Below are 52,504 nucleotides of genomic sequence, written 5' to 3' on the forward strand. Positions count from 1 at the left end.
ACACCACTAACGTCCGGCAACGAATTGAACAGGAACTACGCGAGACCTTCGAAGCCGAGAGCATCGACTACGAGGCCCGGATCACGGAGTCCGCACTCTCAAGGGTGTTCTTCCGGATCCGGCTGCCGCGCGAGGCTGAGCTCCGCGACGTCGACGCCGGTGAACTCGAAAAGCGGCTTGTCCGGGCCTCGCGGTCATGGGCTGAAGGTATTGCGGAGGTGCTCCGCGAGAACACCAGCGGTTTGGATGCCGAGCGATTGTCGGCCCTGTGGGCGGATGCGTTTCCCGCCGGCTACCGGGTCGACTACGAAGTCGAGGACGCCCTCAAGGACATTGAGCGTTTCGAGAAGTATGCCGCCACAACCGACCGCGACGCCGTCGCAGTCCAGACGGTCCCAGGAGTGCATGTCTACCTGCCAAACGGCGCCGGCGAGCTCCTCGAAGAGGATGCCCGCGTCAAGCTCTACCTTTTGGAACCGAAGAGCCTGAGCCAGATCCTGCCCTACTTCCACAATCTTGGCCTTGAGGTTCTCGATGAGCGGCCTTTCGAAATTGAGACCGCCGACCACCGGGACTTCTTCCTCTACGACCTTGGCCTGAAATACCCCACCGGTGTCGATCCCGTGGCTACCGGCCAGCTCTTGGCGGACTCCTTCAGTGCCGCGGTGACCGGTGCGGTGGAATCCGACAGTTTCGACCGGCTCGTGCTCCGGGAAGGTATCCACTGGCGGCAGGTTGTCATGCTCCGCGCCTATGCGAAGTACATGCGCCAGATGGGGAACACCAACTCCTTCGAGTTCATTGCGGACACTCTTCTGGCCAACCCTGAAGTTGCCCGCGGCCTTATTGACCTCTTTGGGGCCCGTTTCGATCCCTCTTCGCCTGACGCCGCGCGTCCGGCCCGCCAGGAGGGCGCGCGCGCCGCACTGGCCGAAGCAATTGACCAGGTGGCCACGCTCGACGCCGACCGGGTACTGCGGACTTTCGTTAACCTCATTGAGTCGACGCTGCGCACGAACTACTTCCAAGGCAAGTCGTACGTCAGCTTCAAGCTCGATCCGACCACGATCGACGGCCTGCCCTTCCCGCGGCCAAAGTACGAGATCTGGGTGTACTCGCCTCGTGTTGAAGGCGTGCACTTGCGCTTCGGCAAGGTGGCCCGCGGCGGTTTGCGGTGGTCCGACCGCCGCGAAGATTTCCGGACCGAGATTCTCGGGCTCGTCAAGGCACAGACGGTGAAGAACGCCGTGATTGTGCCGACCGGTGCAAAGGGCGGATTCTTCGCGAAGCAGCTTCCGGATCCGGCACTTGACCGTGCCGCTTGGATGGCCGAAGGCATCGAAAGCTACAAGACCTTCATCCGCGGACTGCTCGACCTCACCGACAACCTCGTGACCACGGCGGACGGCGAGAAGATTGTGCCGCCGTCGGACGTTGTCCGTCAGGACGACGACGATTCGTACCTGGTGGTGGCCGCGGACAAGGGCACGGCAACTTTCTCGGACACCGCGAACGGCCTGGCCGCCGAGTATGGATTCTGGCTGGGGGACGCATTCGCTTCCGGTGGCTCCGTAGGATACGACCACAAGGCCATGGCCATTACGGCCCGCGGTGCATGGGAGTCGGTCAAGCGCCACTTCAGTGAGCTGGACCTTGACACCCAGACTGAGGAATTCACCGTGGTCGGCGTCGGCGACATGTCCGGCGACGTGTTCGGCAACGGAATGCTGCTTTCCCGGCACATCCGCCTGCTTGCCGCCTTCGATCACCGCCACATCTTCCTGGACCCGACGCCGGATGCGGCTTCGTCCTTCGGCGAGCGGCAGCGTCTCTTCGAGCTTCCCCGCTCCTCTTGGGACGACTACGACCGCTCGCTCATCAGCGCAGGTGGCGGTGTCTACCCCCGCCAGGCCAAGGTCATCCCGATCTCGCCGGAAGTCCGCCGTGCCCTCGGCCTGCCGGACGGAACGGTTCAGCTGAGTCCTCCTGAACTCCTTCGTGCGATACTCCTGGCTCCGGCCGATCTCCTCTACAACGGCGGGATCGGAACGTACGTCAAGGCCAGTACCGAGTCCCACGCCGAGGTGGGAGACAAGGCGAACGACGTCATCCGCGTGAACGGACGGGAGCTCCGTGTCAAGGTCGTTGGCGAAGGCGGAAACCTCGGAATGACGCAGCGCGGACGCATCGAAGCTGCCCTGCAGGGTGTCATCCTCAACACCGATGCCATCGACAACTCTGCCGGCGTCGATTGCTCCGACCATGAAGTCAACATCAAGATCTTCGTCGACCGGATGGTTGCCGCAGGAAAACTGGACGCTTCCGAGCGCACATCCTTCCTCGCCGACATGACCGACGAGGTCGGACGCCTCGTGCTCGAAGACAATATCGATCAGAACATCCTGTTGCTCAACGACCGCACACGCGTCGCCGAATGGAGCCCGAGCTACGAGCGCCTGATGGACTGGCTCGAGAAGTCCGCCGACCTCAAACGGGACCTCGAAGCGCTGCCGACTACCGAGACGCTTCGCGAGCGGCTGGAACAGGGCCAGGGCCTGACGTCCCCGGAACTGTCGGTCCTCGCCGCCTACGCCAAGATCGAATTGGGCTCGGCCTTGCGGGACAGCGATCTGGCTGACGATCCTTGGTTCCGTAAGACGATTCGCTCCTACTTCCCGAAGCAGCTCCGAGAACGGTTCGACGCCGAACTGGACACCCATCCCTTGCGTCGCGAGATCATCGCGACCGTGGTGGCCAACGACATGATCAACCTCGGTGGCATCACCTTCGCCTTCCGCACCATGGAGGAGACCTCGGCTACCGAGGTCGCCGTCGCGAAGGCGTTCGTAGCCCTCCGCGAGATCTACGAACTCGATTCGATGGTGCGGGAGCTCAATGCCCTGCCTGCTTCGTTCCCCACGGAACACTGGAGCACCGTCCACCTCGACATCCGAAGGCTTCTTGACCGTGCCGTTCGCTGGTTGCTCAGCCAGGGCAACGCCTCGAAGCCGATCTCGGAGATCGTCGCGGAATTCAAGCCGATGATGGATCCGATGCGGGCCAGGGTGCTCGACTACTTGCGCGGCAGCGACAAAGAGCGCGTTACCGGCTGGCTCGAAAAGGCGCGCTCGTGGGGCCTTCCCGACACGCTCGCCCATCGCTGGGCCGAGCTATTCGAGAGCTTCGTGCTCTTGGACATCGCCAAGATCACGCACAGCCGCGACGCCCGTGTGGAAGAGGTCAGCCACGTCTACTACACGGTATTCGACCGCTTCCACGTCGATTCGTTGCTGGAGCGGATCACAGCACTCCCGCGCGATGACCGCTGGCAGGCGCTTGCCCGGGCGGCCCTGCGCGACGACCTCTACTCGACCGTAGCGGACATGACGACGTCGGTGCTCGAATCGACCGACGCCGGCCTCGACGCCGAGGCCCGTTTGCGGGCCTGGGAAGGCCTCAATGCCGAGCAATTGGGCCGCGCGAAGAGCATGTTCGACGAGGTCAACGCGCTGGAGGCCGACGACATGGCTTCTCTGTCGGTAGCATTGAGGCTCTTGAGGTCAATCGTTCGACGCTAGGGACAAGCCCGGGCGTTATATGGAGGTGCAGTGGCAATCTTTACAGACCCCATCAGGGAGCACGCTGATTTCGGGCCTGGAGATGCCGAATGGCTGCACCTCCTGGTCGGCGACTGGCAGATGGTCGCCGACCTGGCGTTCGCGGACTTGGCCCTATGGTTTCCGCATCCTGAATTCGGTTACATCGCGCTTGCTCACGTGAGGCCGTCGACGAGCCACACGGTGTTTCATGCGGACTTCGTCGGGGAAGGCATCCGCTCGGATCTGCGACCGATAGTCGACAAAGCGTGGTCCAGCCGTTCCATCGAACGCTCCAGCGAAACGAGCTGGAGCAGCGAGATGGCCCTGCGGGTTGAAGCGGTGCCCATGGTCAGGAACGGACGGACCCTTGCCGTCGTCACGTCGCATATGGACCTTTCCAGTTCACGGATGCCTTCCCGTCTGGAGCTTACGTACAGGCAATGCGCCTACGACCTGCTCCGGATGGGAACGCTTGGCCTCTGGCCGGACTTCGCTTCACCGACGGGTTCGCGCCGTGGCGCTCCCCGCGTGGGTGACGGCCTGATCAGGCTCGACGCCGACGGCATCGTGCAGTACGCGAGTCCGAACGGCGTCTCCGCATTCCGTCGCCTCGGCGAGGTGGAAACCTTGGAAGGACGGTCCCTCGCGGAAGTAACCGCAGGACTCCTCAAGGACCGGCGGATGGTGGACGAGACGCTGCCGCTGGTCGTTACTGGTCGGATGCCGTGGCGGAGCGAGATCGAGTCCCGCGGTGTCAGCTTGTCGTTGCGCGCGATTCCATTGCGCGACGAGAAGCATCGCTTCGGTGCCTTGGTACTGTGCCGCGACGTGTCAGAACTGCGACGCCGCGAGCTCGAGCTGGTGACCAAGGACGCGACGATTCGTGAAATCCACCACCGCGTCAAAAACAACCTGCAGACGGTGGCTGCTTTGCTGCGCATGCAGTCGCGACGGATGGTCAGCGACGAGGCGAAACAAGGCCTGGAACAGGCAATGCGGCGAGTGGCGACGATTGCGTTGGTACACGAGACGCTTTCGCAAGGGCTCACGCAGAGCGTTGATTTCGATGAACTCATTGGACGTCAGTTCCGGCTCTCGGCAGAAGTAGCGTCCCCTTCGCAGCACGTCCGGACTGAGCGCGCCGGCCTGTTCGGCGAATTGCCGAGCGACTTCGCCACGCCCCTTGCGCTGGTCATCAATGAGCTCGTGACAAATGCCGTGGAACATGGCCTTGAAGGACGGGCCGGAACGGTATGGCTGATGGCGGATCGTTCCACGGGGGAGCGCGGCGATGAACTCCTCACGGTGACGATCGCCGATGATGGCGTCGGACTGCCCGAGGGGTCGTATACCGAGGGCCTAGGCCTTCAGATTGTGCGGACTCTTGTCACGAGCGAGTTGGGTGGCAGCATCCAATGGCGGCCGCGCGACGGCGGTGGCACCGCCGTCGAGATCGTCCTGAACCTGGTGCGGAGCTGACGCCGGCCGCTGGCGGCACGCTCTGTCGGTAACCACAGCCGGATGCATGAAGATGGCCCGGACCTTTCGGTCCGGGCCATCTTCGTATGTTCTCTTTGCCTCAGGCGCCGTGCTTTGCGGGCCCAGTTGCTTAGGAAGCGCGGCGGGCGCGGGCGGCGCGGCGCTTGAGTGCGCGTCGCTCGTCTTCGCTCATACCGCCCCAGACGCCAGCGTCCTGGCCCGATTCAAGGGCCCACTGAAGGCATGTGTCCACGACGGGACAGCGACGGCAGACACTCTTCGCTTCCTCGATCTGGAGAAGCGCAGGGCCGGTGTTGCCTACGGGGAAGAAAAGCTCCGGGTCCTTGTCAAGGCAGGCCGCGCGGTTACGCCAATCCATGCTGATCAGTCACTCCATTCGTGAGTACTAGTTAAGCCTTTTGTGAAAATATTCACGAGAGGCTTCATAGGAAAGGGGACCCATTGGGCCCCCTTGGTCGTCTGAGTCAAGCGTGTCATGTTAACGCCATGTAAACAAGGGGTTTTAGCGTTTGAAACCGTGAGCGATGCATCACATTGGCCACAGGTCTACTCACAGGTATTCGACTATGTCCGGTATTGTGCCAATGTGTCAAGACCCCCTCTGAACCCTAACCATGACCCAGCAACGCCCGGCGACGACGGCCAGGGGACCGGCAACGACAACATTGGCCGGTCATCCGCCGGAGGGCCGCGCCCTGTCGGGATCGTTGTTATTTCCATTGTGGTTGTGCTGGAAGCTCTCGCACTGTTGGCCGCCGGGGTCCTGTATGTATACGAGCTGGTGACCGGGGCTCCGGTGGCCTCCTTCTGGGGAGCCGTGTTTACCCTTGGCCTTTTGCTGGCTTTTTCTGCATTGTTGTTTGCCGTGGGGCACTTCCTGTTCCGTGGCTACCGTTGGACCCGGGCACCCGCGTTGGTTGCCCAGCTGTTCGCCCTGACGATCGGGTTTCCCACCATGACCGGAGGACTGGTTCCTGCCGGCCTGGCCATGGTGGTCCCGGCTTTGGCCGGAATTGTCTTTTTGTTCGACAAGCGGGTCATTGCCTTTGCTTCCCGAGCGGGCGGATCCCGCGCCGCCCTTTGACTCTTTCACTTGGGTACGGCTTCCTAGCCCGGAGCGGCGATCTGGACAGTGCGTGTTCGTCCATTCTCGATGAGGACAGCACGACCCGGTGGCGGCGCCTGATCGACGTCGACGCGCACGCCAAAGAAATCTCCGGCCGTGGGCGGCCCATTGCCCAGGAGAATTCCGCTTCCGTGGTTTCGGGCCAGGGAAGCAAGGGGCGTCCGCTGCAGTAGGGCAGGGCTGCCCGCGGTCGCCACCACCGAGAAACCGATACCAGGAAGTTCAGCCAGGAGGACGGCGGTTTTGCCGGTGAGGCGTTCGGCGTCGTCCACGAGGGGGATGACTTCTGTTCCCACGAGCCTGCGGCTTGCATCCCGGTGGAATTCGGCCCAAAAGGCGTCAGGATCGGCCGCTTTGGGTGGTGTCCACCATTGATGGCCTGGATTGAGCATGGCCAAAGCGGCCAGAAACGACGACTTGCCGGAACCGGGGGTGCCGAGGGCGAGGAGGACGCCTGCGCGCGGCAGCGTGATCCAAGCAGGTTCTTGTTCATCCCCTCCGACACCAAGGAGCACCGACCCGGGCACCCGGGCGCGGGAAAGGGCAGTAGTATCGCTTCGGCCATCCGCAATGAGATCCGAAGCCCGGATGAATTGCGGCAAGGGATCCACCCGGATTGGGCGCCGTGCAGGCTCGGGGGGCACGCAGTACGGCCAAGCCGTGGTTGGCGGCGGCTCGACAAGCTGCGCAACTGCAGTGTCAACCCCGAGCAGGTTGCCACTTACGACCGCCCGACCCTTCAGGGGCTTCATTGCCGCAAAACGGGGCCACGCCAACCGCCCTTCTTCTGTGGTCCCGGTGGGAAAGTATGCGCGGTTGGGGATTGACGCGAACATGCGCGAGGCGGTCAGTTCGCGGTCGCCTGTGACAAGAACGGCCAGTCCCGCCTTCTGTCCATCGCGGACGATGGCGTGGACAACGTCTTCGGCCCAGGCCAGCGGTCGGGCGCGTAACTCGGAGACCCACGAACCCCAGCTTGAAATGACCAGAAGAAGCGGGACGTGCCCGGCGGCGGTTCCCGGGGATTGCCGCGCCGACATCTCAGCTGCGAGTCTCTCCAGGATGCGGACGCCCCTTCTGATGTCGTTGGGGGAGGCTACGGCCCCGACGCGTGCGTGGGCGGTGACGTCGGCGAACGAACCGTCACCGTCGAGGATATAGAGATGGAGTTCATCGGCACGTCCAACGAGCTGCGCTGCCGCTGCCCGACACGTATCTTCAACTCCGCCTCCGGGAGGGCCAACGAGTCCAAGATTCCCGTGGACGAAAGGAGTCCAGCACAGGCCGGTAATTCGTTGTTGCGAGGGCAAGTCTGCCAAGCCAAGGTAGGCGGTCGGGCCTGCCGGCGTTCCGCTTGCCGCGTGCTTGCCCGTCATTGCCGTCATGCGGCGGGCTTCATGAAACGGGACGGACTCGGGAAGCGGATGCGCAACAGGTTTCCTAAGCGGTGTACTCCCGTGGATGTCCCAAACCCGGTTGATTGCCTTGATAATGGGGCGGGCGGCTTCTGCTGGCGTTGCAATCGCACCCCGAGTCTCCGCCAACGCGGTTTCAGACGAACCGCTGAAGCGGAGCGACCCCGCTGCCGGCAACGAAATGGCCTTTGCGTGCGCCCGGGCTTTTTTGCTGCCCGAGAGCGTTGCTGACTGAAAGGGCTCGGCATCTTCCACTCCGCGAACCATAAAGGCGCGGCCAGGCAGGGACACCGGAATCGATGCCGCTGCCGGCGAGTTGATGACGTCCCGGGATTCCATTTCTGATTGGACGCGAAGTGCGATGCTGGTGGTGACGTTGGCCCGGATGTCCGCACTCAGTGCACCCTGCGGACGTTGTGTCGCCATGATCAGGTGGATGCCCAGAGACCGGCCCAGGGTGGCGATCCGCATCAATTCGGCCAAGGCATCCGGGGCGTCTTCAATGAGCATCCTGAATTCGTCGATTACAAGCACCAGACGGGGCAGTACCGGAAGGTGGCTTCTTCGTCCCGCCCCGCCCCCGGTTCCTCCGGCTTTGGCCCAATACGCGGGCAAATCAGGGACACCGGCCTTCGCTAGGCTCCCTTCCCGCATCCGAACCTCGGCACGAAGGGAGGAGAGGGTACGTTCAAGCTCGTGTTCACTGAGGTCCGTAAGCATCCCGACGCAGTGCGGAAGGTCTGCCAACGGCCCGAGGCCGGAACCCCCCTTGAAATCGATAAACAGGAAGTTGACCCTGTCCGGGCTATGGGTCAGCGAGATCGCGGACACTATTGTGCGCAGAAGCTCTGATTTTCCCGAACCCGTAGTTCCGGCAACGAGGAGGTGCGGGCCGTCCGAAACCAGGTCCAGCGACCGGGGCCCGTCGGCTCCTTGCCCGATAACCGCGGATAGCCCTCCGCGTGCTGAAGAAGCGTTCCAGCGGGCGGCGATGCTCGAGGGCTCAGCGGGAAGCAATTCGGCAAGTTGGCAGGTAGAGGGGACAAGCGGCGCCCCTTCTTTCGCTAGACGGGGCAATCTTGCCAATGAGCGGCAGTAGCGGTCGAAGACCGGGTGCTGCACAAGGTCAGGGTCAAATTCCGTTACTGAATGACACGAGCGCAGGATTGCGCGTTTGTTCCAGAACTCGACGGCGGAACCGCCTTCGCCTCCGCTCGCCGAGCGCTGGAAGATTCTCCAGCCGGACTCGATCGCCGCTTGCCGGAGTGTGTCGACGGCGGGATCACGTTCGGGCCCCACCAGAAACAGTGCTCCCGGTCTATCCGCGAACGCGGAAAGGGCAGCCGCGGCTGAAGAGGCGTCCGTGGTCATGGTGATGCCTGGGAGGAACCGGGCGCTTGACGGCAAGTGGGCTAGAGGTCCGTGTATGAGGACGGGAGCGTTGCTTGCGCCGGGAAAAGCTGCCAGCTGCATGAGCAGAAATCTGAACATTCCTTGCACCTTGGCTTCGGGTCCCGTGAGGGAAACGGCCTGGATGGAGGGATCCAGAACTACCGGAACGGAGCCCAGCTGCGGTGGCTGAAAACCCGGGTCCGCGGGATCGAGGGCAACCCTGGCGTTCTGCGGACAGGTGCCGAGCCGGAGCCACACATCGCGACAACCCGCCGTTCCTTTGGTTGCGCCCGAGACTTGCGCCGTGCTGGCTCCTTGAGCTGTGCCGGATCCTTGCGTTGTGGTGGTTCTTGGCAGCGCCAGCCGCATTCGCCCGTATTCCCTTGGGGGGAAAGCTGCCGAGTTGACGGCGAAGGCGAGCTCAGCGGCGGACGGTGAACACCGCCGTCGTCGGGCCCGGTCTTGTTCGACTGCCGCCGCGATCGCGGCAGCCAGAAGGCGGCGCTCGCGTCTCCCCGAAATTGCAGGTGCGAGGACTGCGATCGCAGAAATTGCCGTGAATCCGAGGAACATCCACATGCCAGTGGCCAGAGCCATTCCAACTCCCAGCAGGAACGGGAGCCCGGCCGTGAGGAGAAGTTGCGTGCGGCTGCCCGCATCGTGGCGCCGAGGGACCAGGATCGGTTCGGCGACGCCCTGGCCGGCTGCCCCCAGCGACTCCGCTCCGTATTCTTTGTCGCCGAAGACAATTGACATGACAGAGCCGCCACATCGGATCCTGGAGGCGGTCGAGACAGGGGCGGAGCGGACTTTGCGTCCGTCCACCACCGTTCCGTTCGCGCTCCCGTTGTCGATTATGGTGACCGCTGTCTCGGAAATCGTCAGGACGGCGTGATCCCGCGAAACATCAGGATCCGGGAGGCAGACATCGGCGTTGTTCCGGCCGATCCGGTAAGTGCCCCGTTCCAGGGGTATGACCAGGCCCGCGGCTGGACCGGCGTGCACCAGCAAGGACAATGCCGCGGGACTGCGATAGCGATCACGGGTGTCTTGCGCCTCAGAATCGGCCCCGCACACCAACACAGCCCCCGGCATGAGCGGCGCCGAGCCAACGGTGAGACCGTCGAGTGGCAGTCCCTCGACTGCAAGTTTTCCAGATCCGAACTCGGCCGCGACGGCGGCCTCGACGACGGCGCCAGGGGTGCCGTTGCCCGCGGCTATGGTCAGTTCGATGGGTCCGCCTTGCTGTAACGCCAACGGGCCCCAGACGAGGGTGCAATGGAATGCCACTGTGTCCGCTCCTTCGGTTCGCGCGGCTTCTGTTCGTCCACGATATTTGTGCTAATCACCGCGTGTTCCAAGCCAGTTGACGTATGTGGAAAACGTTGCACCTATCAGGGCTGGCAGGGACCGGCCCGAAAATCGGCGCGCCATCTCGGGTAGGCTTGACCTGCAGCCAATGCAGATCATTGGGCTGCCCGCATTCGAACCAGGAGTATTTGTGACCGCTGACCTCGTCATCGTCGGGTCGGGCTTTTTTGGCCTGACAATCGCAGAACAGGCCGCCACTGAGCTGGGCTTGAAGGTTGTTGTCATTGACCGCCGGCATCACATCGGCGGCAACGCCTACAGCGAAACGGAAGAGAAGACCGGAATCGAGGTGCACCGTTATGGTGCACACCTCTTCCACACGTCGAACGAGCGGGTGTGGGAGTACGTCAACCGCTTCACGACCTTCACCAACTACGTGCACAAGGTGTACGGCGTGCACAAGGGTGAGGTGTATTCCCTCCCCATCAACCTGGCGACGATCAACCAGTTCTTCCGGGCCAACTTGACTCCTAGCCAGGCGCAGGACCTGATCAAGGAGCAAGCTGGTGAACTCGCGGGAACCGATCCGCAGAATCTCAATGACAAGGGCATCCAGCTGATCGGTCGCCCCCTGTACGAGGCATTCATCAAGCACTACACCGGCAAGCAGTGGCAGACCGACCCCAAGGACCTCCCAGCGGAAATCATTTCGCGCCTTCCTGTCAGGTACAACTACGACAACCGATACTTCAACGACAAGTACGAAGGCCTGCCGACCAACGGGTATACGGCGTGGATCGAGAAGATGGCCGAGCACCCGAACATCGAGGTACGCCTGAACACGGACTTCTTTGACGAGTCGCATGAGTATTCAAAAAACAAGGTTGTCGGCAAGATTCCCGTCGTCTACACGGGACCCGTGGACCGCTACTTCGACTTTGTCGCCGGAGATCTGTCCTGGCGCACCATCGACTTCGAAGAGGAAGTCCTGGACATGGGAGACTTCCAGGGAACGTCCGTTGTCAATTACAACGACGACGACGTCCCGTTCACCAGGATCATCGAACCGCGCCATTTCCACCCTGAGCGTGGCTACCAGACGGAGAAAACCGTCATCATGCGCGAGTTTTCCCGGTTCGCCGAAAGCGGCGATGAGCCGTACTATCCGATCAACACCCCGGATGACCGCGAAAAGCTGCTGAAATACCGCGATCTCGCAGCAGCTGAAAAAGACGTGCTGTTCGGCGGCCGCCTTGGCACCTACAAGTATCTCGATATGCACATGGCCATCGGTTCGGCTCTCTCCATGTTTGACAACAAGGTCCGTCCGCATTTCGAAAACGGCGCGGAAATTGAAAGCGGAGGAGTGGACGCGTGAGTCCCACGACGACTGCCGAGCTTCAAAGGGTCGTCTTCCCTTCCCCGGGTGAGCTGGACGCCGTTGAACTCTATGTCGACGCCGGAAGTTCGGTTGGCACCCAACTCGTCGAGGACGACGGACTCTACCGACAGCCCAAGCTTCCGGAAAACAAGCTGCATCTAGTTGGTTCGAGCCCGCTGGAGGCTCATCATGAGGACTTCCTCTCGCGCACTTCCGCGAAGGTACGCGCGGGACAGCACGTTTCATTCGGTACGTATTTCAATGCATTTCCTGCCAGCTACTGGCGTCGATGGACAGCTGTCCGCTCGGTTCAGCTGCACGTCCGCACCGAGGGCTCGGGAACGGTGCTGGTCTACCGCTCGAACGCGCGCGGGATGCCTCAACGTCTGAACTCAATCCACGTCGAAGGGTATAACGAGCTCGAGCTCGAGCTGTCCCTGGAGACGTTCGGCGACGGCGGCTGGTACTGGTTTGAGTTGGTTGCCGGCGCGTCAGAATTGACCTTGCTCGGCGCCGAATGGGCAACGCGGGAGTCTCCGCGGATTCCTGCGGGAGAAGTCGCAACGGTCCAAATCACCACCATGAACAAGCCGGACTTCTGCATCGCGAACGCCCGTATTCTTGGCGGAAGCTCCAAAGCGCTCGAGAGCGTCAAGGAAGTGTTGATTGTGGACCAGGGCACGAACAAGGTCTCGGCAGCCGAAGGATTCAATGACGTCAAGGATTTGTTGGGTCGCAAACTACGGATCGTGGACCAAGCCAACCTTGGCGGTGCGGGAGGCTTCTCGCGGGGGATGGCGGAGGCTGTCCAGAACGACAGCAGCTTCGTCGTGCTTCTCGATGACGACGTCGTCGTGGAACCTGACAGCATTGAAAGGCTCATCACTTTTGCGCGCTTCAGCAAGAAGCCGACAATCGTTGGCGGTCACATGTTCGATCTTTACAGTCGGACGACGTTGCACACCTTCGGTGAAGTGGTGGACCCCTACAGGCTGAGCTGGGTAAGCCCGGATGACGCCCTTGAGTATCGCCACGACTTCAGACACCGCAATTTGCGGCAAACCCCTTGGATGCACCGTCGTGTCGATGTGGATTTCAATGGCTGGTGGATGTGCCTGATACCGACTGACATCATCCGGGAGATCGGCCTCTCCCTGCCTGTCTTCATCAAATGGGATGACGCCGAATATAGCTTGAGGGCGAAGCAGGCCGGGTACGCGACCGTCTCGCTGCCTGGCGCCGCCCTGTGGCATGTGTCGTGGATCGATAAGGATGACTCTCTCGGATGGCAGGCCTACTTCCATGAACGCAACCGATTGATCGCGGCCCTTCTTCACAGCCCTTTCCCCAAAGGAGGGCGGGTATTGCGGGAGTCGTTCCAGAACAACGTCAAACATCTGATCTCCATGCAGTACTTCGCTCAGGAAGCACGCATCATGGCGATGCGGGACGTCCTGCGCGGACCGGGGAGCCTCCACGCTGAATTGGCAAGCAAGTTGGCCGAAGTTAATGAGCTGCGTTCCCGCCACACAGAGGCACAAATCAAATCCGACGTGGACGAGTTTCCGGCTGTAGGCCTCAATGGGGGAGGCCGAGGAGGCGCCGCGGGGATGCCGCCCAAAAAGGACCTCGTGAAATGGGCGGCGAAGACGGTCCTTCGCCAGATTTTCAAGAAACCGGATCCCTCATCGCTGGAGCGGCCCCAAGCCCATTTGGCGCACAGGGAAAATCGTTGGTGGAGGCTGTCCTCATTCGACAGCGTCCTCGTCTCAAATGCCGAAGGCACTGGAGTCTCCTGGTACCGCCGGGACCCCAAGCGGTTGAGGAGCCAGATGCTGGAAGCGGCCAAGCTCCAGAGCGAACTGTACCGTCGATGGGATCAACTCTCTGCCGAGTACAAGGCGGCCTTGCCGGAGATCACTTCCTTGGAGTCCTGGAAGGCCACTTTCGATGTCAGCGGGTAGGAATCCCAGTAGCGTGTCGACTCAACTCATAAAACCAGGCCATGGCCGTGGACTATTTGACGTGTATTCCAACCGGTTTCTATTGAAGCTGCTGGTCCGAAAAGAGATCAAAGTACGATACCGGGGTTCGGTATTGGGACTGCTTTGGTCTTATGTCAAACCACTGATGCAGTTTCTTATCTACTTTGTAGCGTTGGGGATTTTTCTTAATCTCCAGCATGGTACGCCGAACTACTCGATCTATCTGTTTGCAGGAATTGTCTTCGTGAACTTTTTCACGGAGTCTTTGGGAAATGCGACCCGTTCCATTCTCGACAATAGGGACTTGATTCGGAAGATATACCTGCCGAGGGAATTGTTTCCCGTAGCGACGGTCCTGGTGTCGGCAGCGCATTTCCTTCCTCAATTGGCAGTCCTTGTTGGCGCCTGCTTGCTCGCAGGCTGGCAGCCATCCCTGATCCAGCTGCTGATGGTGATTGTTGCGTTCATTATGGTTGCAATTCTTGCAACTGGACTCGGTCTCCTCTTCGGAGCGGCGAATGTGTACTTCCGCGATTCCGAGAACATTGTCGACATGATCTTGATGGTTGTGACGTGGGCCTCACCGGTTCTCTACATCTGGACGATGGTGCAACGGGTCATGGGGCCATGGTACTGGGTCTACCAGATGAATCCACTGACTGTCGGCGTCGAGATCTTCCACTGGGCGTTTTGGTATCCGACTTTGACGGCGGACCAGATTGGGCTTGCGCCCTTGCCGCCGGATCTCCTCGGATTCTGGCTGCCGGTTGCAATTGCAATTTCAGTTGCCATCCTGTTCCTGGGCCAGTCTGTATTCCGCAAGCTCTCCATCCATTTCGCACAGGAGCTCTAGATTGTTTCAAACTGACGAGTTGGCAATTACGTGTGTAGGTATCCGTAAGCAATTCGTGCTCCGTCACACGCGTTCCCTGAAGGAAGCCCTCGTCTGGTTCATTCGTGGACGCAAGGGTGACCTATCGAGAAAATTTGATGCCTTGAAGGACGTCTCCCTTGACGTTCGTCATGGGGAGACAGTTGCTCTTCTCGGGCTCAATGGGTCCGGAAAATCAACGCTGCTCAAGCTGATCTCCGGAGTCCTCCAACCGGATGGCGGGACGGTCCTCACCCGCGGGCGCGTCGCCGGCCTGATTGAGGTTGGGGCTGGCTTCCATCACGATCTCAGCGGGCGCGACAACGTGTATCTCAATGGCGCAATTCTTGGAATGACCGAGCGAGAGATCGACGAAAAGTTCGCCTCAATCGTGGAGTTCTCCGAAATTGGCGAGTTCATCGACACCGAGGTGAAGTTCTATTCGTCCGGCATGTATCTTCGGCTCGCTTTCTCTATTGCCGTGCATACAGATCCCGAAGTGTTCCTCATCGACGAAATCCTCGCTGTTGGAGACGAACCATTCCAGCGGAAGTGCATCGCCAAGATCAAAGAGCTGGCCGGCAAGGGCAAGACCCTCTTTGTGGTCAGCCACGACCTTGACCTTGTAGCGACCATTTGCGAACGGGGCGTCCTTTTGGAACACGGCCACGTCGTCATGGACGGTGAAGTCCATGAGGTGGTCGCTGAACTCAGGCAGCGGTCCAAGGCCGCTTGAGTCATTGAAGCGGAGACCCCGCTCGCACGAGACTATTGACAAATTGCCCTTGGGGCTAAAGCACGGGCCTCAAGGCCGAACGGGAAGGGACCACATGAAGCAACCAAATGGAGGCTCAGGCGACCATCTGGGTCGTCGTGGGTTCCTGGCGGCCGTCGCCGTGTCGCCGCTCCTGCTCTCAGGTTGTTTCGGTGGAGCGGCCTCGCAGGGATCGGCTGACACGGGCAATTTCCCCGTCACGATTCCGCATTTGTTCGGCGAGACTACTGTGACCAAGGTGCCGACCAGAATTGCGACGCTTGGTTTCGCGAGCCAGGATGCCTGCGTCGAACTAGGAGTCGTGCCGGTCGGCGTCCCGGCCTATGAAGCGCGTGGCTTCGGGACCAGTCTGTGGTTCGGCAAGGCGATTACTTCAATGAACGCGGTCATGCCGACTCAATATCGGGAAGTGGACGGGCCGCCATATGACTCGCTCAAGTCGCTCAAACCTGACCTCATCCTGGCCGTCAACTCGGGCATCACACGGGACGAGTATGACACTCTGAGTAAAATCGCCCCGGTTATCGCCTACCCCGGTACTCCCTTTGGAACTGACTGGCGGACCACGACACTTACTGTGGGCAAGGCCATCGGCCGCTCCCAGGCTGCCAAGGAACTGGTAGCGAATATTGAAAAGGAAATTGCGAAGGCCAAGTCCAGCTACTCGGACCTTGCGGGCAGCAGCTTCCTTTACCTTGGTGCCAGCTCCGTGCCCGGCGCGGACTTTGAAGTCTATGACGAGAACTCGAATCCAGTTCGGATTCTTGAGGACTTTGGAGTTGTTCCTTCACCGTCACTGGACAAAGTCAAAGCCCAAGGAAAGCGGCAGATCGTGCGTTACGGTGTGAGCCCGCTGTTGTGGGAATCCCGGCGTGGGGGCGAATTGCAAGCCGATATAGACGTAGTCGCCGTGAACATGTCCGAACGTGCGGACATCGCCAAGAACGGGGTGCTCGACGTCCTGCCGGCGGCCAAACGGAATTCACTGGCCGTCGTTCAGAATTCCGACGACGCATTGGCTCTCCTGGAAGCTTCGCCCCTGGGCGTCAAGTGGGTTCTCTGGACCGTCATGCCCGAACTCGCCCGGGCCGCCTACCAAGCGAAGCACGGTAGCGGGGCTGCTGGTTCCTGATACTCGACGTTGTCCGGCCAACGCGGCGGTCAACAGAAGTCGAAACTGGCCTGCGCCCGGACAACCGGGCTCAGGCCAGTTTCATGTGTTGGGGCCGGCGGATTGCGGGTTCGGTACCAAAATCCCAGGGTTGGGTCAATGAGCGGTCATCCGGCCTGCTACGAAGCCGATGGCCCGGTCACTTGTCGCAGGCTGTTGTACGCACCAGACGTACCTTTCCGGAGGTCGCGAGCACCTGGATGTCCGGTGCCGAACCGCTCGTCAGGTCAGCAAGACCGGGGAACGGATCTTCGGTAGGAATTACCGTCTTGGTGCCGAAATCGAGTGCCCAGTAAGCGTTAAGTTCTTTGATGACGGGGCAGACGTCCTTATTGAAGGCGGCCTCGTCCCAATGATCCAGCAACAGCTGCTCTTTCTCGGTCCGTTCGCCGAAAATGTGTGGTGCGAGCGGCTGTCGATCGGCCAAAGCGTAAACCAATGAAGCGCCGGTGAGGGGGTTGCCGACCACGACTCCATCCTTGGGGACTATGGCATCGACTTGCTTCAACAACGCCAATTTGTCGCTATCCACGAGATCAGAGTTGGCCGACACCCGGAAGGCGTCGCCAAGCCGTTGCTGGACAGGCGCCAACGTTCCGCCTTGGGAGGCAACTCCCAGCACTCCGAGGGCAACCCAAATCACTGCAACATAACGGCGGCCAAGTTGGGCCCGGCTGCGGCCGGCGTCGGCCATTGCCCCGTCAACGGATGGTTCCTTGCGTGTCCGGCGTTTGGAGACAAATTCCAGGAGCGTCCTGAAGCGCCACAGCAGCCATTCCGCACCAAAGACAATAATCGGAAAGCTCGCCACCGGGAGCAATGCGGCCAAGCGGAAGCTGTCGTTGTACCACACGCCTGTGAGCAGTGTCCTGAAGGTGCCGGGTGGCCAGCTGGAGACCACCATGTAGAGGACGGCAGCCACCAGGTACACACCCAGGACCCACCACGTCCGGCGGAGGTTGCGGGCGATGACATACAAGCCTATGACGGTCAATATGGCGAGCATCCAGGCCGCCGTGGTGCCCATGGGCGCGCTACTCAGGATTTCGCCAAGTGCCCGGGAGTTGGACTGGAAGGGGGTCCAGGGCGCTGCACCCAGGCCCGGCCGCAGAATCATCCATGTCACGACGGCTGCTCCAAAGTACGCGACGCTCAGAAGAGCCCAGACGATCACCGCGCGTCTGGATCCGGCGCCTTCCCGCCATTCAAGGAACAGTTTCACAAGACGTCCCAGCACCACTGGAGCGGTGAATCCGATAAGGGCGACCATCGCACTCGGATGGGTCAGAACCATGCCTGGGAACGTAGCGCACAAAGCCAGCAGCGGAGGCCAGATTGAAGTTGCCGGCATCCTCGAGAGACCAAACAACTCGATCACCAACCCGAATACCGCCGGTAGCAGTGCGATCGCTGCGTTGTTGGGATACAGCACGCCGAATCCAACCAGCAGGTAGGGGAAGGCGCTGAATCCTGCGGCCAGGACTCCCGTGGCGATCAACGGCACGGGCCGGTAGCCCACGATCCGCGACACAAGGAACATGCAGCCGAGCGGCCAAACCAGGGCCCCGATGACGATCGTCCCGACGTTGACACTGGCGGGGACAGAAGCGCCGGTCAGCATCTGGAGGAGCGCCATCATGTCATGCATGCCCGCGGGGTAAAAGTATCGCGAGGCTTCCGTGAGGTTGCCGAGGGTGAGGGACGAGCCGTTTTGCGTCTGAACGATGTGGTGGACGGCGTTGAGGTGATAGACGTTGTCAAAGGTTTGGGAGAAGTTTTCGGGACTTCCGAAGCCGGTGATGAACCGACCTGCAATCACAACTGCCCCGAACGCAACGCCCAGTGGCACCGCGAGGATTGCGGTCCAGCGGCCAAGGTCGTGGGCGTTCAGGGGCCCATTGTTGGCTAGGTTCCCCCAGGTTTTGCCCCGCCGGGTCCACCAATACCGGGCGGCGAGAACCAGGAGGGCGAGCACCACGCTCACGGTGAAGTAGACGGCCGGCGTATAGGGAAGGTGCAGGAAAGGTGCGACGACGGCGGTGCACGACGCGATCGTCGTGGATACCGGCGCGGCAAGCGCCGCCAGGTTCAGGCGCCGGACTCCTGCAGCCCCGAGGACCAAGAACCCGGGAAGAATGTAGATCAATGCTGCCATGGCGAAAATCGGAATGGTCTGCCACCAAGTCATCGATCAAAGCTCCTTATCGGGTATAGCCAACCTAACAATTATGCAGGGTGGGGAATGGACGCGCGTCCAGCAGCGGCCTGTACGCAAGTCCGCGCGGGCGAGATGCATGGATCCGGGAAGCGGCGAGCCGGTTCTGTGAGGAGGTACTCCTGTAGCCCGAAACCTTCCCCCTTGACGACCGCCGGCTGCAGGAAACATGGCCCGCGGGGATTGTGCGCCTGTCAGAAGCCGGGCGGATGAAGGTGCCGACCATGTGGAATAGGTATACTTGACCATCATGGCAACTACAACGCACTCAGACGCGCTGATTATCATGCCTTCCTGGAATGAAGCTGAAGCAATTGGTGCGACTATTCGTCAGGTGCGTGAAGCAGTACCCCATCACGACATCCTCGTAGTCGACGATGGATCCAAGGACGAAACTGCACGTATCGCGGCAGAGGCCGGGGCCGCCGTCGTCATTCTTCCCTTTAATCTGGGGGTTGGCGGCGCGATGCGGGCCGGCTTCAACTATGCGCTGCGTCACGGATACACGCGCGCCATTCAGGTTGACGCCGACGGACAGCACGACCCGCACGATATCGACAGGGTGCTGGCGGGCCTTGAGCATGCCGATATTTCGATCGGCGCCAGGTTCGCTGGACGCGGCAACTACAGTGCCAAGGGGCCGCGTCGATGGGCGATGAACGCCTTGGCCAAAGTAATCTCCGGAGTGGCTAAGACCACGCTGACTGATGTCACCAGTGGATTCCGTGCCGCCAATCTGCGTGCCCTTCACCAATACATGGAACATTTTCCGGCAGAGTATCTCGGCGACACGATTGACTCACTGGTCGTAGCAATAAAGTCCGGCTGCAAGGTGACCCAGGTTCCAGTGGAAATGAAGGTCCGCCAAGCCGGAACGCCGAGCCACAGTCCTTGGAAGGCAACCATCTACCTAGCCAGGTCGGGCCTTGTGCTGTGCTTCGCGCTGGCCAGGCCTCGGACCAAACTGAGTCAGGAATTCCCTGCACCGGAAGTCCTCCAGGAAGCCGCTGAGGGATCGGCGCAGAGAGGAACGGCCACATGAGCGTGGCGTTTTCGATTGTCATCTCGATTGGCATGGTCCTTGCCGTGCTCATCATGCTGCGGGCGGGAAAGCTTCGCGAGAAGTATGCCATCCTCTGGCTCGTCGTCGGTGGACTTACGATCGTCCTCGGGTTCTTTCCGAGCCTGCTTGATTGGGCCGCCGGACTAGCCGGCGTCCGGGTTCCTGCCAACCTGCTTTTTGCCTTGTCCATCGTGTTGCTGGTGGGTGTGGGCCTGCACGTCTCACGCGAATTGACCATCCTCGAGGATGAAACACGCACGTTGGCAGAAGAGCTGGCGATACTGCGCAACGCAGTAGAGAGGCTTGAGTCTTCGCGGCAAGAGAACGTGCCCTTTGAACAAACTGAAAATGTGAACGACTATCAGGCCAAAGGCCTCAAAACCCCGAAGAGGTAGACCTTGACCATTGACGTGATGTTCCCGTACTACGGCGATGTGGCCATGATGAAAGCCGCCGTTTCGTCCATCCTGGCGCAAGAGGACCGGGATTTCCGCCTCACCATCGTGGATGACGGATATCCCGACGAAACTCTTCCCGCGTACTTCCAGGGACTTATCGATAGCGACGACCGGGTGCGGTACTACCGTAATGACACGAATCTCGGAGCGAACGGCAACTACAAGAAGTGCCTCTCGCTCGTAGAGCACGACGTCGTCGTGGTCATGGGCGCCGACGACATCATGCTTCCTAACTACATCGGTACCATCCGCAAGGCGTTTGATAATCCGGAAGTGTCAATTGTCCAGCCCGGCGTCGAGGTCATCGACGAAAACGGGACCGTCTACCTTCCACTCGGTGACAAGGTCAAGGATCGCCTGCGCCGCATGGTGGTCGGCGGCTCTGAGCTGGCCATTTTGTCGGGCGAACCGATTGCCCAAAGCTTGATCACAGGTGACTGGCTCTATTTCCCCTCTGTGGCTTGGCGGGCGAAGGCAATCCTCAAGCACGACTTCCGCGAGCAGTACAACGTGGTCCAGGACATCGCGCTTGCGATGGATATCATCATGGACGGCGGCAAGATGCTCGTCACTGACACCGTTTGTTTCCAGTACCGTCGCCATCGCGAATCGGACTCGTCCGTGCGTGCGCTGGATGGTCGCCGTTTCGTCGAGGAACGCGCATTTTTTGATGAGTGTGCCCGTGACTTCGCGGCGCTTGGGTGGACAAAAGCTGCCCGTGCGGCCCGTCTGCACGTCACGTCCCGCTTGAATGCCCTCGTATTGACTCCCAAGGTTGTTCAGAAGCGGATGTGGCCGGGGCTGAAGAAGCTCTTGGCTCATTCCGTGCGTCCGTAGTAGCCAGAACAGCGCTACGGGCCTGTTCGCGGAAACAGAGTTGCGCCCGGCCGGTTAATCCGGCCGGGCGCAACTGTTTAAGCGAATCGGCGTCCTAGGTAACCTCGGACTGTTGCTTCTCCTCCGCGCTACGGGCAGATTGACGACGCTTGAGGAACAGGAAAGCCGCCGCCCCGGCCATAAGAAGCGCCGCTAGGCCAAATGTCACAAGGCCGGTCACGAAGTCAGTGGGCAGTGAAAGCATGATCGCCGTAATGCCCGCAGTCGCCGCAAGCCCAATGAGCAGGGGGCGGGCATGGACCAGCCCTTTCCCATATCGGCGGGCTACCAGCAGATAGATAGCACCAAGGGCGGCGAAGCAGGAAACTTTGACCAGACCGACAAAGAACAAGGACTCGGAGGACGCAGGCCAAGACATGGCCAGAAGGGCAACTCCAGCGGTGAGTGGCGTGATCACCGCCAGTAGCCTCGTCTTCCCAACCGCCACCATCTGGGTGGTGGACATGAGGAAAATCACGTAACCCATGGCAATCGATGGTAGAAGCCTGGCCAACTGAAACTGTTCGACGGTTGGTGACTTGACCAGGATGTTCGTCGCAAAGACAGCTGCGGAGCTGCCGGCGAGGGCCAATGCCACACCCACCACGGCACCTTCCCGTTGCGTTCTTTTGACGATTCCATGCGGGTCCTTGCCATGTTGTGAAAGAACCTGCGTGTCCCACACATTTGATAGAGCCAGAACAACGGCAAGCGGCCCGAGTGCCATCGGAAGGACAGCGCCGTATTTTCCGTAGAGGGCCGGTCCATGCATGGTCGTAAGAAGGAACGATTCGCCCTGCAGCATGAGCACCAGGGCGATACTGTGCGGCAGGACCGGCATCGAGGTCTTGAGCGCGCTTTTGATCACACGGGGGAACTCGAAAGGAGCACCTGGTCGGACCGCCACCGCGCTCCAAAGGGCCGTGATCAGCACAATGATGGAAAATGCCCCGAGGTAGCTGGCCGCCGTCGGAGAAAAAAATGTGACGGCACCAAGCCCTGCGAGGTGGCCGAGGGTCTGCGCCCCGATGGTAATTCCGACGAAAAGCGAGGCGCGATGTTCTGCCCGGAGAACGGCGAGGCACATCTGGATGCACCCCAACAGTCCCACGGATAGCAGTGCGAGCAGGACAGACAGTTGATCCGTGAACTGCCCCGACAGAAGGGCGACTGCGCCTGCACATGCGACGGCTAGGACACCGAGTCCGGCGCTCTGCAGGATGCCGAATCCCGCGAGAGAGCGCGCGTGCTTGGGCCCGATCCCGGCCTCAAAATAGGTCCGGGTGATAATGAGCGGTAATCCCGCAAGAATCACGATGAGGCCTACGGATATCAGAGATATCGCGAACGACACCCGGCCCCACTGCTCCGGACTCAGAATTCGTTGAACGAAAGGTTGGGTAAGCAAAGGGCCGGCAGCCTGTGCGACGGCCGCCAACAAATAGAGGAACCGATGGTGGCCCGGGGGAGTCAAACTGCTGCTGGCCACGGAGACGGGTGCAGCCATCCTAGGCTCCCAGCTCATAGGTACGGGCGACGTAGCGCCGATATAGCCATGCGTAAATCCGGGGCGCCACGCGGGCCACCAAGGCTGAAATACCGATCAGGGGGGCCGTTCGGACTACGTCGGGCAGGTCCGTCATTTTGACGTTGCGGCGCAGGACTCTTCGCAGCTCGCTCAGAACGGCGGGTTCCGCATCACCGGCGATCGCATTGGACAAGACAACGACCGCCAGGGTTGCCCTCATGGTCCTCCAAGATTTTCCACTGACTTGCGGGGCAACATCGGGATTCAGGCCCTCACGAATGTGTGCCTCGGTGTCATGTACAAAATCGGCCGTCAGCCGCTGAGTCCACGTTGTTGACTGTCCATTGATGGAATAGACGTGCACCGGTTCGGCGCTGAGGACCACCTGCTTGCTATAGGAGAAGGCGCAGGCATTGAAAATGATGTCCTCGTATCGGCGGATGTCTTCCCTGAAGCTGACCGATTGGAGCAACTGCCGGCTGTAGATCTTACCGTGCGTGTAGTTCCAGATCCGTTCCTGCAAGAGTCCCTGGACAGCTTCCACTCCGGTCATCGACCCGGTTTGGGAGTCAGGACGTGGAGAGAGCCGGCCGCTGTCTGTGCGAGCAATGTGGGCCCCTCCCACAATGTCGACTGGCCCCCCGGCAGCTAGTCCGAGGAGGTGGGTCAGCGCACCCGGAAGCAGTTCGTCATCGCAATCAAGGAACATGATGAATTGTCCGTTGGCCATCCGGACGCCGTCATTCCGGACGGCGCTGGGTCCACGGTTTTCCGCCTGGACGACCAGAGTGATCCGGTGGTCCGCCGTGCGGGAGATGTAGTCCCGGACGATCTCCGGGCCCGCGTCGCTTGAGCAATCGTCAACGACGAACAGCTCCCAGGCGGCATGGGTCTGTGCCCGCACACTGTCAAGGGCGCGCTCGATTCGGTCTGCGCCATTGTAAAGAGGCACCACGATGCTGACTTGCGGGCTAAGGGGTGAGGGGGGCATTCATTCTCCAGGGTAATCTGCGCAACAACCTGGCCCCGTGAAACGAAGCCCGGTACCCCTCAGACTACCGTCGCTCAGCGATAGGCAACGCTCGCGCCGGTATCTGAGCGCCAGGAAATCCGACCCCCTTGGAAATCCTGGAAGCACGAGGCGCTGGTGGCACATGTCTCCTCGGACGTCGGATACCCGAGGGCTCCGCGTTCGAAGCCCAGGGAGCCCCACATAGAGCGGATTCCCCCATACAGGCTCGTGTGTGCCCCAGTGGCAGGCGACCAGTTGATGGCTCCGCCTTGGAACATTTGGAAGCAGCCACCGTCTTTTTGACCGCAGATTTCGGACGACGTCGGATAACCGAGCCGTCCATTCTCGAATCCTAGGGAGCCCCACAAATTCCTGATGGCACCCCATGTACTCAGTTGGCCGCCAGTCGCCGGGGACCAGTTGATGGCTCCGCCTTGGAACATTTGGAAGCAGCCACCGTCTTTTTGGCCGCAGAACTGTTCGCTGGTGGGGTATCCCAATCGCCCGTTTTCGAAGCCGGTTGATCCCCAGGTGTTGCGGATGGGGCCGAAGAGGGAGGCGTGGGCGCCTGTTCCGGGGGACCAGTTGATGGCCCCGCCTTGGAACATTTGGTAGCAGCCGCCGTCTTTCTGGCCGCAGATCTGTTCGCTGGTGGGGTATCCAAGTGGTCCGTTTTCGAAGCCGGTGGATCCCCAACTGCCTCGGATGGGGCCGTAGAGGGAGGTGTGGGCGCCTGTTCCGGGGGACCAGTTGATGGCTCCGCCTTGGAACATTTGGTAGCAGCCGCCGTCTTTCTGGCCGCAGATCTGTTCGCTGGTGGGGTATCCAAGTGGTCCGTTTTCGAAGCCGGTGGAACCCCAAGTGCCGCGGATAGCACCGTAGAGGGAGGTGTGGGCGCCTGTTCCGGGGGACCAGTTCATGGCTCCGCCTTGGAACATTTGGTAGCAGCCGCCGTCTTTCTGGCCGCAGATCTGTTCGCTGGTGGGGTATCCGAGCGGTCCGTTTTCGAAGCCGGTTGAAGCCCAAGCGTTGCGGATGGGACCGTAGAGGGACGTGTGGGCGCCTGTTCCGGGGGACCAGTTCATGGCTCCGCCCTGGAACATCTGGTAGCAGCCGCCGTTGCTCAGACCACAAGCGATGCCGCTCGTCTGGTTGCCAAGCTTGCCGCCGTAACTGGAGTAGGCCGCGCCGAAGGAATAACTTGGATCGGAATCCCCGTACGTGGCGAACCTCTGGAGGGACGCATAGTCACCATTCCAAATGTTGGAATCACCTTGGAATGGACCGGTGCTGCTGTACTGCCACAGGCTGAACTGGCCCCAACTGGCGGGCAGCGTCCCGGGCGAGTCGCTTGCAGCCAAGGGATAGGAAGCGATCCACAGCGGATAGGCACTGAAACTTGCCGAATTTCCGGTGCACGTGCGCCACCAGTCAGTAGTCGAATAGATGACTGGATATCTTCCGACCAAAGCCTTGACGGTGTTTCCGAAGTCCGCGATCCAGCTAACCATTTGCGACGCTGACATGCCGTAGCAGACATTGCCGAAATAGAAGCCGCCGATTGTCTGGCCCTCATAGGGGTTGTACTCGATATCCAGGACAGGCGGAAGCGTATAGCCGTCCGGGCCCCATGATCCGCCGTTCGCAACGAAGTACCTCGCTTGGTCGGCGCCCGAGGACCAGTTGGGAATGGCGAAGTGATAAGCCCCGCGGGTCATGCCGGCATTGCGCGAGCCGTTGTATTGCTGAGAGAAGTTTCCGTTTTGGTAGTAGTTGCCTTCGGACGCCTTCACATAGGCGAACCGTGAGCCTTGGTTCCACTGGGACGTCCAGTCGACGTTGCCCTGATATGCGGACACGTCTTGCCCGGCCACTCCAAACGAGGGTGTCCAGTGTCCGGTGTCCGGTGCCATCGGGAGCGCGCCAGCAACTGCCTGGGACTTCGCCGGGGCGGCCCTGGCCACTGAAACTTTGTCGGCCAGCACTCGCGGCGAGCGCTGGCCCATTTCGGCTCCACCGGCGGGAATTGCCTGGAGCATGGCGCGTTTCATCAGGTCGCCAGAAAGGGGATTGCCGCCGGGCATCGCCTGCGTGGAGACCTGCGCCTGAGGATCTATGGCCGGAGAGGGCGAGGGGCTAGGCGCAGCCGATGGCGCTGTACTAGCGGGAACGGCTGGGATCCCGCTTGGTGTTGGTGCAGCCTTGGGGGCCGTTGCCCCGGCCGTGGCCTGCGCCGGGCTGGTAGACACTACGGCATTCTCGGAGTGGGCGGCTCCGGCCACAGAGAGCATCAGCGCGAGCACAACGGTCAGTACGACGCCAGCTCGCGCGATGGACGCTCTGGGGGCCTCTTCAGGCGTGGTTCGATTCATTATTCAATTCCGGCAAGGTGCCGCTCCGCTGAGGGCACATGGTGATAGCTTCGACTGCAGCTCCAACAATGAACGCCTCTGCAGTGCACCATTAAGCCAGCTCCTAACCGGGACACCATAGCATTTGGTGGCAGGAGTGAACAGAGTTGCATGTGATGCCTGTGTGACTAGTGCATGAACAGTTATCCACAACCGCCTCAAAAATGACTTGGCCCTGCAGTGCAACCTCCCCTAGCCTTAAGCCTGTTGAAGGTTTCCGCAGCGCGTGGGCGCATGCTGCATTGGGGGGAACATGGAGGCTTTGCGCATCGTCGAGGACGAAGTCCGGGAGCTGATTCGTCGGCGTGGGCTGGATCCTTTGAGTCAAGCAGTCGAAGTCCACCGGCTCGTCGAGGCCGCCGTGAATGACTACGATGAGCGGGCGCTCCTGGGCCCCTTGCCTCCTTTGGGACACTTGGACACTGCTCGCAAGTACGTGTTCGACGCCGTTGCCGGCTTCGGGCCGCTCCAGCCACTCTTGGATGACCCCACCATCGAAGAGGTCTGGCTCAACGCACCCAATGAGGTTTACGTTGCCCGGAATGGCGAGTCCGAACTTACCTCGATCAGCCTCACCGAGCAGCAGGTTCGCGACCTTGTTGAGCGCATGCTTAAGAGTTCCGGGCGCAGGTTGGACCTCTCCTCACCCTTTGTGGACGCGGCCCTGCCCGATGGCTCTCGGCTCCACGTCGTCATTCCCGACGTCACCCGCCGCCATTGGGCTGTGAACATCCGCAAATTCGTGGTCAAGGCGACCCGGCTCGAGCATCTAGTGGAGCTGGGTACGTTGACGCCCGAGTCAGCCCGATTCCTGGGGGCCGCGGTGGCCAGTGGACTGAACATTCTCGTCTCGGGAGCCACCCAGGCAGGAAAGACCACAATGCTCAACTGCCTGGCAGCCAACATCGGCTCCCGGGAGCGGGTCATCACCGTCGAAGAGATCTTCGAACTCCATTTTCCGCTGCGAGACGTCGTTGGACTCCAGTGCCGCCAGCCAAACCTTGAGGGTCAAGGCGAAATTCCCTTGCGCCGGCTCGTCAAAGAGGCTCTTCGCATGCGGCCGGACCGCCTCGTGGTGGGCGAAGTCCGGGAAGCCGAAAGCCTGGACATGCTTATTGCCTTGAATTCGGGCTTGCCGGGGATGTGTACCGTCCATGCCAACTCCGCCCATGACGCCGTGACCAAGATCTGCACCCTGCCGCTGCTGGCCGGCGGGAACATCTCGAGTGCGTTCGTCGTACCGACCGTGGCGTCCTGCATCGACCTCGTGGTCCATTGCAGCCGCCAGGCGGACGGTCGCCGGCAAGTCACGGAGATCCTTTCGCTGGGTCGACGTGTGGAGAACGGCATCATTGAGTCGTCCAAGGTGTTCGCGATGCAGGACGGCAGGCTCCAAGCCACTTCGAATTCCATGCCGGCCGTCGAGAAATTCGCCCGGGCAGGTTTTGACGTCGCCGTGCTCCTGGAACCGTTCTGATGGCGCCGCTGCTGGGCGTTCTCTGCGGCCTGGGTGTCTTTCTTGTCTGGTGGTCTGCATGGGAACAACACCCCCTTGCCGCCAAGGAGCCCAAACCGAAACGCCTTGAGTCTTTGTTGCTCACTGCCGGGATCGAAAAGGTGAGCGGCGGGGGATTCATCGCATCGTGCCTAGGATTGGGCCTTTTCACCACACTGGTGATCTACGTCATGACAGCGTCCTTTTCGATTGCAGCGTGTTTCGGCTTGTTCGGCGCGTGGCTTCCCTTGGCCGTTGTCAGCTGGCGGGCGCGCAAGCGGACCGCAATGCTCCGGGAGCTCTGGCCCGATGTCGTCGACCATTTGCGCTCGGCAATCCGCGCAGGACTTTCGCTGCCCGAGGCGCTTATCCAACTTGGCGACAAGGGCCCCGAAGAGTTGCGGGCCCTCTTCCGCGAGTTTGCTGCGGATTACCGTTCCGGCGGCCACTTCGATGTGGCGTTGAGCAAGCTAAAGGAGCGTTTGGCCGATCCCGTTGCCGACCGGATCATTGAGGCGCTCAGGCTGACCCGCGACGTGGGCGGATCCGATCTCGGTCGCCTTTTGGGAACCCTCGCCGAGTTCCTTCGCGAGAGCGCGAGGACCCGCCGTGAACTCGAGGCACGACAATCATGGACCATCAATGGGGCGCGCCTGGCCGTTGCCGCCCCGTGGATCGTCCTGATGCTGCTGGCCAGCAGGCCGGAAGCCGTCGCCGCGTATAACTCGGCCGCGGGAGTCAGCGTTCTTGGAGGCGGATTGTTGGTCTCGGGCTTCTGTTACTGGGCGATGCTGCGCATTGCCGCCCTTCCTGAAGATGAAAGGGTGCTTCGATGACTGCGTTGACTGCCCTGGCCGTGTTCTGCGGACTTCTTTTGGGAGCAGGGTTGTGGCTCGTCTTTGTTCGCATGCCATTCATGCGGGCCACTCCTTTCGCGGAGCGCATCGAGCCGCAACTCAGGTCCCAGAACCTCGAATCGCGCCTGCTGTCCACAACCCCGGACATCGCACCGTTCGGCCCCTTGGAGCGCATTCTGCGGCCGGCGATCCGGGACGCCCTCCGCTATCTGACGAAGTTCAACCTCGGTACCACGTCCCTCAATAAGAGGCTGGCAAAGTCTGGTTCCGGCAAGTCCGCGCTGGACTTCCGCGCGGAGCAGCTGCTATGGGCGGCGGCGGGCTTTGCCGCGGCGGTTGTTGTGCTGGTCGTGAGTGCCACCCGGGGACGGTTCAATCCGGGGCTTGCGGTTGCCTCGGTCCTGGTTTGTGCACTGGGTGGCTTTCTTTTCCGCGACTACATGCTGGGGGTGCGGATCAAACGAAGGCACAGGCGGATGCTGGCGGAATTCCCCAGCCTTGCAGAATTGATGGCCCTGGCGGTGGGCGCCGGGGAGAGCGCTAGCGGTGCACTCGATCGAGTGTGTCGGACAGCCCGCGGCGAGCTGGCGAAGGAGTTTGCCCTCGTAGTGGCCGCCACGCGGGCCGGCACCCCGCTGGTTGACGCCCTGCACGAGTTTTCGGCACGAACCGAGCTCGGCCCGCTTATTCGGTTCGTGGATGGGATTGTGGTTGCCGTCGAACGTGGTACCCCTTTGGCCGATGTTTTGCGGGCCCAAGCTGCGGATGTCCGCGATTCAGCCAAACGGGAGTTGATGGAAGCGGCGGGCCGCAAGGAAATCGCCATGATGGTCCCTCTTGATGGCTGCTAGTAGTACTCTGGAAGCATGAGCGCTCCAGCGGTTTACGTACGGCAGTCAGAAGATAAGACCGGCCACGCGGCGGCAGTGCAGCGGCAGGAAGCGGACTGCCGACTTATGGCCCAGGCCAAGGGCTGGGCGAGCCCCGTGCTTTACGCTGACAACTCCATCAGCGCCACGTCCGGCAAGACCAGACCGGACTTTGAACGGCTCCTTGCTGATGTGGAGCGCGGAACTATCACACGGATTGTCGTGTGGCACTTGGACAGGCTCACGCGGTCCATGAAAGACCTAACCCGACTCATCGAGGCCGGGCAAAAGCACCGCGTAAACATTGCTTGCGTCCAAGGGACATCGCTGGATTTGGGCGACCCTACGGGCGTAGCCGTAGCCCAGATCCTTACGGCGATTGCTGCGATGGAAGTCAAGCACAAGGGCGAACGCCAGCGGTCGGCCAACGAGCAGCGAGCCAATAGAGGTGAGGCCTTCTGGACTCGCCGTCCGTTCGGATACGACCGGGCGGAGGGGCGCGTGTTCGTTGTCGAAGCGGAGGCGGAGGCCATTCGGAGCGGCGCTCAGGCTGTGCTCTCCGGGGCGACGCTCTCGTCTGTCGCCGCAGCGTGGAACGCCCTTGGACTGGTGACAACGTACTCCAAGCGGGGGGACAAGGACGCCGGGCAAGCTGCAAGGGGTGGGCTGCCGTGGAACGTGACCTCCGTCCGGCGCGTTTTCATCAATCCCCGCTACTCGGGTAAGCGTCTCTACAACGGCGAAGAGATGACAACGGGCGGGCAGTGGGAGGCAATCCTGGATGAAGATATCTCGCGCCGTCTGGAGGAACTGCTGACGGACCCTCGACGGCGGACTGCCCCCGATGACTTGAATTCCAAGTACCTGCTTTCCGGCATAGCGGTCTGCGGGAAATGCGGTGCCAAGATGTTCGCGGCCCCGGTACCGGCGAAGGGCGGCGGCAAGCGAATGGTCTACCGATGCTTCGGCGGCTACTGCATGCAGCGCAGTCTGAAAGATTTGGACGGGCTAGTAGAAGAGTTGGTCATAGGTCGCCTGTCCCTTCCGGATGCGGCGAAGCTGTTTGCACGCAGTGGGAACACGGCTGAGTTGCGGAAGAAAGCCACGGATCTGCGGGACCGGCGCGACGCGCTGGCGTCCATGCTTGCGGATGGACTGATGTCGCCCGCCGCTGTCCGGGAACAGGCCGGAAAGCTGACGAAGGAACTCGGTGAAGTCGCCGCCGCTATTAGCGTTTCCGAGGGTCTGAATCCGGCAGCGTCTGTAGTTGGTGCTGCTGATGTCGCGAAGGCGTGGGGCGGGAAACCGCTGGGCAATCAGCGGCAAATTATCCGGGCGCTGATGGACATAACCGTTCTGCCCGCTGGCAAGGGCAGGGGCTTTTCCCCGGAACAGGTCAAGTACGAATGGAAGTCGTAATCCGGGTTTCGATTTTGACAAACTTACGTGTCAATTCCCCGCATCAAGTTCTGCCTTTTTGGTTAGCAAAAGCAACCCCAACGGACGTATACTTGAAGCACAGGGTGAGTAGTTAGCCGAGTTCCATGTTGATCGGTTCCGGAGTCTGCCGCATTCCAACTTGAAGCGGAAAAGCTTTGCTTCCGTGTCAAAAAAAACATCAATGTTTTGACACGTAAGGGACAAAATGTCCGCTGATAAGAATGTAATGAAGGCCCGGTCCAATCTCGGTAACCGTTCCAGATTCGGCACTCCCGCCGAAGCTGCTGATGCACGCCGCGAACTCGCAGAAGCCAAGATTGCCGCATATGTGCGTGAGGCTCTGGCTGTTGCTCCGCCGTTGAGCGCCGCCGCCTTGGATCGGCTCGCGGGCCTTTTGCACGGCGGTGAATGACATGCGGGCAAAGGAAAGGCCCGGGGGGCTGAGCCGGGCCGATCACGCTTCTGTTGAGCGGTTGGCGGTGCTGTGATGCCCTGGACTCGCTATGACGACAAATTCTTTGAGCAGCCGCGATACCTCCGGCTTTCATTCGAGACAAGGCACCATTTCACGGCCATGATCGGCACTTGCTCGCGGCTCCAGTCGTGGGACGGGCATCTTAGCCAGATTCAAGCGGAACGCTGTAGTGACGTGCCGGACCCTGCCGGATGCCTTGCCGAGCTTGTAGCCGCCGATTGGGTCATGGAATCCGTGGGTGGTGGATACGTCATCCTCGACTTTGAAGATAACCACGCGCCGCCGTTGTGGGTCCGCAACAAGACCGAACAGAACAAGCTCGATAAGCGTCGCAAGACCGCTTGCAAGCACGGCGATCACTCGCACTGTGAACCAAGGAACTGTGAGGCTCTGAAAGAGAGTTCATCCAGTAGTGCATCCAAGAGTTCAGAAAGAAGTGCATTCCGCTTCGGTAGCGCATCCCGCGTCCCATCCAAGGGCGGTAGTGCATTCCTTGGTGCAGAAAGTAGTTCAGAAACTCAGGTCAGGTCAGAACAGCTCAGTACAGGAAAAGCCTTTAAGGAAGAAGCTTCTGAAAGTGAAAAAACCGTGGCTGAAAACGTTCTGCCTGTGGATGATCCTTGGCCGTCGTCGGCTCCTGCCGGATTCGATGATGATGGGTGGCTTGCCGGTAGACCGATGCCGGTTGGACCGCAGGGCCACGCAGCCGCCCAAGCGAGCACGCCCATGTTCACTAGCGTTTCCTTGCAAGCTGGCGACCGCTGCACGACGTGCGACCAAGGTCGGCTCACCGAGGCGAACGCTTCAAGAGGCATCACCCGATGCAACGCATGTCTTGCTGAGCCAGCATCGGCACAAACAACGGCACAGAAGGACCGACCATGAACAACGGACCCATCACGATTCCGACTGACGACTACCGGCGAGTGATCGCACTGGCACGAGCATTGTTCACAGCCGACGTGGACGCGCTGGCAGCACTACAGCCAACCGAGCCAGGACAAGCGCACAGCATGATGCTTGCGGCAGTCTCAGTCATCGCGGCGCTGGCAGCCGACGAACGACTAGGCGGAGCAGACGCCGAGCTAGACCGCCTATTGACGAACTCTTTCGGACTCGACGCGCAGGACGGGACACCCTGACGCCCACACCACGCCCGCCGTCCTGCCATGACGGTAAGGACGAGCGCCTGGACACACATGGGACAACCACACGTAAACAACCCACAACGTCGCCTACGGAGCAGCAGGCAAGCAGAGAGCACGAGCACCAAGGCACAAGGGCAGACAGCAGACGAAATGCGCCAAGAAACAAACAGGAACACCCTCACCGGGACAGGGGACCGGCGGGGCAACCACGCAAACAAGCGCACAGCAACGCCGGAACTCCCGGTTTTTGAAATTCCAAGAGGCAGGACGACTGCGCAGCGTACCGATGTTTTCCCTTCGTGGGTGCATAAAAGATCTGTGGGTGCATAACTATTCAGAAAGTAGGTGTATGTAGGTGGAAATGTTCAAGCATGGAGCCAATGGGTATCGGCGGCATGGCTGCCGATGCCAGACCTGTAAAGACGCGCACGCCTCCGAGCGTCGTCGTCAGCGGGCGAAGGTCAACGGCGGGCCGGGGCTGTCGGTTGTCCATGGAACTTTCCCGGCGCTCCCGGCTGAGCCTGAGCCTACGGTTGAGCGCGGTCCTGTCGGCACCACTGAGTCCGCTGTCGAGGCTGAGATTGAGGCGCTGGCTGATGCTGGCCGGTCGTGGTCTCCGGAATGCGCTCGTTTGGAAAACCAAATAATGATCGCTGCGCGCACCATAGATAAAGTCATCGCTGACGGGCGCGTGCATTTAGCGCCACCATATTTCCGGATCATCACCCAATCCATGGCGGAATTGAAGTCGATCCTGGCTCCGGCGCGAATTGCGGGTACGCGGACTGCCGAGGACGATATGAAGGCTGCACAGGCCGAGATTGAAGCGGATTTCGGTGGCCCGCTCGGCTCGCCAGACCCCGCCGACCCTTACCACCTGAGAACAGACAGAATTTAGTTACATACGGTGTCAGGAGTAGAATATTTGCTACGAGAAGGCTAAGAATTTGGCGGACAAGGACCGGGCGAAACCCATCCATCCCGAATTTCTTCTCAAGCAGCAGCGTATTGGATTCAAGGGCGAGGCTCTTTCCTAAACGTCAAGCGGCATCTGGTGAGGACCAGCGGACCGGCGAAACCATCCGAGAACACCGGTGGCATGTACGTGCCAATTTCCTATTCTCTTTGGTGCCCCTGTTGTGCTGCACCCCCCTGAAAGCGTGAATTCCAATGCCAAAATCAATGCGTGAACTGTTGAATGAGCGGAAGGCTGAGCTTCGTGCTGCGGCCACTGCCATTCTGGAAAAGGCCGAGGCCGAGAACCGCGATGTGACCGAGGCCGAAGCGTCCGAATTTGAGCGGATCGGTGAAAGCCTGGAGTCCGTCAGCAGGCAGCTTGACCGTTCGGCCCAGTTCAATGAGGACTTCCGTAAGGCGGCTCTGGCCACCGAGTCGCGGGGTCGGTCTGAGGCTCCCGTCAAGTTCGTGAACAGGGCTACCGGTGCGCCCGCCCTTCGTTCTGGCCAGCCGTTCGGTGAGCACGAGCTTGTTCGTGCTGAGCGTGAACGGGGCCAGCTTGCCGAGGATGCGGCGATGGCCACGTATGGCGGCGTCGCGGAGTTCGTCCGTTCGTTGTCGACCACGGGCGCGTCTGCCGTGGTGCCGACTGTTTGGGCGTCTCAGATCATCGACATAGCCCGCGCTAACGCGGCGGTCATGAAGGCCGGCGCGACGATTTTGCCGATGGACGCCAACACCGTCCAGGTTGGCCGACTTACCGGCGACGCCACGGCGGCTTTCCGGGCTGAGGGTTCGGCCATTACGGCTAGTGACCCGACGTTCGATAACGTCACCCTCACGGCCAAGAGCCTGAATGCGCTGGTCATCGGGTCAATGGAATGGTTCGATGACGCTCCTAACGCTGACGGCCTCGTTATCAATTCGATCGGCAAGGCAATCGGCCTCGCAATCGACAAGGTTGCCCTCTACGGCGGCATCACGTCGGGCGCTGGCTCGATCAACTTGCCGACGCCGCCTAACCCGCGTGGTGTGCTTGCTGCCCTGAATGCGGTTCGCCCGGCGAACGTGATTGGCGGTTCGGCAACCAACGGCACGGCCGTGGCGAGCTACAACGAGTTGATCGACCTCGACTACACAGTCGAGAACCTCAACGAAGTGCCCACCGGCCTGATTCTGCCGTCACGGCTGGCTCAGAAATACGCGAAGTTGCAGGACACGACGAACCAGCCGATGCGGAGGCCGGATGACCTTTCGGACCTGCCCTTCTACGTCAGCAATCAGGTTGCCAGCGGCATGACCCAGGGCACGAGCACTACGGCGGCGGATGCCTTCGTTGGTGACTGGACTGAACTGCTCATTGGGCAGCGGCTGGGCTTGCGGATTCAGGTGCTCACAGAGCGTTACGCGGAGTTTGGGCAAATCGGCATCGTGGCGACGTGGCGCGGCGATGTGCAGCCGGCCCGCACGAGCGCTTTCGCTGTCTACCGCTACCTGAACGGCGCATAAGCCATGGCCCTGAACGTCTGGCCCGTACACAGCTTCCCGGACCCTCCCGGCGATCTGCGGAACGTGGACGTGGGCAACTGGGACCGCGTGCGCCTACACAACGGCACACCCATCGTGGACCCGCCCCCAACGAATGCCCGGCACATCATGAACCTGACGGACCCGACCGGGCATGCCGTGGTGTTCATGCCTGGCGAAACCCTGCCCGCGTGGGCGCTTCAATACCGGTAAGGAGAAATGAATCGTGCTCAAGAATAGTGATGATCTGACGGACGGCGCGCAGAATGATGACCTGCCGGATGGTGCCCCTTCCCGGAGAACCATTGCCCGGGATTACGTCCATTGCACGCACCCGGAAACGGGTCTGGAAGTCGTGTTCATGCCCGGCGAGGCGTTGCCTGATTTCGCGGCTGCCGTTCAGGAGGCCAACGAGCGGGCAGAGAGCCCACTCGTGACCGATGAACCGAAGCTTGTGAAGGGCAATAGGGCGGTGAAGCAAGAGACCGGGCGTTAACGTCACCAAGCCGGGCATTTGGTCATAGCCGCCCGGCAATCGGAACGATGGCCGCACAAAGGGACGTTCTCTTTCCGCTCCCCGGCCAGCGCCCATGCGAGGGGAGGAAGAGGCGGACTCTTTAGGTCCCATCTCTTCCTCCCCGTGCGCCATGGGTCACATCAACGGCAAGTCGTGCGAAAATCGTCGCTCCCAATAGTTAGAGTGGTCTCCATGCCTCGCAAGTACTCGGTCTCCGCCGCTCCAGCACACCTAACCATGCTTGACCTCTTTGCAGGCGCGGGAGGACTGTCGGAGGGGCTCCGGGAAGCCGGTTTTCACAGCCTCTACGCCAACGAGCTTGTTCCGACATATGCAAAGACGTTCGGTGTCAATCATCCGGACACGATCGTGGACAGCAACGATATTCGCGACGTAGATGCGGCGTTAGTGCGGAAACGACTCGGTTTGGCTCGCGGCGAACTCGCCTTGATGGCTGGCGGACCTCCGTGCCAGGGATTCAGCATCAACGCTCCAAAACGAAGTACTGACGACCGCAGAAACCACCTGTTTCGCGAATATCTTCGCTTCGTGGAAGAGTTCGAGCCTCGCGCCGTGCTGATCGAGAACGTGCCGGGGCTGGTGTCTTTTGAGGGCGGGGCAACGCTTGAAGCTATCCTGGCCAGCCTCCGGGCACTAGGGTACGCCGCTGATGTTCAAATCCTCTATGCACCGCTATTTGGGGTTCCTCAAACTCGTTGGCGGACCATAATTCTTGGGCTCCGCGACGGTGGCAATCCCTTAGAAGCTTTCCCTGAGCCCATTCATTCTGCGCCCATGCGTGTGAATTTCACGTCGAGGTTCGCCGGTCGAAACATCGTAGCGATGCCGCGATCTTTGGAACTTCCGTCCCACACGACAGTCCAAGATGCTTTGGGAGATCTCCCCGTTCTTGGCAACGGTGAGACCGGTGAATACCTGAAGAAGTATCGAACCGCACCTCAGAATGACTACCAGCGAGTTCTCCGCGCGGGATCGGAGGGAGTGAGCAACCACGAAGCTGCCAGACTTGGAAAAATTAACGTTGAAAGGCTTCGGCACATACCCCCTGGTGGTAACTGGACTGACATTCCCTTTGACCTTCTTCCGGCTGGCATGAAACAGGCGAGACGTTCGGATCACACTAAGCGCTACGGTCGAGTTCACCCCGACGGCCTTGCATCAACTATTCTCACGAAATGTGATCCGCATTGGGGGGCCTATTTCCACTACGACCAAGACCGAGCGTTTACCGTCCGTGAAGCCGCACGCATCCAGTCCTTCCCGGACACATACGTATTCACGGGATCTCGCGTGGACCAGTACGAGCAAGTGGGGAATGCTGTTCCTCCGCTGCTCGCTGCCGCCGTCGGTCGCTCAGTTTCGAAGGCTCTCGGCGTCAACGTTGACGAACTGACAAGAGCGGTCTGAGGGGGAATGTCCCACCTATTCGAGTTCTTCGGCTACCCGGCGACCGACCATTCTCCCGAGGCCATCAGGTCTGCTGAGACGAAGGATTGCCCGTTCCAGAAGGTCGGTTGCACCAAAAAGCTGGAGGGCACCCCAACCGGGGCGTGCAGTCTCAAACAGCCCTCGTTTGCGCAGCCAGTGATCATTTGCCCGATTCGCCTCTATGCAGAGAATCACAAGGTTCTTCAGGACGTAGCGGACAGGGCCTTCGTCCCAGGACTGCCCTTGGTGCTTGGTGGAGAGGCCGTCGCCACTGCCCGCGCCAAGGGCGAAAAAGTGGTCGCTGTCTTTGGCAAGGGCTCCGGCGGTGAGATGCGCCTTCCTCAGCGCAGCGGGGGGACAGGTTCCTATTGGGTGGACTGGATTCTTGCGCTGCTGAATCCCGATGGTTCCCTAGATGAGTTCGTGGCTGTGGAGGTTCAGACGGCAGACACGACTGGCAACTACCTGCCTAGCCGCCAAGCGATGATGTTGCCCGGTCGTCCGATTGTCCAGAGCACTGCGGGGGTGAACTGGGAGAACGTCTGTAAACGAATCATCACGCAACTCGTCTATAAGGGGCAGCTTCTACAGCGTGAGGAGAGTTGCAAAAAGGGACTATTCTTCATTTGCCCTGCTCCCGTGTATGACCGCGTGATGAAAAGGCTTGGAGGCCGGGAGGGCCTTACATCGGTACATTTCCAGTCCCACGCCATAACGTTCATGGCCTACGACTACGTTCCGCCGGAACAACGGCAAGACGGAACTGCAATCCCGCTTAGCCTTGAAGTCCTGCACACTACGTCTGTAGCAAAACTTCAAGAGCGGTTCGGCAACGTTGAACTTCCGGAACCGAATGTGTACCGGACTGCCATTCAGGCCGCGCTGTCCGGGGCAACTATTTCAAGCCAGCAGTAGCAACAAGGCAACCGAGATGCCGCTCTGGGCTAAACGCCCAGGGCGGCTTTTTCGTCTATCGGTTGCGCTTTTCCTCCTTCGGCGGATCGGCGGCGTTAACAAGCTCAGCCAATTCCTCGCCTGAGAGCTCCCCTCCGAGCAACTCCTCGACTGACAGGACGATCTCGTAGAGTTCGTCTCCTGACTTACCACTGTCCCTAGGGGTGTTCATAGGACAAGCCTAGATCCACTAGCAAATAGCGGTTCCGGCCTCGTGTCGAATGGCACCGAAGTGGTCCGAAATGCAAATGTTGCACTACTGTGGTGCCGCTGGTCTTTGGCGTCCTGCCCCTCACCGTGATCTTCGCCGTCTATCCGGGCTTGGCCGCGCTGGAACTTGGTTTCTGATGGCCGTCTCCGCCAAGCCTTTTCATCACATGGGCGTCCGCCTGAATGCCAAAACATAAAACAGCACGGATCACAACGATCCCTGCACCGCGAAATGGGGAAAAATGAATTGGGGAAGAATGAATAAGCCCGGACGCCGAAACCTCCCGGCTCGAGGACTTTTGCTGTGCCAGTTGTGGACACTTCCGCCGTCCAGACCATCGCTGAGAACCACCCTGAATGAAAGTTCGGTCCCGGACGATGGTCCCGAGCGGGGAGATGTCCCCGGTTGGGTCATGATCACATTGATGTCCGCGGCACTCGTCGCGGGCCTGCTGGCGCTGGCCGGCCCGGCTCTTGAGGGACTCTTCAACCAGGCCATGAGCAAGGTCGGAAAGTAAGTCCATGCCGTTGCGCAGCCGGGGAGCAGAACGTGGCGGCGGCGCCAGTGCCAGCCGCGGCGATGAACAAGGCTCCGCCGTCGTGGATTTTGTGCTGGTCGGGGGTCTGTTGACGGTGTTCTTCCTCGCCGTCGTTCAACTGGCCCTCGTGTTGCACGTGCGCAATACCCTCATTGATGCGGCCTCGTCCGGTGCCCGTTACGGCGCTCTCGCCGACCGGACGCCGGCCGATGCCCGTGAGCGCACCGCAGACTTGATCGGAATGGCGCTGAACGCGGATTTTGCGCGGGGCATCTCGACGTCGGAGGCCAGCTTCCAGGGAATCCGCACCTTGGAAGTGACAGTCAGGGCACCCTTACCGGTTATCGGGCTGATCGGACCTGGAGCGGCGCTGGAGGTGAGGGGGCATGCTGCAACTCCTGGTTGACCCTGGCAGTGAAGCGCTTTCCCGCTTCCAGGAGGTGATCTGCCGGCCACCCGCCGAGGGCCAGGAATCTACCGTTCCTCCAAGGGCCTCTGAGCGGGGAAGCGCCGTGGTCGAGTTCATCCTCCTGTCCCTTCTGCTCATGGTTCCCGTGGTCTACTTCATCGTCACTATTGGACAGATCCAGGGCGGTTCCTTCGCCGTCGTGGGGGCCGCGGACCAAGCCGCCAAGGTCTTTGTCATGCAGGAGGACGCCTCCCAAGCCCGTGCCGCCGCTGAACGGACCGCCCTTCTGACCCTTGCCGACTATGGCCATCCCGCGGAGCGGGCTTTTGTCGACGTCGTGTGCGACCGCGGCGATTGCCTGACGGCCGGTGCTGCGGTCACGGTGACGGTGAAGCTTACGGTGCCGTTGCCCATGCTGCCGTTTGGAGACACCTTGAATCTTGACGCCGCGAATCTGAGCGCGTCGGCCACGCAAATCGTCGGGCGGTTCCGGTGAAGGACCTTCCTACGAAGACAGATATGCTGCGGTCGCGAAAATCAGAGGGGGAAGACGGCCATTTGATGGTCTTGACCATCGGCTATGTGGTGATCGCGTTGTTGCTGGCAACGGTCGTTGCTGCGGCTTCCGCCATCTACATCGAACATAAGAAGCTCCTCTCCGTGGCGGACGGAGCTTCGGTGGCAGCCGCTGACAGCTATGCCCTCGGCCAAGTAGACAATAGCGCTGAAATGCCCTCGGCCGTCCTCAACAGTGAGCGGGTACGGAGCGCTACCGAGTCATACCTTAGGCAAAACGTCGCCCATTCACGGTTCGATCAACTTGCCGTCGCGCCGGGTACTGGAAGTCCGGACAGTGCGACGGCCGAAGTTGTGCTGAGCGCGGTTGCCCATCCGCCCGTGGTCAGCTTTCTGCTCCCCGACGGTGTTCCGATCGAAGCCCGTTCCACTGCTCGTTCCCGGCTGACCCGCTGAGTTCCAAGCGTCATACGTCCAGTGCCCGTGCCAAGGCCGCCAATGGATGGCGTACTCTGGAACAACCATGGCTCAGATTGACTTTCCCGCAGAAATCCGCGCGCTTCGCTCCACCTACCGCTCCATCGAACAGGTTTCCGATGTCGAGAAGCTCAAGGAAGAGATCGCAGAACTGAGCGAGCGAGCGGGTGAACCGAACCTGTGGGACGATCCAGCTGCCGCGCAGGTGATTACGTCGAAGTTGTCCCACCGGCAGTCGGAACTTGAACGGTTGAACAGGCTGACGGGCCGCATCGACGACCTTGAGGTTCTCGTCGAGCTCGGCCAGGACGAGGACGACGACGCTTCCATGGTCGAAGCCGCCACGGAACTCGATTCAATTCGCAAGGCCCTCAAGGAACTTGAGGTGGTAACCCTGCTCTCGGGCGAATACGACGAACGCGAAGCCGTCGTCACCATTCGTGCGGGCGCCGGCGGTGTTGATGCGGCGGACTTCGCCGAAATGCTCATGCGCATGTACCTTCGCTGGGCGGAACGCCACGGCTACCCGACTACCGTCATGGATACTTCGTACGCCGAAGAGGCCGGCCTCAAATCAGCCACTTTCGAGGTCAAAGCGCCGTACGCGTTCGGTACCCTCAGTGTCGAAGCCGGGACGCACCGCCTTGTCCGCATCAGCCCCTTCGACAACCAGGGCCGCCGGCAAACCTCCTTTGCCGCCGTCGAAGTCATCCCGCTCATCGAGCAGACCGACTCGATCGACATTCCCGACAATGAGATCCGCGTCGATGTCTTCCGCTCTTCCGGCCCCGGCGGCCAGTCCGTCAACACGACGGACTCCGCAGTGCGTTTGACCCATATCCCCTCAGGGATTGTCGTCTCCATGCAGAATGAGAAGTCCCAGCTGCAGAACCGCGCAGCCGCAATGCGCGTGCTCCAATCGCGGCTCCTCCTCCTGAAAAAGGAGCAGGAAGATGCTGAGAAGAAGGCATTCGCAGGTGACGTCAAGGCATCGTGGGGGGACCAGATGCGTTCGTATGTCCTCAATCCGTACCAGATGGTCAAGGATTTGCGGACTGAACACGAAGTGGGCAACACGTCAGCGGTGTTCGACGGCGACATCGACGACTTCATCGACGCCGGCATTCGCTGGCGCACAGGCAACCGCAACGCCGAAGGGTAGGCGGCGCCGGCCCGATTCGTCATGCCCTCTTAACTGAGGCATGCCACTATCGCATCGGATTGTTCGGGCCGCATCACTGGCAGGTAACCATGGCTAAGCTGATTCGGCCAGTTCGACTCACGACGCCGCATACGTCATCCTTTAACGGGGCACTCATCGACGGCAGGCAAGGCGGAATGCAGAAAACTAGGGCGACCAAAACCGTACTTCGCAAGGATATCCAGGGTCTTAGGGCCGTGGCCGTAGCAGCGGTAGTACTTGATCACCTGCTCCACTGGCCCAGCGGCGGCTTCGTGGGGGTCGATATCTTCTTCGTAATCTCCGGATTCCTCATCACCGGGCTCCTCATCCGGGAATGGCGGCGCGCGGGGCGGATCTCGTTTGTGGACTTCTACAGGCGTCGCGTCAAGCGGATCCTCCCAGCTTCGCTGCTGGTCATCGCGGTGACCGTCATTGCGGCCCGGTTCCTTTTTGCCGCCCAGCGGTGGCACGCAACTGTATGGGACGCTGTCTTCTCGGCCCTTTTTTCGGCGAACTGGCGGTTCATGGTCATTGGAAGTGACTATTTTCAGGCTGACGGGCCGGTTTCGCCCCTGCGCCACTACTGGTCGCTTGCCGTGGAGGAACAGTACTACTTCATCTGGCCCTGGGTAATGCTCGCAGTCCTGCTGCTCACCAGGAAGCTTTCCGCGAAGGCAACGACGTCGATGAAGCCGGTAGTCCTGACTATCACCGGCATCACCGTGGCATCTTTCGCCTGGGCTTTGTTCGCAACGTCTACCAACCCGGGGGCCGCCTACTACGACACCTTTTCACGCGTATGGGAACTCGGGATCGGGGCAATACTCGCATTCGCTGTCCCGTGGCTGGAGAAGCTGCCGCATCGGCTGCGCCCCGTTGCCGCGAACTTAGGCCTGCTAGGAATCGTCGCGTCCGTTTTCCTGATTTCTCCCGATTCCGGATTTCCCGCGCCCGTTGGATTGATACCTGTACTGGCAACTGCATTGGTGATCGCAGCCGGATGCGGTGGAGAGCAAAAGTTCCTGAAGCCCTTGACCAACAGGGCGAGCCAACATCTCGGCGACATCTCGTTTAGCCTCTACCTCTGGCATTTCCCCGTGGTGATATTCCTGGGCGCCTTCCTTGAAGCCGACCTGTTCTATTACGTGTTGGCTGGCTTGCTCATGCTGGTTCTGGCGCACTATTCGTTCCGGCTTGTGGAAGATCCCATCCGGAATAGCCGGTGGCTTTCCAAGGCAGAGAAGCGGCCGCATACGGAACGGCGACGATCAATGCGGACCTTTGTCCGTTCCGCTCTGGGATTGGCGATGTGCCTAACCGTTCTGGTCGGCGCTACGGGGGCGCGCTTGGCAATCTTCCCGATGGCCTCGCCGTCAAGCGGTTCGACAATCGAATCCAGCAGTGCCGGGAAGGGTTTTCCCGTGGACGGACCCGAATCCAGGAAGATTCAAGCAGAACTGCAGGCCGCAGTGGGGGCCACTGAATGGCCTACCTTCTCGCCGTCCCTGGAAGAGATCATCGCCAAGGACCCCTACCCGGATGGGGTCCACGCTTGTGGCGATGCCGGTGAACACCCAGCGGATCAATGCACCTGGGGACCCAAAGACGCCAAAAAGCACGCCGTTCTTGTCGGCGACTCCATCTCCATGCGATGGGCGACTCCTTTGATCAAACTCTATTCCGAGAACGGTTGGAATATCCGCGTTCTGGGACGGTATGGATGCCCGTTCAATCTTTATCCGATCGCCAAGCCCGCTGAAGAGGGGAAGGCTTGCGATGACCGGAAGGCTGAGGCCGTCCGAGTCATCCAGGAGATGTCTCCGGACATTGTTTTCATTGGCAACACACACTTCCCGGAGCGCATGTCAACGACAGGCAAAGTTGCCACGGCCGAGGACTGGGGTGCTGGAATGACGGCGATCCTGTCCAAGATTCCGAACGCGAAGAAGAAAGTCCTGCTGAGCCCGCCGCCGATAGATAAAGACCCGCGCCAGTGTTACAGCCCTGTACAAGGACCCCAGGCGTGCCTGGGCGGGGTCAGTCAGCTCTGGGTCGACATCTCGGCGGCCGATCGCAAATCGGTTGAGGCAGTCCCCGGCGGTGTTTACGTGGACACAAGGGAACTGTATTGCACGCAGGACGGGATGTGCCCTGAGTTTGCGGGCAACATACCAATTAAGCAGGACGGCACACACATGACGATGTACTACGGCTACCACATTCAACCCGCGCTTAAGGAGATGCTGGCCAAACGAGGCCTGGGTTAGGACCGGGAACGTCCGTCCCTGCCGCCTGTTTGGGCGACACACCGCACCAAGCCCGCGATTCCGTCGCGGAGCCTGCGTATAGTCGAAGAGCCGGCGCTCAACTTCCCCCAACGAAAGCCCGTGCGCTGGCGGTTGGACTGGTCGAACGTGGCATGTCCGGCGGGGTTCTGAAGAGTCATGATCCGATTTGAGAATGTCACCAAGGTCTACGACCCCAATGCCCGTCCGGCGCTGGATGCTGTCAACCTTGAGATTGACCGTGGAGAATTCACCTTCCTCGTCGGGGCCTCGGGCTCCGGCAAGTCGACGTTCCTGCGACTCATTCTGAAGGAAGACCGGGCAACATCCGGTTCGGTCTACGTCGCAGGCCAGAACGTAGCCAACATTTCAAGCTGGCGGGTCCCCAAGCTTCGCCGCGGAATCGGCGTCGTTTTCCAGGACTTCCGCTTGTTGCCGCAGAAGAATGTCTTTGCGAACGTGGCCTTCGCCATGCAGGTGATCGGCAAAAGCCGCAGCATCATCCGCGAGACTGTTCCGGAAGTGCTGAAGACTGTTGGCCTTGAAGGCAAGGAACGCCGCATGCCCCATGAGCTGTCCGGTGGCGAGCAACAGCGCGTGGCCATCGCCCGCGCCGTCGTCAATCGCCCCGGCATCCTGTTGGCGGACGAACCCACCGGAAACCTGGACCCCATCACGTCGATGGGCATCATGGGTGTGCTCGACAAGATCAACCAGAACGGCACCACTGTGGTCATGGCAACGCACGACGACGACATTGTGAACGAGATGCGAAAGCGCGTGGTGGAGCTCCGGAACGGAGTGGTGGTCCGTGATGAGGCAAGGGCCCTGTACACCTCGATGATTCCGGTGGTGGGAGAGTCCCGGCGAATGAAGGACGCGAGCGATGCTGAAATCGACCGCGCACAGGGGGTCCAGCAGTGAGGCTCGCTTTTATCCTGGGCGAGATCGGCAGCGGCCTGCGCCGGAACCTGTCCATGGTGATTTCCGTTGTCCTGGTGACATTTGTCTCCCTCACCTTTGTCGGCGCGGCCGGCATGCTGCAGATGCAGATCAACCAGATGAAGGGTTACTGGTACGACAAAGTCCAGGTTGCGATCTTCCTCTGCAATGACTCCTCGACTTCGACGGGATGCGCTTCGGGCGCGGTCACCAAGGAGCAGCAGGCCAACCTGGCCAAAATGCTTGATTCGCCGACAGTCAAGCAGTACATCACCGACTACCAGTTCGAATCACAGGCCGATGCGTTCAAGCACTTCAAGGAACAGTTCTCCAACTCTCCGATCGTTGACTCGGTAACACAGGACCAGCTTCCTTCGTCTTTCCGGATCAACATGAAGGACCCCCAGAAGTACCAGATCATCAGCGAGACCTTCTCCTCCCAGGCCGGGGTGGAGACCGTCAGCGATCAGCGCCAGGTCCTTGAACGGATCTTTGAGTGGATGAACGGCGCCTCTGTGGCGGCAATGGTGGTCGCGGGAGTCATGATCTTCTGTGCAGTCCTGCTCATCACCACCACCATCAGGTTGTCCGCGTTCAGCAGGCGGCGGGAGACAGGCATCATGCGCCTCGTTGGAGCGTCGAAGACCGTTATCCAACTGCCGTTCATCCTTGAAGGCGTCATCGCCGCGGTCGTGGGTGCAGTCTTGGCTTCCGGCACACTGTGGCTGGTTGCCCAGTTCTGGCTTAATGGTGACTTGTCGCGGCAGTTCCTGAACACTCCGTTTATTTCTTCGGCCCAGGTACTCGTGATTGCTCCGGTCCTGATAGCGTTGGGCGGCGGGCTGGCCGGGATATCTTCACTTCTGACCCTCCGTCGATATCTCAAGGTCTAGCCATGAAGAGCACTGATCCCGGGCGAACAGGACAGCCGATGACACGGAACTACCAGGCTGCGCTGCGGCTGCGAAAAGTTAGTGGCCGTGCGAAGGTTGCTGGCTCCGTGCTGGCCATTGCACTCGCGGCGAGCCTTGGCACTGCCCCCATGGCACACGCTGACAACCTTGATGACCAACAGGCCGCCCTCAACGCGGAATCGGCGCGGGTCCAGCAGTCCCTGGAATTCGTTGATGCCAACATTGCCAAGGCCGCCGGCGACCTTGTGGTCTACCAAGGACAGCTCCCGGGAGCTCAACAGGCACTTCTCGAAGCCCAAGGCAAGGTTGCCACAGCGGTGAAGGAGGCGGACGCCTTGGCGGCCCGCGTGGACCTGGCGCAGCAGAGCAAAGCCCAGATCACCCAGCAGCTGGAAAACGACAAGCAAAAGATCACCGACACCAAGAAGCTCATCGGCCAGATTGCGGCTCAGGCATATAAATCCGGCGGCGTTCCCACGAACGTTGCGTTGATGTTCGGAGCGAACGACGGCGGCAACCTCACGGACACGATGGACCTCGCCAACCAGGCGATGCGCAGCCAGAACGCCACGATGACGAAGTTGACGCAGCAGAGCGCCACGAACGTTAACTCCCAAGCCCGGCTCACCGCCGTCGAACAGGAAATCCGCGACCTGAAGGCGAAAGCGGACGCGGCGCTTGAGCGCGAAAAGGCAGCCCGCGATGATGCCGCTGCCAAGAAGGCGGAGGTGGACAAGCTCATCTCCGACACCACCCGTCTCAACAGCCAGCTTCAAGCGGCCAAGCCCGGGATCCAGGCCCAGCTTCAACAAGTGAAGGCGAATCAGGACGCGGTCGCTGCGGAAATTTCGGAACGCGACCGCAAGCTGCGCGAAGCATGGTTGGCCGAACAGCAGCGACTGGCCGCAGCCGCTGCTGCAGCCGCCCAGGCGCAAAACCAAGCGGCCCCGCAACCTTTTGTCCCACCGGCGAGCAATCCGCGCTCCAACTTCGGCCTCATCCACCCGGTTCCTGCGAACATCCCGATCACCTCGGGCTTCGGGTGGCGTGCGACGCCGCCTGGAACCATCGATTTCTACGGCCAGGGCGGCTACATGCACACGGGCATCGACTTCGGCGCCCCCTGTGGAACCCCGGTATACGCCGCCGCTGCCGGCACCGTATTTTCAGCGGGCTGGGGTAACGACGGCGGTGGCAACCGTGTCAAGATATCGCACGGAGTCATCAATGGTGATTCCCTGACCACGGTTTACTACCACAACACCAGCGTGGTGGTTTCTTCCGGTCAGCAGGTGAGCCAAGGTCAGCTCATCGCATATTCAGGGACCACGGGTAACTCCACTGGTTGCCACGTGCATTTTGAGACCTGGGTGAATGGGCAGGCCGTTGACCCGATGAACCTTTTGTAGCCCACACGACAAGGTCCTGCTGGCGTAGACTAGTGTGATTCTTCGACAACCAAGGAGTTCTACCGTGCCCAAGGAAAGTGGCCGTAAGGTAGTGGCCACCAATCGCAAGGCTCGGCATGACTACCACATATTGGATACCTATGAGGCCGGCATTGCCCTCATGGGAACCGAAGTAAAGTCCCTGCGTGAAGGCCATGCCTCCATGGTGGATGGTTTCTGTACTTTCTACAATGACGAGTTGTGGATGGAAGGCATCCATATCCCGGAGTACAACCAGGGGAGTTGGACCAACCACGCCGCGCGCCGCCGTCGGAAGCTGTTGCTTCACCGCGAGGAACTCAACAAGATCTCCGGCAAGATCCGCGAGACAGGGCTGACGGTCGTGCCGCTCCAGCTGTACTTCCTGGATGGACGCGCCAAGGTCGAGATTGCGTTGGCTCGAGGCAAGAAGGATTACGACAAGCGGCAGACTTTGCGCGAGCAGCAGGACAAGCGTGAATCGCTGCGTGAACTGCGCGAGCGCAACCGCCGCTGACTTGCCCTGAAAGCGCGGCCTAGTTCGTCGTCAGCCGAAGCGTGTCCCGGAATGTTCGGGTGCCGCGATGCGTTATGCTGGTTAACCCGGCAGGTTTTCATGGTGGTGGCTTTCGAGCGATGATCGTGCTGCGGGGATTGATAACAAAATACGGGGATGATCGGTTTCGACGATGTTAGTCGCGACAGGTGAAGCGGGCCGAGGATGCAGAATTATCTCGTAAACGCTGTCTGCAAACCAATAAGTGCCAATTCAAAGCGCACTGACTTCGCTCTTGCTGCCTAAGCAGTAAGACAGTCCGTCAGCCCGAGGTTGCTATTGCCCCGGATCCTGGCGTCATTTAGATAGCCACTGCTGTTTGCCTTCGTCATCGAGGCAAGCGGGACTCTTAGATGACTGGGCCCGGATCAGCTACTCGTTCGCACGATAGCTGGGGCCGAGAAAGTCCGACGCGAACTGCGCCCGGAGAAGCCCTGACAACACGACATCGGACGGGGGTTCAATTCCCCCCATCTCCACTTTTTGTGATGAGTCGAGACATCCTTCACGGATGAGTCGGGTCATCGGTAACACCCCGGTCTTCGGACCGGGGTGTTTTTCTTTGTCTGGCCTGGTAGCCGCGGGCGGCAAGACTGTAGGAGAATCTTGATCTTTTCTTAAGGGCATCTTGAGCTTCGTTCGATATTGAGGAATTTTCACTTACGAGGTGTTGCAGGCTACGATCAGCAGGTTGTCCGACCGAAAGGCGCACCTGTTCGTGGACGTAGACCGCTACATCAGCGCCATTTTGATCTTCGGCGGTGTCACGCTCGTTTTGATGATTACTGTGCACAGGCTCGTCCTGTGGCTCAAAAAGCGCACCAGGGCTTCGACGTCGCGGCCCGGGAAGTAGAAGCAACCATGCCTTACGTGGATATCAACCCCCATCGGCAGCGACCGAAGTGGCTCAGCTATGTTGGCCTTTCCGTCTTGCTTTTACTTGCGGTCTTGGCTGTCATCTTTGCTCTGGCCCGTGCCTAACCCCGTCCCGCCGCGGCACGTTGACAGCATCTTCCTGTAACGGCGCCCCGACCGACACGGTGCCGTTGATCCTGGACCGGAGTTCGGGCAAGGATGGAAACGGTCACTGAGAAGCCTTCATTCCGGAAGGCCGCCTCGGCGAGGCGCGGCTCGCCGGTTGGCGATGGCTGTTACGGGTGGGAGAAGATCCCCGACCTCCGAGGCCGACGTCCGAGCCTTGCTGGATTCCATGCCCGAATCACATCTCGTGCCTCGGGTTGTCAGCGACAAGGTTAATTACGTACGGAACAACGGCCCTGAACTCATCCAGCCGGCAGCCTGAACCCGCCACCGGTCACGCTGCCCGGACGATTCCGAATCACCGGCGCCCAAAGGCCATAACAAAGGCTACCGTCGCCGCGCTCACTAGCACCGCCGCCACCCAGATCCACTGCTGTCCGTCCAAGTTCGCCCCGATCTCAGCTCCTGGCTCAGTCTTGATCGTCCGGTCCATGCTTCTCGCCTGGACACTTGTGAGCAAGACTATCCCGTGCGCCTAAGGTGGTGTATAAGCTCGCCAACATCCACGAGTTCCCCAATTCGTCTCGCCCGGAAGCCCCAATGCCGGCCGTGAGGGGATTACTACGAGGGCCGCAAAGAGGTCCCAGGAAGAGCCTCCTGCGTCCCTTTGCAAGGACGACCGGGGGCTCTGCTGGGTGGCGCGTACGCCTTTGGTTAGTCACACCTGCCCGTGTTACTCGCCGCTGGCCGCGCAGTTTCGCGTACTGACTACTCGTGTCCTTGAACAGGGCTGTCAGTAACGTGGGGCGAATGATCGCCCGGTCGAGGCCCGTAGGCATGTCCAAAGGTCAGGTCTGCCGTCTAGGGGCCGTGTGCATGACATTCCGTCCTCGGAAGCTGCGTCGCGGCCTTGGCCTCGTGTGTGCGGTGGCCGTGATACTCGCGACCTGTTTCATCTCGGTGCTCACGGGGGTGACTTCGGCTGCTTGGGCAGCCCCCTACCAGGATTGGCCCACGTTTCTGCAGAACGCGGGCCGCACGGGCGCGTCCGTCGATCCTGCGCTGAGCGTGTCTAAAGCGTCCACCTTGAAGGCCAAATGGAAGTTCAAGACCGGCGCGCCGATCGCAACGTCCACGAGCGTGGTAGGCACGACTGCCTATGTCGGCAGCTGGGACGGCTACGAATACGCTGTCAGCACGAGCACGGGCGCCCAGATCTGGAAACAGTTCCTGGGACTGACTCAGGACCCGGGTTGTCAGCCTCCGACGATTGGGATCACCTCGGCTGCGACCGTCGTGAACGGCGTTGTGTACGTCGGCGGCGGTGATGCTTACTGGTATGCCCTCGACGCCACCACTGGCGCGATCTTGTGGAAGGTCTTCACGGGCGACAACTCTCAGACGGGGGCTCACTACAACTGGGCTAGCCCGCTGATAGCCAATGGTGCTGCATACGTCGGGGTTGCCAGTAACTGCGACAACCCGCTGGTTCAGGGGCATCTGATGAAGGTGGATCTCGCGTCCCACGCGGTCGTTGCCGACTACAACTTCGTGCCGACCGGCCAGGTGGGTGGCGGAGTGTGGACAAGCCCAGCGCTGGACGCCGCCACCAACACGGTCTTCGTGTCGACAGGCACGATCAATGACTACACACAAAAACAAGCCCAGGCCATCGTCGCTCTCGACGCCGGGACGCTGGCGTACAAGAGCTCGTGGCGGCTCCCGTTTGAGGCATCGGTTCAGGACTCAGATTGGGGTACCACGCCGACGCTGACCACCGACTCCAAGGGGGACCGACTGCTCAGCGTCGCAAACAAGAACGGGATCGTTTACACGTTTAATCGCGACAACCTCGCGGCGGGCCCCATCTGGCAACGTCGGATCGCCATCGGCGGGGATTGCCCGACCTGCGGAGATGGAACGATCGCCTCAGGCGTGTTCGCCAACAACGTCTTGTACTACGCGGGCGGTAACAATGCTGGTAATGGGCATGGCAGTGGCGGTTCGATCAGTGCCCTGGACCCGGCCACCGGCACGGTCTTCTGGACGCGCCAGACCGCGGGGGCCGTCATCGCAGCACCCGCGCTCGTCAACGGAATGCTGGGGCTGGTACAGGGTTCAACCTTCGAGGTTGTCAACGCTGCGGACGGAACGCTCCTGTACTCCTACCTGATGGGCGGCCCCGGGTACGCGGCGGTGTCGGTAGCCCGTAGCCAGTTCTACGTCGGTGACTACGACACGAACCTCTACGCTTTCGGCCTCGGCGGGACTACGGCCATCCCGTCCGATCCCAATTGCCCGACGGGTTTCACCTGCCAGGACATCCGCGACCCCGCGATTGCCGGCAGTGAGTCGACTGCCGGAGGCACCCTCACCGTGACCGCTTCGGGCGCAGCGATCCACGGTACAGCCGACCAGTTCCGCCTCATCTCCAAGCCGGTGACCGGCGATACCCAGTTAAGCGCCACGATCACCGCGCAGTCGACCCAGAACACCCAACCTCAAGCCGGCGTGATGATGCGCCAGAGTGCGGACCCGGGGTCGCCGTTCTTCGCGGCGCTGGCCTACCCTAACGACCTGACAGAGGGCTTGCCGTCCCCAGACGTCGTGATCTGGTACCGGGCATGCTTCGGCTGCACCTCGATCGAGCTCACCAAGTGGTACCCGGCCAACAGGCCGGTGTCGTTGATGCTCCAACGCAAGGGGAACCTGTTCAGCGCCGGCATTTCCTTCGACGGAACAAATTTTCAGCTCATACCCGGAGCCAGCGCAAACCTCGACCTGCCGGCAACCACCATGGGCGGGCTGGCAGTGGACTCCGGAGCGTCCACGAACACGGGAACGGCGTCGTTCACCAACCTGTCGGTCGGCGTGCCCATCACGACCACAATGACTCCTCAAGCGCCCGCCGATCCCTGCCCAGCACCCTGGACGTGCGCAGACATCGGAAACCCCAATCCTCCCGGTGACACGATCGCATCGGGGGGCTCGCTCACTCTTGATGGCACCGGGACCGGAATCGGCGGCGCGGCGGACTCTTTCCACTACGCATTCACACCCGTCTCGGGTAACCAGAGCCTGAGCGCTCAGGTCGTCACCCAGGCCGGCTCGCCGAAGGCCGCGCAAGAAGGCCTCATGATGCGGGCCAACGACGGCGCAAGCTCGCCGTTTTACGGGATATTCCTCAACCCCGGGGGCTCGGCAACGGTCTCCTGGCGAACCTACGACGGCGTCACCCAACGGTCCAAGATTCCGATGCCGAGCGTGACTTCGCCCGCCTACCTGCAGATCGTCCGCTACCAAGACACCACCCTCACTCCGCCGGTCACCTTCTTCTCCGCATTGACCTCGCCCGACGGCACCACCTGGACGCCCGCGCTGGGATCGACGGTTGCCATCGACATGGGGGCTGGCCAGTACCTGGCCGGGATGGCGGCAACCGCCGGCGCACCGCGAGTTGCGCCGCCGGTGGTGTTTAACAGCGTGGCCATCACCGTCCCGAGTAGCCCACCCCCGGGTATCTGCGCCACCGGCTTCGCGTGCGCTGACATCGGGGTCGACGGCTTGCCCGGAAACCAGATTTACCTCAATGGCACCTGGACGATGCAGGCCAGAGGCTCCGACATCTGGGCAACCTACGACTCGTTTCGATTTGTTTCTCAGGCCTTCCCGCTGGACCCGGTGAACTCCACGAACGGAGACGGCACGATCAGCACCCGGGTTGTCTCCCAGACGACGGTGGGTGGGTCGTGGATGAAGTCTGGGGTGATGATCCGCGCCGGAGCCGATCCCCAGGCGGCCTATTACGGCGTGTTCGTGACACCCGGGAACGGGATCGCTGTGCAGTGGCGCGCCAGCAACGCGGCCCAGACCAGCGGGTTTGTTACGCCGGGTGCAGCGCCCCGGTGGGTGCTCGCCTCCCGTTACACCGACACCGCGCACGGCCTCGTGTACTACAGCGCGTACATCTCGACCGACGGCGTCCAGTTCACCTATGTCCCAGGCTCCGTCGTGGCTCTCAACCTTCCCGGCCCGCTGGTCGCGGGCATCGCTAGCGACTCCTACAACTCCGCCCAGCGATCGGTCGCAACTTTCGACAATGTCGCTCAGCTTCCTGGCTCACAACCTCCGCCTGGTATTTGCCCGGCGGCTTGGACGTGCAGTGACGTCGGGGGTGCGCTGCCGGCTGGTGCGGACAATCTGTCTGGGTCTGGGTCTGGGTCTGGGTCGGGGACGTGGACGGAGACCGGTGGCGGGGGTGATATATGGGGAACCGCGGATTCGTTCC

The 52,504-nt window shown here is 60.8% G+C and carries 44 protein-coding genes and 1 other RNA gene (1 of these 45 only partly in view); 38 read left to right on the forward strand and 7 right to left on the reverse strand.

Features of this window, described 5'->3' with window-relative positions; translation table 11 throughout:
- Window positions 1-3,578, forward strand: the 3' portion of a protein-coding gene (locus ABEA18_RS22560) for an NAD-glutamate dehydrogenase (protein WP_345452977.1). The gene continues 1,276 nt to the left of window position 1, outside the view; only the last 3,578 of its 4,854 coding nucleotides appear in the window; the start codon falls outside the window, past its left edge; its stop codon occupies window positions 3,576-3,578.
- A gap of 30 nt (window positions 3,579-3,608) precedes the next feature.
- A complete protein-coding gene (locus ABEA18_RS22565; protein ID WP_236811889.1) occupies window positions 3,609-5,078 on the forward strand; it encodes a sensor histidine kinase in 1,470 nt (489 codons plus the stop codon).
- A 130-nt stretch (window positions 5,079-5,208) separates the two neighbouring features.
- Here the strand turns inward: ABEA18_RS22565 and ABEA18_RS22570 are convergent, their stop codons facing one another.
- Window positions 5,209-5,457, reverse strand: coding sequence for a WhiB family transcriptional regulator (locus ABEA18_RS22570; RefSeq protein WP_003804966.1), 249 nt, complete (start codon window positions 5,455-5,457; stop codon window positions 5,209-5,211).
- 228 nt (window positions 5,458-5,685) lie between these two features.
- On the opposite strand from ABEA18_RS22570, the gene ABEA18_RS22575 reads away from it, so the two are divergent.
- Window positions 5,686-6,183 carry a hypothetical protein gene (locus ABEA18_RS22575; RefSeq protein ID WP_345452982.1) on the forward strand — a complete coding sequence of 166 codons (498 nt, stop codon included), beginning with the start codon at window positions 5,686-5,688 and terminating at the stop codon, window positions 6,181-6,183.
- Between the two features lie 23 nt (window positions 6,184-6,206).
- Here ABEA18_RS22575 and ABEA18_RS22580 read toward each other — a convergent pair whose 3' ends face one another.
- Window positions 6,207-10,322, reverse strand: coding sequence for a type VII secretion EssC family protein (locus tag ABEA18_RS22580; RefSeq protein ID WP_345452985.1), 4,116 nt, complete (start codon window positions 10,320-10,322; stop codon window positions 6,207-6,209).
- Between the two features lie 211 nt (window positions 10,323-10,533).
- On the opposite strand from ABEA18_RS22580, the gene glf reads away from it, so the two are divergent.
- From glf to ABEA18_RS22605, 5 genes are all read left to right on the forward strand, one after another.
- Window positions 10,534-11,721 carry a UDP-galactopyranose mutase gene (gene glf / locus ABEA18_RS22585; RefSeq protein ID WP_345452988.1) on the forward strand — a complete coding sequence of 396 codons (1,188 nt, stop codon included), beginning with the start codon at window positions 10,534-10,536 and terminating at the stop codon, window positions 11,719-11,721.
- Entirely contained in the window at window positions 11,718-13,688 is a 1,971-nt protein-coding gene (locus tag ABEA18_RS22590; protein WP_345452991.1) for a glycosyltransferase, read from the forward strand. The genes glf and ABEA18_RS22590 overlap by 4 nt, the downstream gene beginning before the upstream one ends.
- On the forward strand, window positions 13,675-14,562 hold the full coding sequence (locus ABEA18_RS22595; protein ID WP_345452994.1) for an ABC transporter permease: 888 nt from the start codon (window positions 13,675-13,677) through the stop codon (window positions 14,560-14,562). Before ABEA18_RS22590 ends, ABEA18_RS22595 begins: the two co-directional genes overlap by 14 nt.
- 1 nt (window position 14,563) lies before the next feature.
- On the forward strand, window positions 14,564-15,316 hold the full coding sequence (locus ABEA18_RS22600) for an ABC transporter ATP-binding protein (protein WP_345452997.1): 753 nt from the start codon (window positions 14,564-14,566) through the stop codon (window positions 15,314-15,316).
- 94 nt (window positions 15,317-15,410) lie between these two features.
- On the forward strand, window positions 15,411-16,487 hold the full coding sequence (locus ABEA18_RS22605) for an ABC transporter substrate-binding protein (protein WP_345452999.1): 1,077 nt from the start codon (window positions 15,411-15,413) through the stop codon (window positions 16,485-16,487).
- A 178-nt stretch (window positions 16,488-16,665) separates the two neighbouring features.
- On the opposite strand, the gene ABEA18_RS22610 is transcribed toward ABEA18_RS22605, so the two are convergent.
- Window positions 16,666-18,714, reverse strand: coding sequence for a DUF6541 family protein (locus ABEA18_RS22610; RefSeq protein ID WP_345453002.1), 2,049 nt, complete (start codon window positions 18,712-18,714; stop codon window positions 16,666-16,668).
- 277 nt (window positions 18,715-18,991) lie between these two features.
- Here ABEA18_RS22610 and ABEA18_RS22615 point away from each other — a divergent pair, with 277 nt between their 5' ends.
- The 3 genes from ABEA18_RS22615 to ABEA18_RS22625 are packed head-to-tail and all read left to right on the forward strand — an operon-like array spanning window position 18,992 to window position 21,099.
- On the forward strand, window positions 18,992-19,783 hold the full coding sequence (locus ABEA18_RS22615; protein ID WP_345453097.1) for a glycosyltransferase family 2 protein: 792 nt from the start codon (window positions 18,992-18,994) through the stop codon (window positions 19,781-19,783).
- Window positions 19,780-20,199 carry a DUF2304 domain-containing protein gene (locus ABEA18_RS22620; protein WP_345453005.1) on the forward strand — a complete coding sequence of 140 codons (420 nt, stop codon included), beginning with the start codon at window positions 19,780-19,782 and terminating at the stop codon, window positions 20,197-20,199. Before ABEA18_RS22615 ends, ABEA18_RS22620 begins: the two co-directional genes overlap by 4 nt.
- 3 nt (window positions 20,200-20,202) lie before the next feature.
- Window positions 20,203-21,099 carry a glycosyltransferase family 2 protein gene (locus tag ABEA18_RS22625; RefSeq protein WP_345453008.1) on the forward strand — a complete coding sequence of 299 codons (897 nt, stop codon included), beginning with the start codon at window positions 20,203-20,205 and terminating at the stop codon, window positions 21,097-21,099.
- Window positions 21,100-21,193: 94 nt separating this feature from the next.
- Here the strand turns inward: ABEA18_RS22625 and ABEA18_RS22630 are convergent, their stop codons facing one another.
- The 3 genes from ABEA18_RS22630 to ABEA18_RS22640 form a co-directional block, all read right to left on the reverse strand.
- A complete protein-coding gene (locus ABEA18_RS22630) occupies window positions 21,194-22,645 on the reverse strand; it encodes a lipopolysaccharide biosynthesis protein (RefSeq protein WP_345453011.1) in 1,452 nt (483 codons plus the stop codon).
- A 1-nt stretch (window position 22,646) separates the two neighbouring features.
- Window positions 22,647-23,657, reverse strand: a complete 1,011-nt coding sequence (locus ABEA18_RS22635; RefSeq protein ID WP_345453014.1) for a glycosyltransferase family 2 protein — start codon at window positions 23,655-23,657, stop codon at window positions 22,647-22,649.
- A gap of 74 nt (window positions 23,658-23,731) precedes the next feature.
- Complete coding sequence (locus ABEA18_RS22640; protein WP_345453017.1) at window positions 23,732-26,050, reverse strand: GH25 family lysozyme; 2,319 nt, start codon at window positions 26,048-26,050, stop codon at window positions 23,732-23,734.
- A gap of 292 nt (window positions 26,051-26,342) precedes the next feature.
- On the opposite strand from ABEA18_RS22640, the gene ABEA18_RS22645 reads away from it, so the two are divergent.
- From ABEA18_RS22645 to ABEA18_RS22705, 13 genes are all read left to right on the forward strand, one after another.
- Window positions 26,343-27,566: a TadA family conjugal transfer-associated ATPase gene (locus tag ABEA18_RS22645; RefSeq protein WP_345453022.1), complete on the forward strand. Its 1,224-nt coding sequence runs from the start codon at window positions 26,343-26,345 to the stop codon at window positions 27,564-27,566.
- Complete coding sequence (locus tag ABEA18_RS22650) at window positions 27,566-28,420, forward strand: type II secretion system F family protein (RefSeq protein WP_345453025.1); 855 nt, start codon at window positions 27,566-27,568, stop codon at window positions 28,418-28,420. Before ABEA18_RS22645 ends, ABEA18_RS22650 begins: the two co-directional genes overlap by 1 nt.
- Window positions 28,417-29,292: a type II secretion system F family protein gene (locus ABEA18_RS22655; protein ID WP_345453028.1), complete on the forward strand. Its 876-nt coding sequence runs from the start codon at window positions 28,417-28,419 to the stop codon at window positions 29,290-29,292. Before ABEA18_RS22650 ends, ABEA18_RS22655 begins: the two co-directional genes overlap by 4 nt.
- Before the next feature lie 15 nt (window positions 29,293-29,307).
- Entirely contained in the window at window positions 29,308-30,729 is a 1,422-nt protein-coding gene (locus tag ABEA18_RS22660) for a recombinase family protein (RefSeq protein ID WP_345453030.1), read from the forward strand.
- A 226-nt stretch (window positions 30,730-30,955) separates the two neighbouring features.
- On the forward strand, window positions 30,956-31,162 hold the full coding sequence (locus ABEA18_RS22665) for a hypothetical protein (RefSeq protein WP_345453033.1): 207 nt from the start codon (window positions 30,956-30,958) through the stop codon (window positions 31,160-31,162).
- A gap of 288 nt (window positions 31,163-31,450) precedes the next feature.
- Window positions 31,451-32,110 (forward strand): hypothetical protein, encoded by a 660-nt coding sequence (locus ABEA18_RS22670; RefSeq protein ID WP_345453036.1) that lies wholly within the window; start codon window positions 31,451-31,453, stop codon window positions 32,108-32,110.
- Window positions 32,107-32,367 carry a hypothetical protein gene (locus ABEA18_RS22675; RefSeq protein WP_345453039.1) on the forward strand — a complete coding sequence of 87 codons (261 nt, stop codon included), beginning with the start codon at window positions 32,107-32,109 and terminating at the stop codon, window positions 32,365-32,367. The genes ABEA18_RS22670 and ABEA18_RS22675 overlap by 4 nt, the downstream gene beginning before the upstream one ends.
- Window positions 32,368-32,728: 361 nt before the next feature.
- Window positions 32,729-33,271 (forward strand): hypothetical protein, encoded by a 543-nt coding sequence (locus tag ABEA18_RS22680; RefSeq protein WP_345453042.1) that lies wholly within the window; start codon window positions 32,729-32,731, stop codon window positions 33,269-33,271.
- Between the two features lie 284 nt (window positions 33,272-33,555).
- Entirely contained in the window at window positions 33,556-34,839 is a 1,284-nt protein-coding gene (locus tag ABEA18_RS22685; protein WP_345453045.1) for a phage major capsid protein, read from the forward strand.
- Between the two features lie 3 nt (window positions 34,840-34,842).
- On the forward strand, window positions 34,843-35,070 hold the full coding sequence (locus tag ABEA18_RS22690) for a hypothetical protein (RefSeq protein ID WP_345453049.1): 228 nt from the start codon (window positions 34,843-34,845) through the stop codon (window positions 35,068-35,070).
- A 13-nt stretch (window positions 35,071-35,083) separates the two neighbouring features.
- Complete coding sequence (locus ABEA18_RS22695) at window positions 35,084-35,353, forward strand: hypothetical protein (protein ID WP_345453052.1); 270 nt, start codon at window positions 35,084-35,086, stop codon at window positions 35,351-35,353.
- Window positions 35,354-35,566: 213 nt separating this feature from the next.
- Window positions 35,567-36,802, forward strand: coding sequence for a DNA cytosine methyltransferase (locus ABEA18_RS22700; RefSeq protein ID WP_345453055.1), 1,236 nt, complete (start codon window positions 35,567-35,569; stop codon window positions 36,800-36,802).
- A gap of 264 nt (window positions 36,803-37,066) precedes the next feature.
- The gene (locus ABEA18_RS22705; protein WP_345453058.1) at window positions 37,067-37,738 is read left to right on the forward strand and encodes a hypothetical protein; all 672 of its coding nucleotides are present in this window, start codon (window positions 37,067-37,069) and stop codon (window positions 37,736-37,738) included.
- 55 nt (window positions 37,739-37,793) lie between these two features.
- On the opposite strand, the gene ABEA18_RS22710 is transcribed toward ABEA18_RS22705, so the two are convergent.
- Window positions 37,794-37,949 carry a hypothetical protein gene (locus ABEA18_RS22710; protein ID WP_345453061.1) on the reverse strand — a complete coding sequence of 52 codons (156 nt, stop codon included), beginning with the start codon at window positions 37,947-37,949 and terminating at the stop codon, window positions 37,794-37,796.
- A 295-nt stretch (window positions 37,950-38,244) separates the two neighbouring features.
- On the opposite strand from ABEA18_RS22710, the gene ABEA18_RS24745 reads away from it, so the two are divergent.
- The 14 genes from ABEA18_RS24745 to ABEA18_RS22770 form a co-directional block, all read left to right on the forward strand.
- A complete protein-coding gene (locus ABEA18_RS24745) occupies window positions 38,245-38,505 on the forward strand; it encodes a hypothetical protein (protein ID WP_425550565.1) in 261 nt (86 codons plus the stop codon).
- A 4-nt stretch (window positions 38,506-38,509) separates the two neighbouring features.
- The gene (locus ABEA18_RS22715) at window positions 38,510-38,932 is read left to right on the forward strand and encodes a TadE family protein (protein ID WP_345453064.1); all 423 of its coding nucleotides are present in this window, start codon (window positions 38,510-38,512) and stop codon (window positions 38,930-38,932) included.
- A complete protein-coding gene (locus ABEA18_RS22720) occupies window positions 38,913-39,431 on the forward strand; it encodes a hypothetical protein (RefSeq protein WP_345453067.1) in 519 nt (172 codons plus the stop codon). Before ABEA18_RS22715 ends, ABEA18_RS22720 begins: the two co-directional genes overlap by 20 nt.
- A 65-nt stretch (window positions 39,432-39,496) precedes the next feature.
- Window positions 39,497-39,907, forward strand: coding sequence for a pilus assembly protein TadG-related protein (locus ABEA18_RS22725; RefSeq protein ID WP_345453070.1), 411 nt, complete (start codon window positions 39,497-39,499; stop codon window positions 39,905-39,907).
- A 67-nt stretch (window positions 39,908-39,974) separates the two neighbouring features.
- On the forward strand, window positions 39,975-41,090 hold the full coding sequence (gene prfB / locus ABEA18_RS22730; RefSeq protein WP_236811830.1) for a peptide chain release factor 2: 1,116 nt from the start codon (window positions 39,975-39,977) through the stop codon (window positions 41,088-41,090).
- Between the two features lie 176 nt (window positions 41,091-41,266).
- Window positions 41,267-43,378, forward strand: coding sequence for an acyltransferase family protein (locus tag ABEA18_RS22735; protein WP_345453074.1), 2,112 nt, complete (start codon window positions 41,267-41,269; stop codon window positions 43,376-43,378).
- A gap of 177 nt (window positions 43,379-43,555) precedes the next feature.
- A complete protein-coding gene (gene ftsE / locus ABEA18_RS22740; RefSeq protein WP_059387583.1) occupies window positions 43,556-44,320 on the forward strand; it encodes a cell division ATP-binding protein FtsE in 765 nt (254 codons plus the stop codon).
- A complete protein-coding gene (gene ftsX, locus ABEA18_RS22745; RefSeq protein WP_236811828.1) occupies window positions 44,317-45,231 on the forward strand; it encodes a permease-like cell division protein FtsX in 915 nt (304 codons plus the stop codon). Before ftsE ends, ftsX begins: the two co-directional genes overlap by 4 nt.
- Before the next feature lie 38 nt (window positions 45,232-45,269).
- Entirely contained in the window at window positions 45,270-46,661 is a 1,392-nt protein-coding gene (locus ABEA18_RS22750) for a peptidoglycan DD-metalloendopeptidase family protein (protein ID WP_345453081.1), read from the forward strand.
- A 64-nt stretch (window positions 46,662-46,725) separates the two neighbouring features.
- Window positions 46,726-47,196, forward strand: a complete 471-nt coding sequence (gene smpB / locus ABEA18_RS22755; protein WP_028264808.1) for an SsrA-binding protein SmpB — start codon at window positions 46,726-46,728, stop codon at window positions 47,194-47,196.
- A 152-nt stretch (window positions 47,197-47,348) separates the two neighbouring features.
- Window positions 47,349-47,717, forward strand: a transfer-messenger RNA (tmRNA) gene (gene ssrA / locus ABEA18_RS22760).
- A gap of 209 nt (window positions 47,718-47,926) precedes the next feature.
- Window positions 47,927-48,088 (forward strand): hypothetical protein, encoded by a 162-nt coding sequence (locus ABEA18_RS22765; protein WP_345453085.1) that lies wholly within the window; start codon window positions 47,927-47,929, stop codon window positions 48,086-48,088.
- Complete coding sequence (locus ABEA18_RS24750) at window positions 48,040-48,216, forward strand: hypothetical protein (RefSeq protein WP_425550566.1); 177 nt, start codon at window positions 48,040-48,042, stop codon at window positions 48,214-48,216. The genes ABEA18_RS22765 and ABEA18_RS24750 overlap by 49 nt, the downstream gene beginning before the upstream one ends.
- Before the next feature lie 876 nt (window positions 48,217-49,092).
- The coding region (locus ABEA18_RS22770) for an outer membrane protein assembly factor BamB family protein (protein WP_345453088.1) at window positions 49,093-52,504 on the forward strand (3,412 nt) is incomplete at its 3' end.

This window comes from Arthrobacter gyeryongensis (assembly GCF_039543785.1).
GTDB lineage: Bacteria > Actinomycetota > Actinomycetes > Actinomycetales > Micrococcaceae > Arthrobacter > Arthrobacter gyeryongensis.

What these genes read in the sequence shown, in the direction of transcription:
- ABEA18_RS22570 (WP_003804966.1), bottom strand. Translation starts at nt 5,457, where the DNA reads ATGGATTGGCGTAACCGCGCGGCCTGCCTTGACAAGGACCCGGAGCTT.
- ABEA18_RS22595 (WP_345452994.1), top strand. Translation starts at nt 13,675, where the DNA reads ATGTCAGCGGGTAGGAATCCCAGTAGCGTGTCGACTCAACTCATAAAA.
- ABEA18_RS22605 (WP_345452999.1), top strand. Translation starts at nt 15,411, where the DNA reads ATGAAGCAACCAAATGGAGGCTCAGGCGACCATCTGGGTCGTCGTGGG.
- ABEA18_RS22610 (WP_345453002.1), bottom strand. Translation starts at nt 18,714, where the DNA reads ATGACTTGGTGGCAGACCATTCCGATTTTCGCCATGGCAGCATTGATC.
- ABEA18_RS22615 (WP_345453097.1), top strand. Translation starts at nt 18,992, where the DNA reads ATGGCAACTACAACGCACTCAGACGCGCTGATTATCATGCCTTCCTGG.
- ABEA18_RS22620 (WP_345453005.1), top strand. Translation starts at nt 19,780, where the DNA reads ATGAGCGTGGCGTTTTCGATTGTCATCTCGATTGGCATGGTCCTTGCC.
- ABEA18_RS22630 (WP_345453011.1), bottom strand. Translation starts at nt 22,645, where the DNA reads ATGGCTGCACCCGTCTCCGTGGCCAGCAGCAGTTTGACTCCCCCGGGC.
- ABEA18_RS22635 (WP_345453014.1), bottom strand. Translation starts at nt 23,657, where the DNA reads ATGCCCCCCTCACCCCTTAGCCCGCAAGTCAGCATCGTGGTGCCTCTT.
- ABEA18_RS22640 (WP_345453017.1), bottom strand. Translation starts at nt 26,050, where the DNA reads ATGAATCGAACCACGCCTGAAGAGGCCCCCAGAGCGTCCATCGCGCGA.
- ABEA18_RS22645 (WP_345453022.1), top strand. Translation starts at nt 26,343, where the DNA reads ATGGAGGCTTTGCGCATCGTCGAGGACGAAGTCCGGGAGCTGATTCGT.
- ABEA18_RS22650 (WP_345453025.1), top strand. Translation starts at nt 27,566, where the DNA reads ATGGCGCCGCTGCTGGGCGTTCTCTGCGGCCTGGGTGTCTTTCTTGTC.
- ABEA18_RS22655 (WP_345453028.1), top strand. Translation starts at nt 28,417, where the DNA reads ATGACTGCGTTGACTGCCCTGGCCGTGTTCTGCGGACTTCTTTTGGGA.
- ABEA18_RS22660 (WP_345453030.1), top strand. Translation starts at nt 29,308, where the DNA reads ATGAGCGCTCCAGCGGTTTACGTACGGCAGTCAGAAGATAAGACCGGC.
- ABEA18_RS22665 (WP_345453033.1), top strand. Translation starts at nt 30,956, where the DNA reads ATGTCCGCTGATAAGAATGTAATGAAGGCCCGGTCCAATCTCGGTAAC.
- ABEA18_RS22670 (WP_345453036.1), top strand. Translation starts at nt 31,451, where the DNA reads ATGGAATCCGTGGGTGGTGGATACGTCATCCTCGACTTTGAAGATAAC.
- ABEA18_RS22675 (WP_345453039.1), top strand. Translation starts at nt 32,107, where the DNA reads ATGAACAACGGACCCATCACGATTCCGACTGACGACTACCGGCGAGTG.
- ABEA18_RS22685 (WP_345453045.1), top strand. Translation starts at nt 33,556, where the DNA reads ATGCGTGAACTGTTGAATGAGCGGAAGGCTGAGCTTCGTGCTGCGGCC.
- ABEA18_RS22690 (WP_345453049.1), top strand. Translation starts at nt 34,843, where the DNA reads ATGGCCCTGAACGTCTGGCCCGTACACAGCTTCCCGGACCCTCCCGGC.
- ABEA18_RS22700 (WP_345453055.1), top strand. Translation starts at nt 35,567, where the DNA reads ATGCCTCGCAAGTACTCGGTCTCCGCCGCTCCAGCACACCTAACCATG.
- ABEA18_RS22710 (WP_345453061.1), bottom strand. Translation starts at nt 37,949, where the DNA reads ATGAACACCCCTAGGGACAGTGGTAAGTCAGGAGACGAACTCTACGAG.
- ABEA18_RS24745 (WP_425550565.1), top strand. Translation starts at nt 38,245, where the DNA reads ATGAATAAGCCCGGACGCCGAAACCTCCCGGCTCGAGGACTTTTGCTG.
- ABEA18_RS22715 (WP_345453064.1), top strand. Translation starts at nt 38,510, where the DNA reads ATGCCGTTGCGCAGCCGGGGAGCAGAACGTGGCGGCGGCGCCAGTGCC.
- ABEA18_RS22720 (WP_345453067.1), top strand. Translation starts at nt 38,913, where the DNA reads ATGCTGCAACTCCTGGTTGACCCTGGCAGTGAAGCGCTTTCCCGCTTC.
- ABEA18_RS22725 (WP_345453070.1), top strand. Translation starts at nt 39,497, where the DNA reads ATGGTCTTGACCATCGGCTATGTGGTGATCGCGTTGTTGCTGGCAACG.
- prfB (WP_236811830.1), top strand. Translation starts at nt 39,975, where the DNA reads ATGGCTCAGATTGACTTTCCCGCAGAAATCCGCGCGCTTCGCTCCACC.
- ABEA18_RS22735 (WP_345453074.1), top strand. Translation starts at nt 41,267, where the DNA reads ATGCAGAAAACTAGGGCGACCAAAACCGTACTTCGCAAGGATATCCAG.
- ftsE (WP_059387583.1), top strand. Translation starts at nt 43,556, where the DNA reads ATGATCCGATTTGAGAATGTCACCAAGGTCTACGACCCCAATGCCCGT.
- ABEA18_RS22750 (WP_345453081.1), top strand. Translation starts at nt 45,270, where the DNA reads ATGACACGGAACTACCAGGCTGCGCTGCGGCTGCGAAAAGTTAGTGGC.